The organism is Streptomyces sp. NPDC126510 (genome assembly GCF_040302345.1).
GTDB lineage: Bacteria > Actinomycetota > Actinomycetes > Streptomycetales > Streptomycetaceae > Streptomyces.
Genome location: NZ_JBEORR010000013.1, coordinates 113882 through 171002, shown reverse-complemented (window position 1 = coordinate 171002; position 57121 = coordinate 113882). Strand labels below are relative to the sequence as shown.

Sequence of the window (57121 nt, the reverse complement as noted above, 5' to 3'; positions counted from 1 at the left end):
TCGCCACCCCACGACTTGGCAATGCTCTCGTCAGATTCTTACCTTGTCCCCGCCTTGCGCCGGTCGGCCAGACGCGAGCGAGGGCCGAGGGCCGTCGCCCCGTTGACACCGGCAACCCCGGAGACCACGGGCGTGCGGTTCTCGGTCCCGACCGGGCTGTGCGCGTCCGCCGCGGACGCCGGCGTCGAGGCCTCGGGTGAGAGGGCCGCGACCGAGCCGCGACGCCGGTAGCGCGGCGGCACGAACCGCTCCATCCAGCGCGGGGCGCGGGGCGTGAAGCGCGGCAGCAGAAGCAGGATCAGACCGATCGCGCTCAGGAACACCACCCCGAGCACGATCCACATGGACGCCGAGTTGACCGAGTAGGCGAGGGCCCCGAAGGCGATCAGCGCCGACCAGAAGTACATGATCAGCACGGCGCGGCTGTGCGAGTGGCCGATCTCCAGCAGCCGGTGGTGCAGGTGGCCGCGGTCGGCGGCGAACGGGGACTGGCCGCGCCAGGTGCGGCGCACGATCGCCAGGATCAGGTCGGCGGCCGGCACAGCGATGATCGTCAGCGGCAGCAGCAGCGGGATGTAAACGGGGACCGTCTGGTGCACGGCCTCCTTCTCGGAGCCCACGTACAGGTTGAGTGCGTCCGGGTCGACCTGCCCGGTGACGGAGATCGCGCCGGCGGCCAGGACCAGGCCGATCAGCATCGAGCCGGAGTCCCCCATGAAGATCCGCGCCGGGTGCATGTTGTGCGGCAGGAAGCCCAGGCACATGCCCATCAGGATCGCCGAGAAGAGGGTGGCCGGGGCGGCGGCCTCGATGCCGTACGAGTACCAGATCCGGTAGGCGTACAGGAAGAACGCCGTGGCCGCGATGCAGACCATGCCGGCCGCGAGGCCGTCCAGGCCGTCGACGAAGTTGACCGCGTTGATGGTGATGACGACCAGCGCGACCGTGAGCAGGGTGCCCTGCCACTGGGTGAGGGCGACCGAGCCGACACCCGGGATCGGCAGCCACAGGATCGTCAGACCCTGCACGACCATCACGCCCGCGGCGATCATCTGGCCGCCCAGCTTGATCAGGGCGTCGATCTCGAACTTGTCGTCCAGTACACCGATCAGCCAGATCAGGGCGGCCCCGGACAGCAGCGCCCGGGGTTCGTTCGACGTCTCGAAGACCTGGTTGAGGTTGGTCAGGTGGTCGGCCACCAGCAGGCCCGCGCACAGGCCGAAGAACATCGCGATACCGCCGAGGCGCGGAGTGGGCTCCCGGTGCACGTCACGTGCCCGGATCTCCGGCATCGCTCCGGCCACGATCGCGAACTTCCGTACCGGCCCTGTCAGCAGATACGTCACCGCGGCCGTGATGCAGAGCGTCAGGAGGTATTCACGCACGGGCTTCCCCACAGGTCTCGCTGGCCATCTCAGCCCCACACCCTAGCGATGCGCGCATATGGGTGGGGACTTCCGGGTAGCGATGATGGTTGCACGAGTGGCTGTGCACGCTGATGCGCTTACCCCGACTCACGCCGGATACGGCGGAAATCCACCGGCCAGCTCCCGCACTTCTTCACGGGCTCTCGAGGGATCCGTCACGCCCCGGAGCACCCCGGCGAACAGTCCGGCGATCCGGGCCATCTCCGCCTCGCCCATGCCCTGCGTGGTGATCGCGGCCGTACCGAGCCGGAGCCCGCGGGCGTCACCGTGCGGCAGCGCGCAGCAGTCCATGACCAGGCCCGCCGCGGCGAGACGGCCCCGGGCGGTGCGTCCGTCGACGCCGAGCGGCGCCGGGTCGGCGGTGATCAGGTGGGTGTCCGTGCCGCCGGTGGTGACGACCAGGCCCGCCGCGGCCAGCCGGGCCGCCAGGACTCGTGCATTCGCCACCACCTGATGGGCGTACGCCGCGAACGCCGGTGTTGCCGCCTCCCCGAACGCGACCGCCTTGGCGGCGATGGTGTGCATCTGCGCACCGCCCTGTGTGAAAGGGAACACGGCCCGGTCGACCCGCTCGGCCAGCTCCGCCCGGCACAGGATCACACCGCCGCGCGGGCCCCGCAGCACCTTGTGGGTGGTCCCGCAGACGATGTCCGCGTACGGCACCGGGTTCGGGGCCGCTCCCCCGGCGACCAGCCCGAGGGGGTGCGCGGCGTCCGCGATGAGATACGCGCCCACCTCGTCGGCGACCTCGCGGAAGAACGCGTAGTCGAGATGGCGGGGATAGGCGATCGAGCCGCACACGATCGCCTTGGGCCGGCGGGTGCGGGCCAGGGTGCGCACCTGCTCGTGGTCGATGAGCCCGGACTCGGCCTCGACGCCGTAACCGACGAAGTCGAACCAGCGGCCCGAGAAGTTGGCGGGCGAACCGTGCGTGAGATGGCCGCCGTAGGGCAGGCCGAGCGCGAGGACCGTGTCACCGGGGCGGAGCAGGGCGGCGTAGGCGGCGAGCACCGCCGAAGAACCCGAGTGCGCCTGGACGTTGGCGTGGTCGGCGCCGAACAGCGCCCTGGCCCGCTCCACGGCGAGGCGTTCGGCCACGTCGACGACCTCGCATCCGCCGTGGTGCCGTGCGCCCGGGTAGCCCTCGGCGTACTTGTTCGCGAGCGGTGACCCGAGGGCGGCCAGCACGGCCGGGGAGCTGAAGTTCTCCGCCGCGATCAGCTGGAGCGTGGTCGACTGCCGCTCCCGCTCCCCGAGCAGGATGTCGGCGAGCTCGGGGTCCTGGTGGCGCAGGACGTCGGCCTCGATGGCAGGGGTGACCGTCATGGTGGGCTCCGGGCGTCGACGGTGGCACGTACGACCAATGTAGGCCCGGGCCCTGCGGAGCGCTCGGCTGTTACGTCCTTGCGGGTACGCCCGTGAGGGCCGTGACCACCGGGTCGAGCGCCTGGTGTATCTCGTCCCCGATGGACCGGAAGAACGTCAGGGGGGCGCCGTACGGGTCGTAGACCTCGTCCGCCTCGGCCGTCGGGGCCAGCAGCCACCCGCGTAGAGCGGCCGCGGCGCGGACCAGCGCACGCGCGCGGGTGACCACGCCCTCCTCCAGCGGCGGCAGGGTCGCCGGGTCGATGGCCTTGACCAGGCGGGTGAACTCCTTGAGCGTGAAGGTCCGCAGGCCCGCGGAGTGGCCCATGGAGATGACCTGCGCCCGGTGGTCCCGGGTGGCGGTCAGCACCAGGTCGGCGCGGATCACGTGCTCGTCGAGGAGCTCGCGCCCGGTGAAGCCGGAGGCGTCCGCGCCGAAGTCGGCCAGGACGGTCTCCGCGTGGGACTCCATCGGCGCGCCCTCGTGGCCCCAGGTGCCCGCGCTCTCCACGATCAGCCCGCCGCCCAGGATGCCGAGCCGCTCCCGCACCGCATGGCGGGTCAGCCGCTCGGTGATGGGCGAGCGGCACACGTTGCCGGTGCTGACGTGGAGGATCCGGAAGCTGTCACGCGGAAGCCCCACGAACGTCGTCGTGATCTCCGCCGCGCTTTCCCCGTTGCCTATGCCACGCCCCGATCCAGGGGCCGTCAATTCGCCACCTCGAGGTCGGGTACGACCTTTCGCAGCTCGTCCGCCGAGATGGCACCCGCGCGCAGCAGCAACGGCACCTCACGGGTCACGTCGACGATCGACGAGGGGACGATGCCGGGGGTCGGGCCGCCGTCGAGGTAGACGGAGACGGAGTCGCCGAGCATCCCCTGGGCCGCGTCGCAGTCCTCCGGCGCCGGGTGGCCGGTCAGGTTGGCGGAGGAGACGGCCATGGGGCCGACCTCGGTCAGCAGTTCGATGGCGACGGGGTGCAGGGGCATGCGCACGGCGACCGTGCCACGGGTGTCCCCGAGGTCCCACTGCAGGGACGGCTGGTGCCGGGCGACGAGCGTCAGCGCGCCCGGCCAGAAGGCGTCGACCAGCTCCCAGGCCAGCTCGGAGAAGTCCGTGACGAGGCCGTGCAGCGTGTTCGGGGAGCCGATGAGGACGGGCGTGGGCATGTTGCGGCCCCGGCCCTTCGCGTCGAGCAGGTCGGCGACCGCCTCCGAGGAGAACGCGTCGGCGCCGATGCCGTACACCGTGTCCGTCGGCAGCACCACGAGCTCGCCACGGCGGACGGCGGACGCTGCCTCGCGCAGACCGGTCACACGGTCGGTCGCGTCGTTGGTGTCGTATCGCCGTGCCATCTTTAGCTGGCCTCCTCGTACACGTGCTGCTGGGATGAAGTCCACGAAGTCCACGAAACCCGCGCAGACCGCGGGGTGCCCGGTGTGCTCACGGCAGCGCCTTGCGGGCCGTGGCGAAGCGCGGGCGGTTGTTGAGGTCCGGGTGGTCGGCCGCGTCGGCCCAGCCCCGCTCCTCGGTGAAGATCCACGGCACCTGGCCGCCCTGGGTGTCGGCGTGCTCGACCACGACCACGCCGCCCGGGCGCAGCAGCCGGTGCGCGGTGCGCTCCAGGCCGCGGATCAGGTCGAGGCCGTCCTCGCCGGAGAAGAGGGCCATGTCGGGGTCGTAGTCCCGCGCCTCGGGGGCGACGTACTCCCACTCGGTGAGCGGAATGTACGGCGGGTTGGTGATGACCAGGTCGACCTGGCCGTCCAGGTCCGGGAAGGCCGTCAGCGCGTTGCCCTGCCGCAGGTCGACCCTCGACCCCTCGACGTTCTTGCGGGTCCACTTGAGGGCGTCCTCGGACAGCTCCACGGCGTGCACGCGCGAGCGCGGCACCTCCTGGGCGAGGGCGAGCGCGATGGCGCCGGAGCCGGTGCACAGGTCGACGATGCACGGCTCGACGACGTCCATGGCCCGTACGGCGTCTATGGCCCAGCCGACCACGGACTCCGTCTCGGGCCGCGGCACGAACACCCCGGGGCCGACCTGGAGTTCCAGGTAGCGGAAGTAGGCGCGCCCGGTGATGTGCTGGAGCGGTTCGCGGGCCTCTCGGCGGGCGATGACCTCCCAGTAGCGGGCGTCGAAGTCGGAGTCCCTGACGGAGTGCAGCTCGCCGCGCTTGACGCCGTGCACGAACGCGGCGAGTTCCTCCGCGTCGGTACGCGGCGAGGGCACGCCGGCGTCGGCGAGCCGCTGGGTGGCCTGGGCCACCTCCGCGAGCAGCAGGTTCACGCAAGTCCTCCGTAGTACTCGTACGCGATCACTCGTACGTGCTCGTGCCTGCCTTACGCGGCCGCCAGCTTCGCCGCGGAATCCGCGTCGACACAGGCCTGGATCACCGCGTCGAGGTCGCCGTCCAGGACCTGGTCCAGGTTGTACGCCTTGAAGCCGACGCGGTGGTCCGAGAGGCGGTTCTCCGGGAAGTTGTACGTGCGGATCTTCTCGGAGCGGTCGACCGTGCGGACCTGGCTGCGGCGGGCGTCGGCAGCCTCCCTCTCCGCCTCCTCCTGCGCCGCTGCGAGCAGCCTGGAGCGCAGGATACGCAGTGCCTGCTCCTTGTTCTGCAGCTGGCTCTTCTCGTTCTGGCAGGAGGCGACGACTCCGGTCGGGATGTGCGTGATGCGCACGGCGGAGTCGGTGGTGTTGACGGACTGTCCTCCGGGCCCGGAGGACCGGTAGACGTCGATCCGGAGGTCGTTGGGGTTGATCTCGACGTCGACCTCCTCGGCCTCGGGCGTGACGAGCACACCGGCCGCGGAGGTGTGGATCCGGCCCTGGGACTCCGTCGCGGGCACGCGCTGCACGCGGTGCACACCGCCCTCGTACTTCAGTCGCGCCCAGACGCCCTGGCCGGGCTCGGTCGCGCCCTGGCCGCCCTTGGTCTTCACGACGACCTGGACGTCCTTGTAGCCGCCCAGCTCGGACTCGGTGGCGTCGATGATCTCGGTCTTCCAGCCGACGCGCTCGGCGTAGCGCAGGTACATGCGCAGCAGGTCGCCGGCGAACAGCGCCGACTCGTCGCCGCCCGCGCCCGCCTTGATCTCGAGGATGACGTCCTTGTCGTCGCTGGGGTCGCGCGGGACGAGCAGGAGGCGCAGCTTCTCCGTGAGCTCCTCGCGCTGCCGCTCCAGGACCTTGACCTCGGCCGCGAAGTCGGGATCGTCGGCGCCCAGTTCGCGCGCGGTCTCGATGTCGCCGCCCGTCTGCGTCCAGGACCGGTACGTGGCGACGATCGGAGTCAGCTCGGCGTACCGCTTGTTCAGCTTGCGCGCGTTGGCCTGGTCGGAGTGGACCGAGGGATCGGCGAGCTTCTTCTCCAGGTCGGCGTGCTCGGCGACGAGTTCCTCGACGGCCTCGAACATCTTGGGGCTCCTGTGTACGGACGGGGGTGAAGGGCGGGCGACCAAAAACGCCGGTCCCGGAGCGCCCGGTGAAGGGGGCGCGTCCGTGGACCGGCGAATTGAGGCTCGCTACTTCTTGGAGCCGGCGGCCTTGCCGAAGCGGGCCTCGAAGCGGGCCACACGGCCACCGGTGTCGAGGATCTTCTGCTTGCCCGTGTAGAACGGGTGGCACTCGGAGCAGACATCGGCGCGGATGGTGCCGGACTCGATGGTGCTGCGGGTGGTGAACGACGCGCCACAGGTGCAGCTGACCTGCGTCTCGACGTACTCGGGGTGGATGTCGCGCTTCAAGGTGTCTCCTAGTTTCGGGAGGGCGCCGGGTCGCCGCCGCGGGGTGCGGGAGCGTGAACCGGGGCCGACGTACCAGTCTGCCAGGACTGGGGCCTACTCCCCAAACCGGGGGTTGCGGGGATCTATTCCAGCGAACCGTCAGGGCGTGCTCACGACACCCTTGGCTTCGCCCGTCGCCGATCCGGACGTCGCCGACTTCGGGATCGGCTTGTCCTGCTCCAGGGCCTTCCAGATCTGGTCCGCCTTCTTCTCCTGGAGGAGGACGCGGTTGGGGTCGGCCGGGTCGTAGGCCACCGGCATCGTGACCATGTGCATGTGGGACGGGCTGATGCCCTGGAGGCCGCTCGCGAAGGAGGCGAGCTTGTTGACCGAGCCCAGGTCGGAGTCGGTCGTCACCGTCTTGGTCGCGGTCTCCGCGAGGTCGAGCAGCTTCTTGGGGTCGGAGAGGACGCCGACGTCCTTGATCTGGTTGACCAGGGCCTTGATGAAGGCCTGCTGGAGCTGGATGCGGCCCAGGTCGGAGCCGTCGCCGACGCCGTGCCTGGTGCGGACCAGGCCGAGGGCCTGCTTGCCGTCGAGCGTGTGGGTGCCCGCCTTCAGCTTCAGATGGCTGTCGGGGTCGTCGATGCTCTTCGTCGTGGTGATCTCGACGCCGCCGAGGTCGTCGATGAGCTTCTGGAAGCCGGCGAAGTCGACCTCCAGGTAGTGGTCCATGCGCAGGTCGGTGATCGACTCGACGGTCTTCACGGCGCAGGCGGCCCCGCCGGTGGAGTACGCGGAGTTGAACATCACGCTGTGGGCGGCGGGGTGCTTGCCGCCCTTGGTGTCCGTGCACGACGGGCGGTCGATCAGGGTGTCGCGCGGGATGGAGACGACGCTGGCCTTCTTGTGGCCCTTGTAGATGTGCACGATCATCGCCGTGTCGGACCGGGCGCTGCCGTCGTCGGTGCCGCCGCCGAGCTTCTTGTTGCCTCCGGCGCGGGTGTCGGAGCCGAGGACGAGGATGTTCTCGGAACCGTTGTCGACCTTCTTGGGCCGGTTGGTGCCGAGAGCCTGGTCGATGTCGACGCTCTTGAGGTTGCCGTTGAGCTTGAAGTACAGATATCCGGCCCCGGCGCCACCCAGCACCACGATGCCCGCGGTGGTCCAGGCCGTGATCATCAGGCCCTTGCGGCGTCTCTGGGGCTTGCGTCGCCGGCCCTTGCCGCGATGACGCGCTCCGCTGATGCCGTTGCTTCCCGGTATGCCCGGCTCCGGCGTGCTCTCGGCAGACATGTACTCCTCAGCTCTTCTACGGTCGCTTACCCCCTGCGGTCAGTGCCAGGCGTGGCCGAAAAAGAACCTTCCTCGCACTATCGTCGCTCCACCTGGTCAGACGGAGAAACTCGGGAAAGGGTTGCACAACGGACTGTGCCCACCGCGTAGGACGGTGGGCACAGCGCGTGTTCGGCACAGCGGGACGTACCCCGCTTACCTGCAATTTCAGCCGAAGATGTCGTACTGCTTGAAATCGGTGCCGACGGACTTCCGTGTGGCAAAGATCTCGCTGGTCCCCTTGCCGGTACCCGCGTACAGGTAGAGCGTGCCGCCGGGGGTGCGGGCCAGGAAGTCGGCCTTGCCGTCGCCCGTGACGTCGCCGGGCGCGTCGAAGGCGTTGTAGCCGTCCCACGTGCGCACCTTGACCCGGGCCGAGAACGCGCCCGAGCCGGCCTTGCCGGTGCCCTTGTAGAGGTAGAGGTAGCTGCCCGACTTGCTGCGGGCGATGAGGTCGGTCTTGCCGTCCCCGTTGAAGTCGCCCTTGCCGCGCACGGAGTTGTACTGGTTCCAGCCGGAGCCGACCTTCACGCGGGCCGCGAAGGTGCCGTTGCCCTTGCCCGGGTAGATCCACATCACGCCCGCCGAGTCGACCGAGAGCAGGTCGGGCAGGTAGTCGCCGGTGACGTCACCGGGGGTGATGATCCGCGTGCGCGTCTTCCAGTTGTCGGCGATCTGCTTGGTGCTCCAGGTGCCGCTGGAGATGACGTAGTGCGTCCAGAAGACGTCGCCGGTGGAGCTGACCCGGTAGACCAGGTCCTGGTAGCCGTCCCGGTCGAGGTCGGTCTGCAGGACGACGTTCACGCCGTCCCAGTTGCCCCACGACTCACGGGCGGCGAAGGAGGTGCCGTTGGAGTTCTTGGAGTAGCCGGTCTTGGTGGAGGCGTTGCGCACCCACAGGTCGGCCTTGTGGTCACCGTTGATGTTGGTGTCGTCCAGGCGCGGGTAGGCGGCGCCGACGTACGTGCTGACCTTGCTGAAGACGCTGTAGGCGCCCTTCGCGACGCAGTCGGTCACGCCCCAGGACACGACGCCGACGATCCGGTTGTTGACGACCAGGGGGCCGCCGGAGTCGCCGTTGCAGGCGGAGACGGTGCCGGTGTCGCTGCCGGTGGCGGGGTTGCCCGCGCAGACCATGTGTCCCTTGATGAAGTCCGCGCCGTACGCGCCGGAGCACGTCGTGTCGGACTGCATGGGCAGCGTGGCCGTCTTCAGCGTCTCGGAGATGTCGTCGCTGGTGGAGCTGGTGCGGCCCCAGCCGTAGACCTTGGCGCTGGTGCCGGCCTTGTACGACGTGGTGTCGCCGGACGTCGTCATCCGGATCGGGGTGGCCTTGACCGGGACGGGCAGGGTCAGCACCGCGATGTCGTTGTCGATGGTGTTCGCGTTGTACGACGGGTGGTTCCACTGCCGCCAGACGCCGGTGACGGTGCCGCCGTGCAGGTCGGTGCCGTCGGCCGAGGGCAGCTGGGAGGTGCCGGTGATGACGGCGCCGTTGGCATTCCAGTTGTAGCCCTTGACGCAGTGCGCGGCGGTGAGGATCTTCGTCGGGGCGACGACGGCGCCACCGCAGAAGAAGCCGATGTCGTCGGCGGTGCTGGAGGTGCCCCGGTCGTCGTAGTAGTGCAGCTGCGCCATCCACGGGGCCGTGCTGATGGTGGTCTCGTTGCCACCGATGATCTTCGGGTCGATGCTGCCGGTGCCGGTGCCGGTGCTCGCGCTGAGCGAGGCCTTGCCCGTCTTGCCCGCGACGTCGTCACCGGCCATGGCGCCCGCGACGCGCTTCTCCAGCTCTGCCGGCGACGGCGAGCTGACGGCGGGCTTGATCGTCGGCTGCGGCAGCGGGGTGGCCGCGTCGGCGGAGGTCGTCAGCAGCGCGCCGGCCACGGCGGCGGCGACACCGGCCGCGGCGACGGGCAGTGCTATGCGTATCCGGCGTCTGTGCCGACCGCCCCCGGGCATGGGTGTACCCACGAATGTCCCCCCTCGGGATCACAAGTTCGAAGAGAGCGTGATCCTACCCGCACACGAACAGCACAGAGGGCCGCCCCCGTCCGGGGAGCGGCCCTCTTGTGCAGTCCTTACCTCAGCTGACTACCTCAGTCGCCGTTGCCGGGCGTCGGGGTGGTCTTCTGGATCTGCATCAGGAATTCGGCGTTCGACTTCGTCTGCTTCATCTTGTCGAGCAGCAGCTCGACCGCCTGCTGCTGGTCGAGGGCGTGCAGCACCCGGCGCAGCTTCCAGACGATGGCGAGCTCGTCGGGCGCGAGCAGGATCTCTTCCTTGCGGGTACCGGACGCGTCGACGTCCACCGCCGGGAAGATGCGCTTGTCGGCGAGCTTCCGGTCGAGCTTGAGCTCCGCGTTGCCGGTGCCCTTGAACTCCTCGAAGATCACCTCGTCCATGCGGGACCCGGTGTCCACCAGGGCGGTGGCGAGGATCGTCAGCGAGCCGCCGTCCTCGATGTTGCGGGCCGCACCGAAGAAGCGCTTCGGCGGGTACAGGGCGGTCGAGTCGACACCACCGGACAGGATGCGGCCGGAGGCCGGGGCGGCGAGGTTGTACGCACGGCCCAGACGGGTGATCGAGTCGAGCAGCACGACCACGTCGTGACCCAGCTCCACCAGGCGCTTGGCGCGCTCGATGGCGAGCTCGGCGACGGTGGTGTGGTCCTCGGCCGGGCGGTCGAAGGTCGAGGAGATGACCTCGCCCTTCACCGACCGCTGCATGTCGGTGACCTCTTCCGGACGCTCGTCGACGAGGACGACCATCAGGTGGCACTCGGGGTTGTTGTGCGTGATCGCGTTGGCGATCGCCTGCATGATCATGGTCTTGCCGGTCTTCGGCGGGGCCACGATCAGACCGCGCTGGCCCTTACCGATGGGCGAGACCAGGTCGATGATGCGGGTGGTGAGGACGCCCGGGTCCGTCTCCAGACGGAGGCGGTCCTGCGGGTACAGCGGCGTCAGCTTGTTGAACTCCGGCCGCCCACGCCCGGATTCGGGCGCCATGCCGTTGACGGAGTCCAGGCGCACCAGCGCGTTGAACTTCTCGCGCCGCTCCCCGTCCTTCGGCTGACGCACGGCACCGGTGACGTGATCGCCCTTGCGCAGGCCGTTCTTGCGGACCTGGGCGAGGGAGACGTACACGTCGTTCGGGCCGGGCAGGTAGCCGGACGTGCGGATGAACGCGTAGTTGTCGAGGATGTCCAGGATGCCCGCGACCGGGATCAGGACGTCGTCCTCGTTGATCTGCGGCTCGGAGGCGATGTCGTCGCGGCCGCGACGGCCACGGCGGTCGCGGTAGCGTCCACGACGGCCACGACGGCCACCGTCGAAGTCATCGTCATCCTGCTGCTGTCCCCGGTCCTGACGGCCGCCGCCCTGCTGGCTCTGCTGCTGGCCGCGCTGGCCGCCGCCCTGCTGGTCGTCGCCCTTGCCGCCGCGGCGGTCGCGGTCCCGGCCACCGCGGTCACCACGGTCGCCGCGGTCACCACGCTCTCCGCGGTCACGGCGGTCGCGACGACGGCCCTCGCCGCCGTCACCGGCGTCGGACTTGGCGTCGTTGTTCTGGGACTGCTGCTGCGACTGGGCCGGCGTCTCGGCCTTGGTGTCGCTCTTCGCCTCGGCGACGACGGCCTCCGTGGCGGAGGCCGGGGCTCCGGCCTCTGCGGTGGCCCGGCGGCGACGGCGCTCGGGCGCCTCGTCTCCGCCACGCTCGCCCGCGCGGGAGGGACCGCCGGCCGGCTGGCCGGGGATCTCGATCTGCTGCTGGGCCACGGCCTTGTCGGCCTTGTCCGCGGGGGCCTCGGAGGCCTCCTTCGCGTCCGCCTTCTTGTCCGCCTTCTCGGCATTGTCGCCCGTACGGGTCCGCGAGGTGGCGCGGCGCTTGGGCTTGGTCTCGGCGGGGGCGTCGGCCTTGGCGGCCGGAGCGGCGCCGCCGGACGCCTGCGCCTCCTTGATGACCTCGATCAGCTGGCTCTTGCGCATCCGCGCGGTGCCCCTGATACCGAGGCCGGAGGCGACCTGCTGCAGCTCGGCCAGCACCATGCCCTCGAGGCCGGTACCGCGGCGCCGCCGGGAGCCGGCACCGCTGGCAGGCGCGGAGGCGTCCGTGGCGGGCGCGGCAGCGGTCTCCTCGACACGTGCGCCCATCAGATCGGTGGTGTCGCTCACGAAGGGTCCTTCCCTGGAGCGGACGTCGGCCTGTCTGGCTCGGCGACCGTTTGTGCTGTCCGGCTTCGGTTCGTGTGGTGTGAACCGTGCCGGGGCGGTGGTCCGCCTAAGCGGCGGAGGAATCTGGTGATGGCGCTTCCTTGAGCCGTGGCACCCAGTGTCAGTGTCACGCGGCGTGGTCGCACCGGTTCCGGAGCGTGCCCTGTGCCCCGCTCAGTGTCCTCGTACGGCGTACGGTCCGACGTACGGAACACAGTGCGGCTTGGGGGGCTCCCGGAAGAATGTCTGTCCCGGACGGGGACACAAGGCACCTCGCCATGGTGGGGTCGGGTGCAGACTTGAGATTAACACTACCGGATCCAACAAACATTCCCCCTCCCGAAATCCGGTAACCGAGCGCTTTTCAGATGTCACCGGAGGTCGCGAGCGGCAGCACGCTCGCGCCCCGCTGATCGAGACGCAGCCGGTTCGCGGCCCACTCAGCGCCCGCCAGGGCCTCGACCTTGTCGGCGGTCTCCGCGTCGGCCAGCGCCATGACCGTGGGTCCGGCGCCGGAGATGACCGCGGGGATGCCGTCCCCCCGCAGCCGCTCCACCAGTGCCGCGCTCTCGGGCATGGCGGGGGCGCGGTACTCCTGGTGCAGGCGGTCCTCGGTGGCCGGCAGCAGCAGTTCGGGGCGGCGCGTCAGGGCCTCGACGAGCAGGGCCGCCCGGCCCGCGTTGGCGGCGGCGTCGACATGCGGAACGGTGCGCGGGAGCAGGCCGCGCGCCGTCTCCGTGAGTACCGGCTTTCCGGGGACGAAAACCACCGGAACGATGGAATCGGCGGGATCCATCCTGATCGCGCGCGCCGCCCCGCCCTCCATCCAGGACAGGGTGAAGCCGCCCAGCAGGCACGCCGCGACGTTGTCGGGGTGGCCCTCGATCTCGGTGGCGAGCTCCAGCAGCGCGGTGTCGTCGAGCTTGGCGTCCGCCCCTATGGTCACGGCGCGGGCGGCGACGATGCCCGCGCAGATGGCGGCCGAGGAGGAGCCGAGACCCCGGCCGTGCGGAATGCGGTTGGCGCAGACGATCTCCAGACCGCGCGGCTGTCCGCCGAGCAGGTCGAAGGCGGTGCGCAGGGAACGGACGAGCAGGTGCTTCTCGTCGCGCGGGAGCGTCTCGCTTCCCTCACCCGCGATGTCGATGTGCAGCCCGGAGTCGGCCACCCGGACGACCACGTCGTCGTACAAGCCCAGCGCGAGGCCGAGGGCGTCGAAGCCCGGGCCGAGGTTTGCGCTGGTGGCGGGGACGCGCACCCGGACGGCGGCGGCGCGGAACGCTGGACCGGCCATCGCTCGATGACTCTCCTTGAGCTGCGGTGATTGTCGAATGACGTTCAGTGGACATTCGATGGCGTACGAGAACCCCGGAGGCCGCTGCCGGCCGGGATGGCCGGCCGCTGCCCGGCCGCGGAGACGGCGCGGCACCGTGCCTATGCGGAGGCATATGCGGCGGGCGGGTTCAGTACAGCCTATCGAAGGAAGGTTCTGTGGCGACATAGGGCGCACAGGAGGCGCACGATGCGTGTCGTAAGCCCCCTATGCACCCCCCGTAGGGAACTCCCCCGGGTAAGCGCCGTCTTGCGCCGGACCGTGTCGGGCGGTGCACCGGCGCTCGGCGCGACGCCGCAGGTCAGGCCAGACCGAGGCGCTCCGCCGCGGCCGCCGAGTCGACGGGTACGGTGACCGGCTGCGGGGCCCCGGCGACGGCCCAGTCGGGGTCCTTCAGCCCGTTGCCGGTGACGGTGCACACGATCCGCTGCCCCGGGTCGACCTTGCCCTGCTCGGCGGCCTTCAGCAGACCGGCGACGGACGCGGCGGACGCCGGCTCGACGAAGACGCCCTCCTGCGACGCCAACAGCCGGTAGGCGCGCAGGATCTCACGGTCCGTCACCTCGTCGATGAAGCCGCCCGACTCGTCCCGCGCGGCAAGCGCGTACTGCCAGGAGGCCGGGTTGCCGATGCGGATGGCCGTGGCGATGGTCGAGGGGTCCTTGACGACCTCGCCGCGCACGATCGGGGCGCTGCCGGAGGCCTGGAAACCCCACATCCGCGGGGTCCGGGTCGCCACCTTGTCCGCGGCGTACTCCGTGTAGCCCTTCCAATAGGCCGTGATGTTGCCCGCGTTGCCGACCGGCAGGACGTGGATGTCGGGCGCGTCGCCGAGCATGTCCACGATCTCGAAGGCGGCGGTCTTCTGACCCTCGATACGGACCGGGTTGACCGAATTGACCAGCGCCACGGGGTAGTTGTCGCTCAGCCCGCGCGCGAGCGTGAGGCAGTCGTCGAAGTTGCCGTCGACTTGGAGGATCTTCGCGCCGTGCACGAGGGCCTGGCCCATCTTGCCGAGCGCGATCTTGCCCGTCGGCACGAGCACCGCGCACACCATCCCGGCCCGCACGGCGTAGGCGGCGGCGGAGGCCGACGTGTTGCCGGTGGAGGCGCAGATGACGGCCTTCGCGCCCTCCTCCTTGGCCCGGGTGATGGCCATGGTCATGCCGCGGTCCTTGAAGGACCCGGTCGGGTTCGCGCCCTCGACCTTGAGGTGGACCTCGCAGCCCGTGCGCTCGGAGAGCACCTGCGCGGGCACGAGGGGCGTACCGCCCTCACGGAGCGTCACGACCGGCGTGCTGTCGGATACCGGCAGCCTGTCCCGGTACTCCTCGATGATTCCGCGCCACTGGTGGGTCATTGCTGGTTACTCTCCTTCAACCCGCATGATGCTGGCGACACCACGCACGGTGTCGAGCTTGCGCAACGCCTCGACGGTCCCGCTGAGGGCGGCGTCGGACGCACGGTGCGTGACGACGACGAGGGAGGCCTCGCCGTCCTTCCCCGACTGGCGAACCGTATCGATCGAGACTCCGTGCTCGGCGAAGACGGTCGCGACCTGGGCGAGAACACCCGGTTTGTCAGCAACGTCGAGGCTGATGTGGTACCGCGTGACGACGTCGCCCATCGGGGACACCGGCAGCGCGGCATAGGCGGACTCGCCCGGTCCGGTCGCGCCGCCGATCCGGTTGCGGCAGACGGCGACGAGGTCGCCGAGCACGGCGGAGGCGGTGGGGGAACCGCCCGCTCCGGGACCGTAGAACATGAGCTGCCCGGCGGCGTCGGACTCGACGAACACCGCGTTGTAGGCGCCGCGGACGGAGGCCAGCGGGTGGCTCAGCGGGATCATGGCCGGGTGCACGCGTGCGGTGACGGACGCCCCGTCGCCGGCCCGCTCGCAGATGGCGAGGAGCTTGATGGTGCAGCCCATCTGCTTCGCGGAGGCGAAGTCGGCCGCCGTCACCTCGGTCATGCCCTCGCGGTAGACGTCGTCGAGACGTACGCGGGTGTGGAAGGCGATGCCGGCGAGGATCGCGGCCTTGGCGGCGGCGTCGAAGCCCTCGACGTCGGCGGTCGGGTCGGCCTCCGCGTACCCCAGGGCGGTGGCCTCGTCGAGGGCCTCCTGATACCCGGCGCCGGAGGAGTCCATCTTGTCGAGGATGAAGTTGGTGGTCCCGTTGACGATGCCCATCACCCGGTTGATCTTGTCGCCGGCGAGGGACTCGCGCAGCGGCCGGATCAGCGGGATGGCACCGGCGACGGCGGCCTCGTAGTAGAGGTCCCGGCCGTGCTGCTCGGCGGCGGCGTGCAGGGCGGCCCCGTCCTGGGCGAGCAGCGCCTTGTTGGCGGAGACGACGGAGGCGCCGTGCTCGAAGGCGGTGGTGATGAGGGTCCGGGCGGGCTCGATGCCGCCGATGACCTCGACCACGACGTCGATGTCGCCGCGTTTGACCAGGGCGGTGGCGTCGGTGGTGACGAGCTCGGGGGCGATGCCCTCGCGCACCCGGTCGGGCCGGCGTACGGCCACGCCCGCGAGTTCCACCGGGGCCCCGATACGGGCCGTGAGGTCGTCGGCGTGCGTCGTCATGATGCGCGCCACCTCTGAGCCGACCACTCCACAGCCCAGCAGCGCCACCTTCAGCGGACGCGTACGCATCATCCGACCTCGTTTCCTCTTTACCGTCTACGGTGGAACCAGTCTCACTCACCGGACGGGAGTTTCTGCCCCCGGTCCGGATCGTGAGATGTCTATTTCATTTTCGCGGGGGCGGAAGACAGGAGATCTTCCGCCGCCGGTTTTTCGGTCTCTCTCCTCAGCCCACGTCCAGACGCAGCAGGTCCTCCTCCGTCTCGCGGCGGACGATCACCCGGGCCTCACCGGCGTCGACGGCGACGACCGGCGGGCGCAGCACGTGGTTGTAGTTGCTGGCCATGGAACGGCAGTACGCGCCGGTGGCCGGCACGGCGAGGAGGTCACCCGGTGCCACGTCGGACGGCAGGAACGCGTCCTTGACCACGATGTCCCCGCTCTCGCAGTGCTTGCCGACGACGCGGGCGAGCATCGGCGCGGCGTCGGAGGTGCGGGAGACCAGCGCGACGCTGTACTCGGCGTCGTACAGCGCCGTGCGGATGTTGTCCGACATGCCGCCGTCGACGGAGACGTAGGTCCGCAGCCCGTCGAGGGGCTTGATGGTGCCGACCTCGTAGAGCGTGAAGGCGGTCGGGCCGACGATGGCGCGCCCCGGCTCGACGGAGATCCGCGGCGTGCGCAGCTTCGCGGCCTCGCACTCCCGGGTGACGATCTCGGTGAGCGCCTTGGCGATCTCGTGCGGCTCGCGGGGGTCGTCGTCGCTGGTGTACGCGATACCGAGGCCGCCACCGAGGTCGATCTCCGGCAGCTCGACACCGTGCTCGTCGCGGACGGACTTCAGCAGCCCGACCACCCGGTGGGCGGCCACCTCGAACCCGGACATGTCGAAGATCTGCGACCCGATGTGGCTGTGGATGCCGACCAGCTCAAGACCGTCGAGCTGCAGGGCCCGGCGTACGGCCTCGGCGGCCTGCCCGCCGGCCAGCGGGATGCCGAACTTCTGGTCCTCGTGAGCCGTGGCGATGAACTCGTGGGTGTGAGCCTCGACGCCGACGGTGATGCGGATGAGGACCTTCTGCCGCTTCCCGAGGCTCTGCGCGATGTGGGCGACGCGGACGATCTCCTGGAAGGAGTCGAGGACGATGTGCCCGACGCCGGCCTCGATCGCACGGGTGATCTCGTCGACCGACTTGTTGTTGCCGTGGAAGGCGATGCGCTCTGCGGGCATCCCGGCGGACAGGGCGGTGGCCAGCTCGCCGCCGGAGCAGACGTCGACGTTCAGCCCCTCCTCGTGAAGCCAGCGCACCACGGCACGGGAGAGGAACGCCTTGCCGGCGTAGAAGACGTCGGCTTCGGCCCCGAACGCGGTGCGCCAGGCACGCGCGCGGGCCCGGAAGTCGGCCTCGTCCAGGACGTAGGCGGGGGTGCCGAACTCCTCGGCGAGCCGGGTGACGGGGATACCGCCGACGGCCACGACCCCGTCTTGATCACGCGTCACGGTCTGGGCCCACACCTTGGGGTCCAGCGCGTTGAGGTCGGCGGGCGGGGCGGAGTAATGCCCCTCGGGGAGGACATCTGCGTGACGGGGCCCGGCGGGGTGTGCGGAACGGCTCATGATCTGTTCGTGTCTCTCAGAGATGGTCGGGTGCGTCGATGCCGAGCAGGGACAGGCCGCCGGCCAGCACCGTCCCGGCGGCTTCGGCGAGCGCGAGCCGGGCACGGTGGGCGGCCGAGGGTTTCTCCTCACCGAGGGGCAGCACGGCGGGGAGCAGGGGCATCGCGGCATCGGCGACGGCGATGAGGTGCCGGGCCAGGCGGTCGGGGGTGTACTGCGTGGCGGTGGCGGCGAGGACGCGGGGGTGGTCGCCGAGTAGGGCGGTCAGCGCTTCCGCTGCGCTCACGGGACCCGGCTCGGGGTGGAAACCGAGGTCGGCGGCGTTGCGCAGGAGGGCCCGGGTGCGGGCGTGGGCGTACCGGACGCGGAAGAGGGAGTTGCTCTCACGCTGGACGAGGTGATCACCGGGGATCTTGGGCCGGTCGTGGGCGGCGGGGTGCAGCAGGGCCCAGCGGGCGGCGTCCCGGCCGAGGGGCAGGGGGTCGAGGGGGGCGGGAACGGGTTGGACGGTGACGGACCGATCGGGGATGACACGTGGCCCCCCGGTGGTGATGTCCGCCCCGAGGACCGACTTCCACTCCGGGGCGGGCCGCCCGGTGCACGAGACACGGACGATGTCCCCCTGGCTGCGCGCCAGCCGGGCGACGACGTCCGTGACCACGACGGCACGCACCTCCGCCCGGCAGTAGATCTTGAGGGCGATCCCGCTGAACCCGTTCGTCGTGTGCCCGTAGCGCCGCCCGCGCCGCAGGATCTCGTCGACCAGGTCGGCGGAGGCGGTGCTGTGCAGACTGACGTTGAGGAAGCCTGGCCCGGTGACCACGACGTCGGCGAACCGCTGCTCGTCGAGGAGCCGCGCCCGCAGCACCTCGGCCACGTCACGCGGCGGCCGCCCTGCCGCGCGGGCCAGCTGGAGGGCGATGTTGGTGGCGTAGTCCCCACGGCCCCCGGGCCCCGGCGGAGCGACCACGGCCCGCTCCGGCACGGTCACGCTGAGCTCACCCTCGTCGACGGCACGGCGCACGGCATGCAGCACGGTGCGGGAGAGCTCGGCGGGGGTCACGGCACAAGCGTATGGGAGGGAGGGGGTGGGTATGCGAGCCGGTTTTGCTTAGGTCCGGGATGTGGACGGTGGCGTGTGTGCGGGAGGGGACGCTGGTGTGTGTGCGGAGGGGACGCTGGTGTGTGTGCGGAGGGGACGCTGGTGTGTGCGGGAGTGGCACTGGCGTGTGTTCCGGAGTGGACACTGCCCGGCGAGGCCTGCGCCGGCGACCGCTGCGCGGCGCTTGGGGCTTGCACCGCTGGCCGCTGCGCTGCGTTCAGGACCTGCGTCGGTGGACGCTGCGCTGCGTTCAGGACTGCAGAAACGGCGACGGTGCCGCCCGCCTACGGTACGGCGGGAAGATCCACTTCCTTCCCCTGTTCCCTCACCGATTGCTTCGCTGGGGCACCACCGCCGTCGGCGTCGGGGCCACCGCCGTGCTGTCGGCCCCCGCCCCGGGCTCGCTCCATCAACTGGCGGACCATGAGGACCAGTTCGGCGGGCTCGAAGGGCTTGGCGAGGAAGGCGTCGACGCCCACTTCGAGTCCGGCCTCGATCTCGTGGTGGCCGCAGGCGCTGACGATGGCGAGGGGCGTGTCCCGGGTCCGCGGGTCGGCCCGGAGGCGAGCGGCGGTCCGCAGCCCGTCCAGCCGGGGCATGACGACGTCGAGGGTGACGACGTCGGGCCGCACCTGATGCACGACATCGAGACACTCGGCACCATCGGCCGCGGTCACGACCTCCAGCCCCTCAAGCTCGAGGTTGACCCTGATCAACTGCCGGATGACCTTGTTGTCGTCCACAACAAGCACCCGACCCGACGCGCCTGGCACAACTCGAGAGTAGGTCGGCCCCGGCCATCGCGTCCGGGTTTTCCCCACTTCCACCCCGCACGAGCGACCCGCACCCCCCGCCCCGACAGCGGAAACCCGTTCATGACCACCCCGAGGGAGCTGGTAGTGTTCTACCCGTCGCCGCGAGCAACGCGACGAACACGCCCCCGTAGCTCAGGGGATAGAGCAACGGCCTCCGGAGCCGTGTGCGCAGGTTCGAATCCTGCCGGGGGCACCTTGCATGAGGTGCCCAAAGACCCCGCCATCAGCGCTTTCGCTGGGACGGGGTCTTCGCGTATGTGCGGGCGTGTGCGGCCCGGAGCGGCCGTCGGGGGCTGTGGACGAGGCCTGGGCGGGATCTTGAAGGGTTCATCCGAGGTGAGTCGCCATGTCCGCAGCGTTCGGGCGAAGGGGCCCGTCGGCAGGAACGTGAACTGTCAGATGCATGCGCTTGGATGAGTGGGTGACCGTTCATGACGTTGCTCGACACCTGCCTGGGACAACAGTCCTTCGTGAGCACTGCCGCTCCATAGCCCTCCTCGAGGCAGTCCTGAGCCCTGAGAGGGAGAGCCGCCGCCACTCCTTCGACGACCACTGGTCCGAGACGGAGTCAACGGCCTCGATGCGCAGCGGATCAGGCGACGAATACTCGATCGTTTTCTCACCTGCCGGCGTCTACATGCGGGGATTCGATCACGAGTCGCCCATGAGCCCCTACGCAGAGGACGGGCCATGGCCCGGAGTGCTGGACGAGGTTCCTGAGGTCTTCCGGCCGTACGTCGAGGAGCCGGCGTTCTCCGACGAGGACAGGATGCCTCTCGTCACCGTCTGTGTGTGGCAAGAGGCGGGCGACGACGGCTGGAAAGCGGGAACGATCGATTTTCCCGAATCGGCAACGGAGGACCCGGACGGTGCCGAATACCTTTTCCAACTGTTGGTGGATCGCTCTCCGGAAGCGTTTCAGCGATGGGCCGAGGACTACTACGAGGTCCCGGTTGACCTGGACGCGGTGCGTCACGTCTTCTCCTCCAGCCCGTTGACCGAAGCAGTCGTCCGCGCGTTGAACCCGGAAATCGGCTTCGCGGATCTCGCAGAGGACATTGCCGAGATCGGCTATGCGACCAGCTGACGCAGGCACAGAGACCCGACAGGGCCCCGGCGTTGAATAACATCGACGGCGCCGAGTGCCGATGGTCGTACGGCCGATTCGCGAGCGGCGACGCCGCGGCGGTCGGCGGAGCGCGAGGAGCCGAGGGCTGATCACATGGAGTACTGGAAGGTGGACTGGCTGCACGACTTCCAGTCCGAGCCGATCAGGTTTTACAGCGAGATCGGCGAAGACGGTTATGAGGTGCGGAAAGTGCAGAGGTACAGGGACGGACGCAGATTGAAGGCCGACGCACTCCATGAATCCGGTGAGATCGGTTTGAGTGAGATCCCGGTCGGATCCATCGAAGATGTGTCCAGCCAGCCAGAATTCTCAGCCTTCGTCATCGGCCGGGATGAATTCGAAGCGGAATGGCGGAGCGCTAGCTGGTCCGTCGGGCGTGCTGTGTAAGCCAGAGCTTTGCTCGGATCCGCTGCTTCACACCCCCGCCGAACTCTCGACCGAGACCCCAGCGTCGTCCTTCCTCATCACGCACAACGCCCAGACGATGAACCCCGACACCGCGATCATCACGATCGACCCGACCGGGTAATACGGCAGGGAGAGGAAGTTGGCGATGATGACCAGGGCGGCGATGCACACACCGGCCACGCGGGCCCAGGTCGCCGCCACGAACAGGCCGAAGCTGACGACGAAGGCGAGCACGCCCAGGGCCAGATGGATCCAGCCCCAGGCGGTCAGGTCGAACGCGAAGACGTAGTTCCGGGTCGTGACGAAGATGTCGTCGTCGGCGATCTCCGCGATGCCTCGCACGATGTCGATGACGCCAGCCAGTATGAGCATGATGGCCGCGAACACGGTCACGCCGGTGGCCCATTCCCGCAGGGACGGGCCGGAGCCTCCCAAGTGCGTGGCGGTCATGCCACTACCGGTGGCCCGAGTCGCCGGGTGAGACGTGGCCACCCGCCAGGACCAGTTGCTTCGCCCTGCGGAACTCCTCGTCCGTGATGTCGCCGCGGGCGCGGATCTCGGACAGCCTGGCGAGCTCGTCGACACTGCCGGACCGGGTCTCGCCGCCCTTCGCGGTCTCCCGCACGTAGCTCTCGAACGCCTCCTGCTGGGCGCGTGCCTGGGCGACTTCGCGGCGGCCCATGTTCTTGCCGCGGGCGATGACGTAGATGAACACCCCGAGGAACGGCAGGACGCAGACGAACACCAGCCAGCCTGCCTTGGCCCAGCCGCTCGTGGAGTCGTCGCGGAAGATGTCGACGACGATCCGGAAGAGCAGGACGAACCACATGATCCACAGGAAGACCCAGAACACCGTCCAGAAGGCGCTCAGCAGCGGAAAGTCGTAGGCCAGGTACGTCTGTGCGGTCATGTCCGTCCTCCATCCCGGGTGCGGCCGGCACGGGTGGCCCCGGCCGGTGACGCATGCCGCTCTCAGCGTGCCCACGGCAAGACGGGGCGGGCTTCACCCGGGGAGGGTGAGGTTCGGATGAGTCCGGTTTCCCACTTTCGCCCCATACGCACCATTGTTCTACGGTGGAGGAGAACGACGCTGCTCATCCCCTCACCGATCATCGAGGTGACGGTCATGACGGAGACCACTCAGCGCAGTACCACAGCGGGCAGGCAGGACGGGGCGACGACGCAGGGCGGCAGGGGGGCTCCCGGCACCCGCGGGAGCACCGCCATCGCGGACACGGTCGTCGCGAAGATCGCGGGCATGGCGGCCCGGGAGATCCCCGAGGTGCACAACCTCGGCGGAGGCATGACCAGGGCCTTCGGGGCCGTACGTCAGCGGGTGCCGGGCGGGGGCAGCGGCGTCACCCAGGGGGTGAAGGTGGAGGTGGGCGAGCGCCAGGCCGCCGTCGATCTCGACGTGGTCGTCGAATACGGCGCCGCCATCGCCGACACCGCCGCGGACATACGGACCAACGTCGTCAACGCGGTGGAGCGGATGACCGGCCTGGAGGTCGTGGAGGTCAACATCGCCGTCGGCGACGTCCATCTGCCGGACGAGGAGGAGGACGAGTCCGAGCAGCAGGGGGGCAGGCGAGTGGCCTGACCCACCGGATCCGCGTCCGTGGATGTCCGGCCCCCGGACCGCGTCCGCAGATACCCGGACCCACCCCCGGACCCGCCTCAGTAGATATCCGGGACCTCCCGGACCGCCTCAGTAGATCTCCGGAACCGCCCGCGGACCGCACGGCACGCGGGCGTGCTCCCCGTGACCACAGTGGACGATACGGTCGCCGAGGCCGATGGCGTCGGCCTCGGCGACGAACGCGGACAGCGGCGAGCGCATCACCGTGTAGTCCCCGTAGTGCACGGGGAGCACGAGCCGGGGGTCGAGGCGACGGGCGAGTTCGGCGCCCTGGGCGCCGTCCATCGTGACCACGAAGCCGCCGGGCAGGCGGGTGCCGCCCAGGTGCAGGACGGCGAGGTCGGCGGCCGGGAAGCGGTCGGCGATCTCCTGCAGGCCGTCGTACACGAGCGTGTCGCCCGAGATGTAGAGCCGCATGCGGGCGGGTCCCCCGGCGGGGCCGAACTCCAGCATGCTTCCCATCACCGGCGGCAGCAGCCTGCGCAGCAGCGCGTGGCCGGCGTGCCGGCCGGGCAGGGCGGTGACCGTGACCTGGACGCCGTCGCGCTGGAGGGTGAGCGCCTTCCAGGTGCGCAGCCCGGCCGTGCGGTGGAATCCGTGCACGGCCCTGAGGCGGCGCGCTGCGTGCGGTGTGGTCAGGATCGGCACGGTGTGGTCCAGGTGCCGGCGGGCCCGGCGGTCCCAGTGGTCGCCGTGCAGATGCGACAGCACGACCGCGTCGAGGCGGGGCAGTTCGTGCACGTCGAGAGCCGGTTCCGTCAGGCGGCGGCTCAGCAGGCCGTAGCCGAGGTAGGCGTACTGCCCCCGGTGCAGGAAGTTCGGGTCGGTGAGCAGGGTCAGCGGGCCGTACGTCAGCAGCACCGTCGCGTTGCCGACGAAGTGGATGTCGAGCGCGTCGGCGGTGTGGTGATTCGTTGACTGCGACATGCTTCCTCCGGTCCCTCCCCCCATCCGGTCTCCCAGTCCATGTCCCCCAGTCCGGTCTCCCCCCGACGTGGGGTACCCAGGAAGAAGCCGGCCGGTACCGGGCGCGTGGGGCGTCAGGCCGTGCGCTTGCGGGACGCCGACTTCTTCGCCGTCGTCTTCTTGGCGGTGCTCTTCGACGCCGTCTTCTTCGTCGTCCCCTGCCCCTGCCCCTGGCCCGACTTGGCCGTCGACTTCTTCGCCGCCGTGGTCTTCTTGGCCGTCGTCTTCTTCGCGGTGGACGTCGACTTCTTGCCGCCGGTCTGCTTGGGGGCCGCCCGGGCCGTCTTGCGCTGCGGGAGCGACTTCACCTCGGCGTGCTCCGCCTCCTCGCCGCGGGACTCTCGGGCCGCGCGGACGCTGCTCTCCAGGGCCGCCATGAGGTCGAGGACCTTGCCGCCCGTGGCCGGTTCCGGGGCCTGGGGCGGGGCCTCGCCGGCGGCCTTCGCGGCGATGACCTCCTCCACGGCCTCCCGGTACTCGTCGTGCAAATCCTCCAGGTCGACCTCGCCCAGGGTGTCCATCAGCGCGTCCGCCAGGTCCAGTTCCTGGTCACGGACGGTGACGTGGGAGTCGGGGGCCAGGCCCTCGGGGGCGCGGACCTCGTCCGGCCACAGCAGGCCGTGCATGGCGATGGCCTCGCCGACGACCCTGAGCATGCCCAGACGCTCCCGTCCCCGCAGGGCGAACTTCGCGATGGCCACCTTGTTGCTGCGCTTCAGCGCCTCGCGCAGCAGGGTGTACGGCTTCGCCGCCGGGGCGCCGCCGGCCTGGAGGTAGTACGCGGCGTCCATCTGGAGCGGGTCGATCCGGTCGGCCGGGACGAAGGCGACGATCTCGATCGTCTTGGCCGTCGGGATCGGCAGGCTCGACAGGTCCTCGTCGGTGATCGGGATGATCGTGCCGTCCGCGTCCTCATAACCCTTGCCGATCTCCCCCTGGGTGACCTCGCGGTCCTCCAGTTCGCAGAATTTGCGGTACCGGATGCGGCCGCCGTCCTCGGTGTGGATCTGGCGGAAGGAGATCGAGTGGCTCTCGGTGGCGTTCACCAGCTTGATCGGAATGCTGACCAGGCCGAACGAGATGGCGCCGTTCCAGATGGATCTCACGTGCAGCACCCTTCCGGTCACGCTCGGGAGTGTTCGTCACGGTTTGCGTGGGATTCTTATCGTATGGCGCCTATCACGCAGGTGGAGGGGCGACGGCTCGCTCTCAGCAATCTGGAGAAGGTGCTGTATCCCGCCACGGGCTTCACCAAGGGCGAGGTGCTGCACTACTACGCGACCGTCGCCGAGGTCCTGCTGCCCCATCTGCGGGACAGGGCGGTGTCCTTCCTGCGGTATCCGGACGGGCCGGACGGGCAGGTGTTCTTCACGAAGAACGTGCCGCCTGGTACGCCCGAGTGGGTCACCACCGCCGAGGTCCCCCGGGTCGAGGGGCCTTCGCGGATGGTGCTGGTGCAGGATCTGCCGAGCCTGATGTGGTCGGCGAACCTCGTGACCGAGTTCCACACCCATCAGTGGCTCGTCGACACGCCCGACGAGGCGGACCGGATCGTGTTCGACCTCGATCCGGGGGCGCCGGCGAGCATCGTCCAGTGCTGCAAGGTCGCGCTGTGGCTGCGGGAACGGCTCGCGCGGGACGGCTTCGAGGCCTACGCCAAGACCTCCGGCTCCAAGGGGCTGCATCTGCTCGCCGCCGTGCGCGGGGCGTCTTCCGAGCGGGTCTCGGAGTACGCCAAGGCGCTCGCCGTCGAGGCCGAGAAGGCCATGCCGCGGCTCGCGCTCCACCGGATGACCAGGAGCCTGCGCCCGGGGAAGGTCTTCGTCGACTGGAGCCAGAACGCCGCCCGCAAGACCACGGCCGCCCCCTACACCCTCCGGGCCCGCCCGGAACCGACCGTCTCGGCGCCGGTGACCTGGGAGGAGATCGGGGAGTGCCGCACGCCGGGCCGGCTGGACTTCCGCGCGGTGGACATCGCCCCGAGGGTCCAGGACTACGGCGACCTACTGGCTCCCCTGCTGGACGCGGACGAGGCCGGGACCCTGCCGTAGCGGCACAGCGGTATAGCGGCACAGCGGGCGGCTCACGCCGCCGAGCGTGCCCCGACCCAGCCCTGCCGACCCGCCCGCGCCCCCGACCCGCCCGCGCCCTCGACCCTCACTCGTCCGGCCGCGCCCCGCGCGAACACCCCTGCCGCCCGAACCCCCGGCCGACCCGCCTACGCCCCCGGCCCTCACTCGTCCCGCCGCGCCCCGCGCGAACACCCCTGCCTCCCGGCCCCCGGCCGGCCCGCCAGCGCCTCCGCTCCCACCCCCTACCGGCCCGGCCGACACGCGAACACCCTCGCCCCGCCCTCGCGCCGGTCCCCTCACACCCGCGCCCACGTGTTCCGGTCGCGGGCCACGGCGTGCAGGGCCTCCACGTCCGCCGGTTTCAGGACGCCGCCCCGTCGCGACAGGCCTTCCACCTCCGCCGCCGCCAGGACGCTGACCTCGCGGGGGGCGGCCGGGATCGACAGCGCCGCCGGGTCCACCAGGACGAGTACCGGGCGGACCTCCGCCGTCAGGGCGTAGGAGGCGCGGTCGGCGTCGGTGCGCAGGCGGTGGAGGAGGGGGTGGGGGTCGCGGCGGCCCAGGGTGATCACGGGATCGGCGATCCGGACGCGCTGCCTGCGCGCGTGGAGGGTGTGGACGGCGTAGAGGCCGCCGGGGCCGATCAGCAGGTGGTGGATGCGGTCGCCGCCGGGGAGCGGCACGGAGTGCAGGGTGTGCCAGCCCGCCCCGTCGAGGCGGTCCAGCGCGTCGCCGACCGTTTGCTCGGCCGCCAGGGCCCTGCGGCGCGGGTCGGGGCGCAGCCGGTGCGTGGGGCCGGGGTCGCGGTCGAGGGCGACGACGAGGGCTTCGCCGGGGCGGTTGGGGGCCAGGTCGTCGTCGGGGTGCAGGGTGAGCCGGGCCAGCTCGGCGGGGGTCGGCACCGGCGGCGGCCCCACCGTCACGGGGCCGGTGATGAAGGGCCCGAGGGCTCTCAGGACGTCGTCCTCGCGGTCCTCGCCGAGCAGGTTCACCCGGGCGGCCTCACGGTCGTACCAGGCGATGTTCCTGCCGTCCGGGAGGCAGACGTAGAGCTGCTCCCGGCCGTGCCGCCAGGTCGGTATGACGCGCAGTCCGTTCATGCACCATCACCCCAGTCCATGGGAACAGGCGGGGTGCTGCGGGGGCAAGAACCCGGCTACCTTGGGAAGGAGTTGAGCCTGCCCGCGGACCCTCGGGCGGTCATGGTCGGGAGGCGCCGTTGCGTACCCGCAGTAAACCCGACGTGCCCGCTCCGGAGAGTGCGTGGAACGAGGTCGTCCCCGGGCTCTGGATGGGCGGTCACGAGTACACGGGGACCTTGGGGCACCTGGAGTTCGCCGTCGTACGGGACGAGTTCGATCTCGTGCAGACACTGCTGCGGCTGCCGGGGCACGGGCCCGATCCGGGCGTCCGGCACCATGTGTGGCCCATACCCGACGGGCCACTGGACGGGACGCAGCTCGCCGGGGTGATCCGGCTGGCTGAGGCCGCGTGCGAGGCGATGGACGAGGGCCGCAGGGTCCTGGTCCGCTGCTACCACGGGTACAACCGCTCCGGGCTCGTCGTCGCGCACGCTCTGATGCGCCAGGGCAGGTCCGCGGAGGCCGCGATCCGGCTGATCCGGGCCCGCCGCTCGCCCTGGGCGCTGCACAACGACCTGTTCGTCGAGTACCTGCGGGCCGGGCTTGCCACGGCCCGGATGCTGGAGGAGCTCGCCGAGTAGCACGACGCCCGTAGGGCTGCGCGCACCCGGCCACCCTCCCGCGCAAATGGGACTTCCCCGCGAATAAGGTGTACGCGACACACGGTCACCCGTGCCGTCCGTCCACCAACCGTCCACCGCGTGTCCGCCGTGTGCTCACCCACGAACCGCCAGGAGTGCAGTGCCTCTCAGCCGCCCCGGGCAGGCAGCCCGCCGTCTCGCCGCCGTCGCCCTGCTGCTGGCCGCCGCCGTGGGCTGTGGGGACGCCGGCGGTCTCGAGGGCGCGGGGTCGACGCCCACGGCACAGGGGCCTGCCCGCCTCTGGCCGGAGCTCACTCCGGCGTCCAGCCCGGCGTTCGAGATCGGCGAGGTGAACACCGAGGTGGTCAAAGGCGTGAGGGTGCCCGGCGACGACATCCGCCGGGTGCATCCGGTCGGGATCGTCCGGGCCGAGATCGCCGGGAATCCGGGCGATTACGACGGTGCCAGGGCGCCCTACCGCGACACCGGGCGAGCGATGGCCGACTGCGCCAAGGGCCGGGGACACGGGAAGTGCCCGGTGCTCCGGCCGTACTACCGGGATCTCACCGGTGACGGGCGCGACGACCTGACGCTGGGTTTCCCGCTGCTGCCCGGCAAGACGACCGCGGTCCGCGTCTACACCGTGGAGAAGCACCGGCTGGTGCAGGTGATGGCGTGGGAGGACGCCCTGAGCGGTGTCGAGCTGGCCGGGCGTTCCCTGGTGATCCGCTCACCGTCGGAGGTCGCGGGCTACGAATACCGGCTGCAGTGGACCTGGGACCGGGACCAGCGGGCCATGCTCCTCACCCACGACGAGATGCTGCGCACCGGCCCGCACCAGCGCTCCCGGCACCCGTCGGACCCCCGCAGGGGCTCTCCGTCGGACTCCCGCGCGGGCTCCCCGTCGGACTCCCGCTCCGGTCCCCCGTCGGCCTCGCCGTCCGCGTTCCCGTCGGCCTCGCCGTCCGCTTCCCTTCCCGACTCGGCCTCCGGCTCCCTCTCGGTGAGCGGCGGATGAGGCCGGTACTCCCCCCGTGGTCAGGGACGCTCGCCGCGAAGTCTGCCGCCTTCATCACGGTCATGTGCTGCGCGCTCGCGGCCCTGCTCGGCGTCCTGGTGCACGTGCAGGTGACGAACCAGACCGTCGGCCAGGCCCGTGACCAGGCGTTGCAGCGGCTGGCGCAGGCGACGCAGCGGTACGAGGCGGGAGACACGCTGCGGCGGGGCGCCGGGGTGGATCCGCCGGAGCTGCCCGGGGAACTGCGGGAGCTCGCGGTGGCCGGGGATCGCGGCACGATGGTCGGCGACCGGGAGGGACGCCCCACGATGTGGGCGGCGGGTCCCGTCGACGGCGAGCGGGCGCTGGCCGTGGCGGTCGACTACTCGCAGCAGGCCCGCACGATCGAGGGTCTGGACCGGGCGATCGTGTGGTCGTCGGCCCTGGCCATCGGAGCGACGCTGCTGGTCGGGGCGTTCGCGGTGACGCGGGTGACGCGGCGGCTGCACACCACGGCTCGGGTCGCCCGGCGGATCAGCGCGGGCGACCTGGACGCGCGCGTGAACGACCCTCGCACCGGCGCGCGCCGGCAGGCCAGTGCGCAGGACGAGGTGGCCGCCGTCGCCGCCGCCCTGGACTCCATGGCGGCGTCGCTGCAGGGGAAGCTGCAGGCCGAGCAGCGGTTCACGGCGGATGTCGCCCATGAGCTGCGCACGCCGCTGACCGGGCTGCACGCGGCGGCGGAACTGCTGCCGCCGGGCCGTCCGACGGAGCTGGTGCGCGACCGGGTGGCGGCGCTGCGCACCCTCACCGAGGACCTGCTGGAGATCTCCCGGCTGGACACGGGCCGGGAGCGGGTGGAGCTGGACACCGAGCAGCTGGGGCCGCTGGCCGAGCGGGCGGTGCGGGCGGCGGGGGACGGCACGGAGGTCAGGGTCGTACGGGACCTGTCCGTGGAGACGGACCGGCGGCGGCTGGAGCGGGTGCTGGGCAATCTCGTGGCGAACGCGCACAAGCACGGGCGGGGGCCTGTGGTGCTGACCGTGGACGGGCCGGTGGTGACCGTTCGCGACCACGGGGACGGGTTTCCGGAGTACCTGGTCGCGCACGGCCCGCAGCGGTTCCGCACGGAGGGCGGTACGCGGGGACACGGTCTGGGGCTGACCATCGCGCGCGGGCAGGCCGAGGTGCTGGGGGCGCGGCTGGAGTTCGCGAACGCGCCGGAGGGCGGGGCGGTGGCCACCCTGAGACTCGCGGCGGAGTGAGCATCGGGTGCGTGCCGCCCTCCTATGGCCCAGCGTGAGGGGCGGCGCCCCGGGGGCGCTCCTAATGTGTCGATTAGTCAGCTTCGGCACCCTCGCCCCCACATGGAGGTATTCCCCATGTCTCTGCGCTTCCGCCTCTGCATAGCAGCCGCCGCCGGTCTTCTCGCGGCCGCGGCCGCCATCACGCCCGCCGCCGCCGACGACTGGGACCCGAGCGGTGGCAACGGCAACAGCAACGGCCGGCACGACACCGGCGGCGGGGACGGCGGCAACGACCCGAACGGCTGGAGCGGCAACGGCCGGCAGGACCCGAACGGCGGGAACGGGCACCACGACCCGAACGGCGGCAACGGGCACCACGACCAGGGCCGTTACCGGGGCGTCGTCACGGCGGGCACGCTGGCGCTGCGCAGCGCCCCGAACCGCGGTTCACAGATCATCCGGTTCGCCCATCGGGGCGACATCGTCAAGATCTTCTGCAAGACGGGCGGTGAGACCGTGCGGGGCAACCCGCTGTGGTACCTGCTGACGGACGGCACCTGGGCCTGGGGCGCGGCCCGGTACATCGACAACATCGGCCCCGCGCCACGCTGGTGCTGACACCACTGACACCCCTGGCGCCACGGACACCCGGTCACACAAAAGCTCGCAAGACGCATGATTTGGGTAAGTTCCGGATATGAGCAAGGCCGGAATCACCGTGGCGACGGCGGACCCGCCCACACCCGCCGTCCGCCGCCTCCCCCGGCGCCGGGGCATCGAACTCGCCCTCATCGTGCTGGCCGTCCTGCTGTCGGTGTACGGATACTGCGCCGTGGGCCTCGCCCGGCACGGAACGCTGCCGCCCGGTGCCGCCGGCTACGGAGCCGGCCTCGGCGTCCTGGCGCTGCTGGCCCATCTGACGGTACGTCTGCGGGCCCCGTACGCCGACCCCCTGCTCCTCCCGATCGCGGTGCTGCTGAACGGGCTGGGCCTGGTGCTGATCTACCGGCTCGACCTGGAGACCCCGGGCGACCGGGCGGCACCGGCCCAACTGGTGTGGTCGACGCTGGGCGTGGCGCTGTTCATCCTGGTCGGCCTGCTGCTGCGCGACCACCGGGTGCTCCAGCGCTACACCTACGTCTGCGTGGTCGCGGCCCTGATCCTGCTCACGCTGCCGATCCTGTTCCCGGCGGTGAACGGGGCCCGTATCTGGATCCGGATCGCCGGGTTCTCCATCCAGCCGGGCGAGTTCGCGAAGGTGCTGCTGGCGGTGTTCTTCGCCGCGTACCTGGCGGCGAACCGCAACGCGCTGGCCTACACCGGCCGCCGCGTCTGGAAGCTCCAGCTCCCCACGGGCCGCGTGCTCGGTCCGATCGTCGCCGTCTGGCTGGTGAGCGTGGGCGTGCTGATCCTGGAACGCGACCTCGGCACCTCGCTGCTGTTCTTCGGCCTGTTCGTGGTGCTCCTCTACGTGGCCACCGGCCGCACCGGCTGGATCGCGGTCGGCCTGCTGCTGGCCGCGCTGGGTGCGGTCGCCGTGGGCCGGCTGGAACCGCACGTGCACAGCAGGATCGACACCTGGCTGCACCCCTTCGCCTCCATCGAGGCCGGCGAGGGCGCCAACCAGCTCGCGCAGTCGCTGTTCGCCTTCGCGGAGGGCGGCATGCTCGGCACGGGCCTCGGACTCGGGCACTCCTTCCTCATCGGCTTCGCCGTGAAGTCGGACTTCATCCTGGCCACCGCGGGCGAAGAGCTCGGCCTGACCGGCCTGTGTGCCGTCTTCCTCCTCTACGGCCTGCTGGTGGAGCGCGGCTTTCGCGCGGGCCTCGCGCAGCGCGAGCCCTTCGGCCGCCTGCTCGCGGTCGGCCTCGCCTCCCTGGTGGCGCTCCAGGTGTTCGTGATCGCGGGCGGCGTGACCGGGCTGATCCCGCTGACCGGCATGGCGATGCCGTTCCTGGCGCAGGGCGGCTCGTCGGTGGTCACCAACTGGGCGATCGTGGCGCTGCTGGTCCGGGTGAGCGACTCGGCCCGGCGCGATTACGACGGGCAGGACACCCGGTGACCCGGAACATCCGGCACGCCGGCTACTTCTGCGCGCTGCTGCTGGTGGCGCTGCTGGTGAACGCCGCCCGCGTCCAGGTCGTCCAGGCACCGTCGTACGACCGCAACCCGGCCAACCGGCGCCCCGACATCGCCCGCTACGAGCAGCCCCGCGGGGACATCTGGGTCGGCGGGCGCCCCGTCACAGGTTCCCGGGACACCCGCGAGCACCTCCGCTACGAACGGACCTACACGGACGGCCCGATGTACGCCCCGGTCACCGGCTTCGCCTCCCAGCTGTACGGGACGACGCTGCTGGAGAGCACGGAGGACGGCGTGCTCTCCGGCGCGGATCCCATGCTCGCGCCGTTCCCGCTGTGGAACGACTTCACGCGGGCGCGCAACGCGGGCGGGGACGTCGTCACGACGCTCCACCCGGCCGCCCAGGAGGCCGCGTACCGGGGGCTCTCGGGCCGCAAGGGCGCGGTGGCCGCGCTGGAGCCGGCGACCGGCCGGATCCTGGCCCTGGTGTCCGCCCCGTCCTACGATCCCCAGCCGCTGTCCGGCAACGGCTCGGCGGCGGCCCGGGCCTGGCGGCGGCTCACCGCTGACAAGGACAAGCCGATGCTCAACCGGGCGGTGCGGCAGACCTATCCGCCGGGCTCGACGTTCAAGGTCCTCACCGCGGCCGCCGCGCTGGACACCGGTGTGGTCACGGACCTCGACGCGCCGACCGACTCCCCCGCCCCCTACCGGCTGCCCGGGACGCGCACGCGCCTGACGAACGCGTCGAAGGGCTGCGCGGACGCCTCTCTCCGGGAGGCCTTCACCTTCTCCTGCAACACGGTGTTCGCCAAGCTCGGGGTGGAGGTGGGCCTGCCGGACATGACCGCCACGGCGCACGCCTTCGGCTTCAACAACGGGGAGCTGAGGATCCCCTTCCCGGTGGCCCGGTCAACGTTCGACACCACCCTGGACATGGCCCAGCTGGCCCTGTCGTCGATCGGCCAGTACAACACCCGCGCCACACCGCTGCAGATGGCGATGGTCGCGGCGGCCGTCGCGAACGGCGGCCAGGTGCGGGACCCCTACCTGGTGGAGCGCACGACCCGGCCGGGCGGCAGCACCCTCGCGACGGCCGGATCGCGGCCGGTCCGCCAGGCGATGTACCCGTCCACCGCCGGCCGTTTGCGGGCGATGATGCGGGACGTGGTCGAGTACGGCGGCGGACGCAAAGCCGCCATCCGCGGCGCCCAGGTCGGCGGCAAGACCGGCACCGCCCAGCACGGCCTCGGCAACTCCGGCGTCCCGTACGCCTGGTTCATCTCCTGGGCACAGGGAGAGGGCGACCTGGTGCCGAGGGTGGCGGTCGCCGTCGTCGTGGAGGACGCGGAGGCGAAGCGCGGGGACATCAGCGGGGGCGGCGACGCGGCGCCGATCGCGCGGGCGGTGATGGAGGCGGTACTCAAGTCGCCCTGACGGCTGCCCGGTTGATGAGACGGGGCTACCGGGGCCGGGAGACCCCGACCTACCGTTCGGTCCATGACCGAACCCGTCGCGTACGAACTCGCCCAGGTCAACCTCGGCCGCCTCAAGGCGCCTCTGGACTCCCCGCAGTTGAAGGACTTCGTCGACGGTCTCGACCCGGTGAACGCGGACGCGGACGACGCCGACGGTTTCGTCTGGCGCCTGCAGGGCGAGGCCGGCGACGACGCCACGGACGTGCCCGTCTTCGGTGACTCCTGTCTGATCATCAACATGTCGGTGTGGCGCGACACCGACGCCCTGACGGCATACATGCACCAGGGCAGGCACCGGGAGATGCTCGCACGCCGCCGTGAGTGGTTCGAGCGTGTACAGGAGGCCATGGTCGCCCTCTGGTGGGTCCCGTCGGGTCACCGCCCCACGGTCGCCGAGGCGGAGGCGCGCGTGCTGCACCTGCGCGCGCACGGCCCGACGCCGTACGCCTTCACCCTGCGGACGCAATTCCCGCCCCGGTGGGCGGAGCCGCTGATCGGCGAGGTGCCGGAGGGGCTCGGCTGCGCGCTCTAGGTAGACACCCGGTCAACAAGTGGCGCGCAGGGGATTGACGAGCTTGCTGACAGGCAGTCTCATAAGTGCATCAGTGACGTGTGCACAACGAGGTGGGCAGCCATGACGACCCTGACGGAAGCCGACGCGCTCGACGGCGTGCGCGACGCCCTCGGCCTGCTGAAGGACCGGGAGCAGGTGGCCCAGCGGCTGCTCGGCTCCTCCGCCAAGCACTCCTTCGACCCGGACAAGGAACTGGACTGGGACGCGCCCTTCGAGGAGGGCAAGTGGTTCTGGCCGCCGGAGCTGGTCTCGCTCTACGACACCCCGCTGTGGAAGCGGATGGGCGAGGAGCAGCGGATCCTGCTCTCCCAGCACGAGGCGGCGGCCCTGGCCTCCCTGGGCATCTGGTTCGAGATCATCCTGATGCAGCTGCTGGTCCGGCACATCTACGACAAGGCGGCGACGAGCGCGCACGTCCGCTACGCACTCACCGAGATCGAGGACGAGTGCCGGCATTCCAAGATGTTCGCCCGGCTGATCGCCCAGGGCGACACGCCCTGGTACCCGGTCAGCCGCGCCCACCAGCAGCTGGGCCGCCTGTTCAAGACCATCTCCACCACCCCCGGCTCCTTCACGGCCACCCTGCTGGGCGAGGAGGTCCTCGACTGGATGCAGCGTCTGACGTTCCCCGACGAGCGCGTCCAGACCCTGGTCCGGGGCGTCACCCGCATCCACGTCGTGGAGGAGGCCCGCCACGTCCGCTACGCCCGCGAGGAACTCCGCCGCCAGATGGTGACGGCCCCCAAGTGGTCCCAGGAGTTCACCCGCATCACCTCCGGCGAGTTCGCCCGCGTCTTCTCGGTGGCCTTCGTGAACCCCGACGTCTACACGAACGTGGGCCTGGACAAGCGGGAGGCCCTCGCCCAGGTCCGCGCGAGCGGCCACCGCCGCGAGGTCATGCAGAACGGCTCCAAGCGCCTGACCGACTTCCTCGACGACATCGGCGTACTGCGCGGGGTCGGCCGACGCCTGTGGAAGTCGTCGGGGCTACTGGCATAGGAGACGCGACAACGGCCCGGCCACGACGCTCCCGCAGCCGCGTACGGCGAGAAGGGGCCGTGTCGGGGGGGTCCGCCCGCAGCAGTTGGCGCGTCAACGAACAGTCAGTCGGCGTGCAAGCCCATCGCGACGTTCCGAGGACGGACACCCCCGGCGCGGCCCCTACCCCCACCCCGCGCAAGGCGAAGACGCGTACCCCCACCCACCGCCAGGCGAAGACACACCCGCGACGCAAGACGAAACCAGCCGCACCGCATGACCACCGCTACGCAGCCCCCAGCCCCCCGATTACGCTGCGAGGCATGACACCAGCCGCCCCCACCCCCGCCTACCGGCGACTCAGCGTCGAGGAACGCCGCAGTCAGCTGCTCGCCTCGGCGCTGGACCTCTTCGCCCACCGCGCCCCGGAGGAGGTGTCCCTCGACGACGTGGCGGAGGCGGCCGGGGTCTCACGGCCGCTGGTGTACCGGTACTTCCCGGGCGGCAAGCAGCAGCTCTACGAGGCCGCCCTGCGCTCCGCCGCCGACGAACTCCAGCACTGCTTCGACGAACCCCGCGAAGGCCCGCTCCTCCCCCGTCTGTCCCGCGCCCTCGACCGCTACCTCGCCTTCGTCGACCAGCACGACACCGGCTTCAGCGCCCTCCTCCAGGGCGGCAGCGTCGTGGAGACGTCCCGCACCACCGCCATCGTCGACGGTGTGCGCCGTGTCGCCGCCGAGCACATCGTCAGCCACCTGGGCGTCACCGGCGCCGGTCCCAGCCTGCGCATGACCATCCGCATGTGGATCACGGCTGTGGAGGCCTCGTCGCTCATCTGGCTCGACGAGGACAAGCAGCCCCCCGCCGGGGAGCTGCGCGACTGGCTCGTCGAGCAGTTCGTGGCGATGCTGACGGTGACCGCCCGCCGCGACCCGCAGACCGACGCCCTGGTCCGGGCGCTCGCCGAGGATCCCCGACACTGATCCCGTGAGAAGCGAAGACACCCCCTTCGAGGGCGGCCCCATGGACGGCAGGGTCCTGCCCGTCCTCCTCGGCATCACCGGCCACCCTCCCAAGACGTACCGCATCCCCGTCCCGGACCCCGACGGCGGACCGGACACCGTGCTCGTCTACCGCCGCGTCCCCCGGGGAGCGGGCAGGGTCGGCCTGTCCAACCGCTGGAAGTACACGTACGCCCCGGAGGGCGTCCCGCCCCGCCGGCTCAACTGGCCCTGGTCGAAGCCAGCCGCCACGCCGCCCGGCAAGCCGGACGACGCCGACGGGTGACCCCGTTGCGCCGAACCGCGCACACCCGCCGCGCGCGGCGCACGGACCCGCCTGATCCTCACGGTGTCCGGCGGCACCACGCCGCCCCCGCAACGGAGGTGATGGCATGTCAGGAAAGCTGCTGCGTCTGGTCTGCATCGCGGCGACGGCGGCCGGAACCGCCTGGGCCCCCGTCCCGGCCACGGCCGTCCCCGAGCCGGACACGGAACAGCGACAGGTCGCGGCTCTCCTGACGGATCTTCAGGGGCTGTACCGGAAGGCCGAGGAGGCCACCGAGGCCTACAACGCCACCGAGGAGAAGCTGAAGAAGCAGCGCGCCGCCACCGACCGGCTGGACCGCGCCCTCGCTCGCGCCCGGCTCTCCCTGCACGACAGCCGGGGCGCGGCCGGCCGGCTGGCCCGGCAGCAGTACCAGAGCAGCACCGACCTCTCCCCCTACGTACGCCTGCTCCTGGCCCGCGATCCGCAGCACGCGATCGAGCAGGGCCATGTGATCGGCCGGCTCGCGCAGGAGCGGGCCGGCACCGTCACCCGGCTGTCCGGCAAAGAACGCAAGGCCGACGAACTGGCCCGCAAGGCCCGCACCGCGCTCGACCGGCAGCTCGCCCTCACCGAGCGGCGCAGGAAGGTACGCGACGAGGTCCGCACCCGCCTCCACGACGTCGAGGAGCTGCTCGCCTCCCTCAGCCGCGAACAGCTCACCGAACTCGCCGCCTTCGAGCGGAGAGGCATCGCGAAGGCCCAGGAGAAGTTCATGGCGTCCGGCGCGCTCGGCAGCGAAGCAGCCGTCGACGACAGCGGCGAGAACGGCGAGCGCGCCGGCACCGGCGACACCGTCCGCACGCCGTCGTCCGAGGGCGGCCGGGCCGTGCACTACGCCGTGCGGCAGATCGGCAAGCCGTACGAGTGGGGCGCGGAGGGCCCGCGGACGTACGACTGCTCGGGGCTGACCTCGCAGGCGTGGGCCGAGGCCGGGACGCCCGTCCCCCGGACCAGCCAGGAGCAGTGGGAGCAGCTGGAGCGGATTCCGCTGGACGAACTGCGCCCCGGCGACCTGGTCGTGTACTTCCCGAAGGCCACCCACGTGGCGCTGTACCTCGGCGACGGCCTGGTCGTCCACGCACCCCGGCCGGGCGCGAAGGTCAAGGTCTCACCGATCGCGGCCAACCCGGTCCTGGGTGCCGTACGGCCGGACCCGGGCGGGGAGCCCCTGCGGCGCTACGAGCCGCCGGAGCTCCCCGAGGGTGCCACGGACGGGTCCGACGAGGGCTACGACGGTTACGCGGCGCCCGCGCCGGACACCTCGGCCAGGTAGGCCTGCGTCTTGTCCGGGTCGTAGAAGAAGTTCTCGAAGTCGGCCGGGTTGTCGAATCCGCCTGCGAAGCGGTCGGCGACCGGCTGGAGCTCACCGGCGGCGCCGATGAGGTTGAGGATGTGCTCCGGCGGCGGCGCGAGCATCGCGTTGGTCCACTTGGTGACGTGCTGGGCGGTGTTCCAGTAGCGGTCGAAGGTGGCGCGCATCCACTCCTCGTCGAACGGCTTGTCGCCGTGCTCGACGATCGAGGAGAGGTACGCGGCCGCGCACTTGGACGCCGAGTTGGAGCCCTGTCCGGTGATGGGGTCGTTGGCCACGACGACGTCCGCCACGCCCAGCACGAGCCCGCCGCCGGGCAGACGGCCGATCGGGTTGCGGACGGTGGGGGCGTAGCGGCCGGCCAGCGTGCCGCCGGCGTCGGTCAGCTCGACCTTGGTGGCCCGCGCGTACTCCCAGGGGACGTACCGCTCCATGAGTTCCAGGGTCAGGGAGAGGTGCTCCGCGGGGTCCTTCACGCCGTTGAAGGCGTCGAGCGGGCCGCCGGGTATGCCCTCCCAGAACAGGATGTCGGCGCGACCGGAGGTGGTCAGGGTCGGCATGACGAACAGCTCGCCGACGCCCGGCACGAGGTTGCAGCGGACCGCCTCGGTGCCCGGGTGCTCGGGGCGCGGGCCCAGGCCGTGGACGTACGACACGGCCAGCGCGCGCTGCGGCTCGCTGTAGGGGGAGCGCTCGGCGTCGCGGCCGAACATCTGGACCAGCTCGCCCTTGCCGGCCGCGACGAGCACCAGGTCGTAGGTGCGGGAGAAGTAGTCGAGGTCGCCGACGGCCGCGCCGTGGATGACGAGCTGGCCGCCGCGCTGGGCGAACGTCTCCATCCAGCCGGCCATCTTCACGCGCTGGTCGACGGACTGGGCGTAACCGTCGAGCCTGCCCAGCCAGTCGATGGCGCGGGCGGCGGGGCCTTCGGCCCAGGAGCCGGGGGCGGCGACCGAGACGCCGAGTCCTTCGATCTTCGGGGCCTGGGACTCCCAGAAGTTCAGCTGGAGATCGCGCTCGTGCTGCAGGGCCGTGTGGAACATGCACTGCGTGGACATGACCCGGCCGGTGCGGATCTCGTCCGCCGTCCGGTTGGACATCAGGGTGACCTCGTACCCCTGTGACTGGAGGCCGAGAGCGATCTGGAGCCCGGACTGACCGGCTCCGACGACGAGTATCTTCCGCATGCGGGCTGTCCTCTACTCGGGGGTTTCGTCGAGCGCGTGGCCCACGAGGGCCAGGAGGGTCTCGATCACGGAGATCCGGCGACGCGCGTCCATGATCATGACAGGTATGTGTCGCGGGATGGTCAGGGCCTCCCGCACGTCCTCCGGCTCGAAGAGCTCACTGCCGTCGAAGTGGTTGACCGCGACGACGTACGGCAGCCCGGAGCTCTCGAAGTAGTCCAGGACCGGGAAGCAATCCTTGAGGCGCCGGGTGTCGGCCAGGACGACCGCGCCGATCGCGCCGCGCACGATGTCGTCCCACATGAACCAGAACCGCTGCTGGCCCGGCGTGCCGAACAGGTAGAGCACCAGGTCGTCGTCGAGCGTGATGCGCCCGAAGTCCATGGCCACGGTGGTGGTGGACTTGCCCGGCGTGGCGGTGAGGTCGTCGGTCGCCTCGCTCGCCTCGGTCATCAGCGCCTCGGTCTGCAGGGGCGTGATCTCCGAGACGGAGGTGACCAGCGTGGTCTTGCCCACGCCGAAGCCGCCCGCCACCACGATCTTCGTGGCTATGGGGGCACGGGTGCGGTCCGTCTCCCAGGCGTGCATGTCGTCGTCCGGCCGGCCGAACGGGGAGGAACCAGAGACGCCGTGAGCGGCGTCAGAGACGACGGAGTCCACTCAGCACCCTTTCCAGCAGAGCCCGGTCCGGGCGGCCCGTGCCATGGCCGGTGCCCGTTCCGTACACACGGATCTTTCCCTGGTCCGCGAGGTCGCTCAGGAGCACGCGGACCACGCCGAGCGGCATCTTCAGCAGCGCGGCGATCTCGGCCACCGTACGCATCCGGCGGCACAGCTCGACGATGGCCCTCAGCTCCGGCATGACGCGGGTGGAGAGATGACCGTTCGTCAGTTCCCTGCGCTCCTCCGGGGCGTCCAGCGCGGCGGTGCTCGCCACGAACGTCTCCACGAGGAGGACGTGGCCGAACCGGGTGCGGCCGCCGGTGAGCGAGTAGGGGCGGACGCGGGCGGGTTTGCGGTCACCGCCGCGGACCGGGAGGTGCTGCTTGGGCGTACTGCTCATCGGGCACTCCCCGTTGTCTGGGAATCCTCCAGGGACTTCCGGAGCTCGCTGCGGAGTTCCGGAGTCAGGACGTGACCGGCGCGGCCGACGAACAGGGCCATGTGGTACGCCACCACGCTCATGTCGCAGTCCGCGGAGCCGTGGACGCCGAGCAGCGAGCCGTCGCTGATCGACATCACGAACAGGCTGCCCTCGTCCATCGCGATCATCGTGTGCCGGACGCCGCCGAAGTCCATCAGCCGGGCGGCGCCGATGGTGAGGCTGCCGATGCCGGAGACGATGGTGGCCAGGTCGGCGGCGGAGCCGCGCGGGCCGGTGCGGCGGGTGCCGCGGGCCTGCAGGGCCTCCCTGGCCTCCTTGTTGCGGTGGTCGTCGGAGGAGAGCAGGAGCAGTCCGTCGGACGAGACGACCGCGACCGAGAGGATGCCGGGCACCTCCTCGACGAGGTTGGTCAGCAGCCAGTGCAGGTTGCGGGCCTCACTGCTCAGTCCGATCAGTCCGGAGGTACTGGGAGCGGTCAACTGCTTGCCTCCTCGACTGTGCCCCCCGTGGATTCTTCGGATCCAGCTGGTCGTGCTGCGCCGGTGGACGGCCGCTGGTGCGAGGCCGTGCTTTCGGCGATCTCCGCCTCCACGTCGCGGTACCCCGCCTGGGCGCCCTGGCGGAAGCCGCCGAGGCGGCGGCGCAGGGCTTCGGCGTCGACGGAGCCGCTGCGCTGGCGCGGGGCGGTGGTCTGCGCGGTGATCTTCGGAGTGCGCTTGGGGAGGCCCTTGTCGGTGACGCGGTCCTCCTCCTCATCGGGCACGCGCTCGTGCTCCGGGCTCTCGTCCAGGTCCACGCCGCCCGTGCGGCCCCCGCCGCCGGACGCGGGCTGCCCATGCGGGCCGGTCTCGCCCGTACGGAAGGCGGCCTCGGGCGCGGGCTGCCCGAACAGGCTGGTCTCGCCTGTGCGAGTGGCGGCTTCGTGTGGCGAGGCGGCTTCGGCCGGGTCCTGCCCGTGCCGGTCGGTCTCGGCGCCGTCGGCCGCGGGTCCGTGCCCCGCCGGGTCCGGCTCTCCCGCCTGCGCCGGGATCAGCAGCTCCATCGTGGTCTCCGCAAAGGATTCCACGGGTGCGGCGGTCTCGTCCGGGTCGGCGTGCGGCCTCGCCTCGGGGTCTGCCGCAAGTTCGCCGGGCGCCGGCTCGCCGGACGTCGCCGGGTCGGGATGGGCGGCGGGGTCGGTCTCTGCCGGGGACCCGTGGGCGGCCGCATCGCCGGGCACCGCCCGGGAGGCGTGGGCCGTGGGGTGGGGCCCTGCCGCGGACACCCGGGGGGCCTGGTCGCCGGGCCCTGCCGGGGAGGCGTGGTCGGCCTGATCGGCGGGCGCCACCGGGGCGTCCGGCGCCACCGGGGCGGCTCCCGGCTCGGCGTGTGCCCCCGGCTCGCCGGACGCCGCCGACCCGGTCGGGGTCGCCGGGGTTGCCGACCCGGAGGGCTCCGGCACCTCCAGCCTCCTGGGCGCTTCGGACGGCTCGGGCGCCACCGCCGGTTCCGGCTCCCCGGCCGGTTCCGGGCGACGGGCGGCTGTCGTGCTCTCCCCCGCTTCGTCCTCGCGTACCGCCTTCTCCGCCAGGGCGACCAACGGGTCGTCGCCGGAGGCGCGGCCGTGCAGGACGTTGGAGTTGGCCTCGGCGTCGGCGCCCGGGAAGGAGTAGGAGTGGGCCGTGCCGGTGAGGGGGCCGGCGGTCGGTACCGCCGCGGGCGGGGCGGGGGCGAGGAGCGTGCGCGGCAGGACGACGACCGCCGCGACACCGCCCTGCTTCTGCTCGCGCAGCTGGACGCGCACGCCGTGGCGGTGGGCGAGCCGGGCCACGACGTACAGGCCGAGTCCTAGACCGTCCTCGCCCTCCTGGTCGTAGGGCGCCTCGGGGTCGAAGTCGGCGAGGCGCGAGTTGAGTCGCTCCAGCCGCTCCTCGGTCATGCCGATGCCCTCGTCCTGGACGGAGAGCATGACCTCGCCGTTCTCCAGCAGCCAGCCGGAGATCTCGACGGGCAGGTCCGGCGGGGAGAACGAGGTGGCGTTCTCCATGAGTTCGGCCAGCAGGTGGGAGAGGTCGTCCGCGGCGAACCCGGCGATGTGCGCGTGCGGCGGCAGCGCGGCGATCCGGACCCGCTCGTACCGCTCGATCTCGCTGACCGCGGCACGGACGACGTCCACCAGCGGCACCGGTCCGGCGGCGTGCTGGACGTGCTCGGTACCGGCCAGGACGAGGAGGTTCTCGCTGTGCCGGCGCATGACCGTGGCGAAGTGGTCGAGCTTGAAGAGCGTGGCGAGCCGGTCCGGGTCCTGCTCGCGCTCCTCCAGGTTCTCGATGACGGCCAGTTGCCGCTCGACCAGGCCGAGGGTACGCAGGGCGAGGTTGACGAACGTCCCGCCGATGGCCGTGCGCAGCCGCTCCAGCTGGGCTGCGGACTCGGCGAGTTCGCCCCGCAGTTCCTCGCGCGCGTCGGCCATCTTCTGGCGCTGCCCGACGAGGTGCTTGCGGTCGGACTCCAGCGTGGTGATCCGCTCGGTGAGGGCGGCCGCGTGCGCGTGCAGGGCGTTGACGGAGCGGACGGCCTGGGCGAACTCGTCGTTGCGGCCGGTGAACCTCACCGGCTCCTCGGCCGCCGGGTCGTCGGCCTCGGCGAGGCGCTTGGAGCCCAGGCGCAGGACGGCGAGGGGGCGGGTGAGGCTGCGGGCCATGCCCGTGGCGACGCCGACGGCGAGCAGCATGAGGGCGCCGAGCACGGCGATGCGGATCTCCAGCGCGGTGACGTCGTCGTCGCGCAGCGCCTCGAGGTCCTTGGTGCGGCGGTCGTAGAGGGCCGACTCCACGCCGCGCATCAGGTCGACGCGGGCGGACAGGGCCGCGTCCAGCCTCTTGGTGCTGGTGGCGAGGTCGGTGCGGGAGAGCGTCGGCTGGTCGGTCAGGGTGGCGAGGTACTTGTCGGCGGAGTTGACCTCGGTGCCGGTGACCGTGGAGTCGAAGGAGGCGCGGGCCGGCTTGGGCGCGCTGTCGCGGAAGTCGGCCAGGGCCGCGTCGGAGCGCAGCCGGGCCTGCTGGGCGGCGGCGCTGAGGGCGTCGCGCTGCCGGGTGCCGGCGTCCGAGGAGGCGGAGGTCTGGGTCGGCAGACCGGTGACGGGGTCGATGACCGTCTCGGTGCTGCGCGGCACGCTCAGCGCGGCGAGCAGCAGCCCGCGGGCCGCGGCGGCCTGCTGGACGGCGGAGTCCAGCTCGGCCAGCGCGTAACCGCCGGCACCCGCGCGCGGCGGGGTCCGCTGCGCCAACTGCTCGGCGAGGTCGTGGAGTTCGGTGATGGCGCGGGAGTACGCCTGGTGCGCTTCGAGGGCGCTGCTCTTGCCGGTGAGCGCGGCCCTGCGCACGGCCGCTATGCCGTCGAGGTCCGAGCGGAGCGCGGCGGGCGTGTCGGTATCGGAGCGCAGCTCCTCGACCTGCCGGTCCACCCGGGCGCTGCGCTGCTCGGAGGGCGCCTTGGACTTGGGGCGCCCGGCCGCGATGTAGGAGGTGACGTCGTCCCGTTCGTCGGCGAGGGAGTGCGCGAGGGCGAGCGCGTCCTGCGTCTGCTCCGCGAGCGTCACCAGTGACTGGGAGTCGTGGAGTTGCCCGGAGGCGGCCAGGACGGACGGGGTGCCGGCCCCCGCGATGGCCGCGGCGACCACGGCCACGGCCACGATCAGCCGGTTGCGCACGTGCGTGGGGCGGCCCGTGCCGGTGGGGGGCGTCGGCTCAGCGCCCTGAACGGGGGCCTTCTGCTTGCCTGTGCGACGAGGCCGCGTCTTCTGCACCGGTGCTCGCATTCCTGACTCGTGAACCCTTGGGCCCGGATGACGCTCCGTCAACTGGTGCGTACTCCCGGTACACTTCCCGACCCTCCCAGCGCCGGTGGGCAGCGCACGCGCATCACCTGACCCGCCACCCGAAGGAGTGAACCCCGGAGGGGAGTTGAGGGGCAAGTTCCGCAGGCCCATGCAGCGACCTTGCGCGGCAGGCCGGTTGGACGACGGCGACGGCCGGTGGCAGTATTCGCCACCACGCCTTCCCGGAACAAATCATTCCATCCCAAACCTGGCGTCTGACCTGCGCGACTGCGCCGGTCGGGCAACCATTGCCGGTCTCCTGCGAGCGTTGTGAAGGGCTCGTGCAGACTGGCTGGATGCGCACTGAACTCGCCTCGGAGCCGGGAGACGCCGACCGCCCCAACGAGGACTTCGCCGCTGTCGGGCTACCGGCCTCGGGGCAGGGCGGTTCGGTCGTCGTCCTGGACGGGGTCACGCCACCGAGGACCGGGACGGGCTGTCTGCATTCCGTTCCCTGGTTCACCGCACGCCTCGGTGGAGCACTGACCGAACTGACCGTTTCACTCCCGGATGTTCCCCTGGTCGACGCCTTGTCCCACGCCATCGCGCGTACCTCCGAGGCGCACGCCGCAACCTGTGACCTTTCTCACCCTCGAACTCCTCAGGCGACGGTGGTCACGGCCCGATGGAATCCGGACACGGTGGAGTATCTGGTCCTGTCCGACTCGGCCCTGCTCCTGGAATCGCCGGACGGTGTGGTGACGCCCCTCCTCGACGACCGGCTGGCCCTGCTCCCCCGCTCGGCGCTGGCCACGGACGCGCTGGTGGACTCCACGCTCCGCAACATGGAGGGCGGCTTCTTCACGGCGGCCGCCGACCCCTCGGTGGCGGCCCGGGCGGTGACCGGAACCGTGCCCCGCCGCGAGGTCCGGGCCCTGGCCGCGCTGACGGACGGCGCGACGCGCTGGGTCGAGCGGTTCGAGGAGGGCGATTGGACGGACTGCTTCCGCCTCGTCCGCAAGGAGGGCCCCCAGGCCCTGGTCGACCGCGTCCGGGCGCTGGAGCGGTCGGACGCCGCCACGACGTTCCTGGGCCGCGGCAAGAGGCACGACGACGCGACGGTGGTGTTCGCCGAGTTCTAGACGGCTGCCCGCATTCCGGGCGACCGCGACCGGGGGCTGCTTCTCGTCCAGTGCCTGCTTCTCGACCGGGACCTGCTTCTCGTCCAGGGCCTGCTTCTCGACCGGGACCTGCTTCTCGTCCAGGGCCTGCTTCTCGACCGGGACCTCGTCCAGGGCCTGCTTCTCGACCAGGACCTACCTCTCGACCGGGGCCTACTTCTCCATGCCGCGGTTGAGCTGGTTCAGCAGCCGGGCCAGTTCCGTGACCTCGCGGGAGTCCCAGTCGGCCAGGCGGCCGGCGTAGCGGGCGCGGCGGGCCTCCCGGACCCGGCGGACGCGGTCGTGGCCCTCCTGGGTGAGGGCGACGAGCCAGGCGCGTCCGTCGGCGGGGTCGGGCTCGCGCGCGACCAGCCCGAGTTCCTCCAGGGCGCGCAGCTGGCGGGACATCGTCGCCTTGCCGACGCCGATGTAGGCGGCCAGCTCGGTGGCCCGCTGCTTCCCGTACTCGTCCAGCCGCACGAGCAGGCCGTACGCGGACGACTCCAGGTCGGGGTGGACCTCGCGGGCCATCTCGCCCTGGCTGGCCCGGGCGCGCCGCAGCAGTACGGTCAGCTCACGCTCCAGCGCCAGGAAGGCGGGCTGGTCCACACCGGTTCCGGCCACACCGGCGTCGCGGTGTCCGTCGTCGTTGCCGCCCTCGTGCACGTCAGCCCCTGCCTCGGTCGTCGCCCGGTCGTGGAACGCCGGTACCTGAATTTTCCGCCACCTGCTGCCATCACCGCAGTTCGGCAAGTATTCCGCAGGTCAGGGCGTCCGTGTCCACAGGGCCACCACACGGTGAAGGCCCGGGCCTCCCTCAGGAGAACCCGGGCCTTCCCTCATCCGATGACCTCCGTCACGCGGCCACCGGAACCTCCGGCGTGGCACCCGCGGTGGCGGGCGCGAGCGCCAGCTCCAGGACCTGGCGGACGTCGGTGACGGCGTGGACGTCGAGCTTGTCCAGCACCTCCGCCGGGACGTCGTCCAGGTCGGGCTCGTTGCGCTTGGGGATGATCACCGTGGTGACCCCCGCCCGGTGCGCGGCGAGCAGCTTCTGCTTCACGCCGCCGATCGGCAGGACCCGCCCGGTCAGCGAGGTCTCGCCGGTCATCGCCACGTCCGTGCGGACCAGCCGGCCGGACAGCAGGGACGCGAGGGCCGTCGTCATGGTGATGCCGGCGCTCGGACCGTCCTTGGGGACCGCGCCCGCCGGGAAGTGGATGTGCACGCCCCGGTCCTTCAGGTCGGCCACCGGCAGTTCGAGCTCGGCGCCGTGGGAGCGCAGGAAGCTCAGCGCGATCTGTGCGGACTCCTTCATGACGTCGCCCAGCTGACCGGTCAGGGTCAGTCCGGCCGCGCCCGTCTCCGGGTCGGCCAGGGACGCCTCGACGTACAGGACGTCACCGCCCGCTCCGGTCACCGCGAGGCCGGTCGCCACGCCGGGGACGGACGTCCGCCGCTCGGCCGGGTCCTGAGCGGACTCGGGCACGTGGTGCGGTCGGCCGATCAGGTCGCGCAGGTCCTCGTCCCGGACGGTGAAGGGCAGCTTCCGCTCCCCCAGTTCGTGCTGGGCGGCGACCTTGCGCAGGAGCCGTGCGACGGACCGCTCCAGGGTGCGCACGCCCGCCTCGCGGGTGTACTCCCCGGCGAGCTTGCGCAGTGCGCCCTCGTCGATGGCCACCTCGTCCTCGCCGAGCCCGGCCCGCTCCAGCTGGCGCGGGAGCAGGTGGTCACGGGCGATGACGACCTTCTCGTCCTCGGTGTAGCCGTCCAGGCGGACGATCTCCATCCGGTCGGCCAGGGCTTCCGGGATCGCCTCCAGGACGTTGGCGGTCGCGAGGAAGACGACGTCGGACAGGTCCAGCTCGACCTCGAGGTAGTGGTCCCGGAAGGTGTGGTTCTGCGCCGGGTCGAGCACCTCGAGGAGGGCGGCGGCGGGGTCGCCCCGGAAGTCCGAGCCCACCTTGTCGATCTCGTCGAGCAGCACGACGGGGTTCATCGACCCGGCCTCCTTGACGGCCCGGACGATCCGGCCCGGCAGCGCGCCGACGTACGTACGCCGGTGGCCGCGGATCTCGGCCTCGTCGCGGACGCCGCCGAGGGCGACGCGGACGAACTTGCGGCCCATGGCGTGGGCGACGGACTCGCCCAGGCTGGTCTTGCCGACGCCGGGCGGTCCGACCAGCGCGAGCACGGCACCGCCGCGCCGCCCGCCGACGACGCCCAGCCCTCGGGCGGTACGCCGCTTGCGCACCGCCAGGTACTCGGTGATCCGCTCCTTCACGTCCTCCAGGCCGGAGTGCTCGGCGTCGAGGACGGCCTGGGCGCCCTGGATGTCGTAGGCGTCCTCGGTGCGCTCGTTCCACGGCATCTCCAGGACCGTGTCGAGCCAGGTGCGGATCCAGGAGCCCTCGGGCGACTGGTCGGAGGACCGCTCCAGCTTGTCGACCTCCTTGAGGGCGGCCTCGCGGACCTTCTCGGGCAGGTCGGCGGCCTCCACGCGGGCGCGGTAGTCGTCGGACTCCTCGCCCTCCTGCTCACCGTTGAGCTCGCGCAGCTCCTTGCGCACGGCGTCCAGCTGACGGCGCAGCAGGAACTCGCGCTGGCTGCTTGTCGACGCCCTCCTGGACGTCCTTGGCGATCGACTCGGCCACGTCCTGCTCGGCGAGGTGGTCGCGCAGCTGCTGGGTGGCGAGCTTCAGCCGGGCCACCGGGTCGGCGGTCTCCAGCAGTTCGACCTTCTGGTCGGTGGTCAGGAACGGCGAGTAGCCGGAGTTGTCGGCGAGCGCCGAGACGTCGTCGATGGCCTGGACCCGGTCGACGATCTGCCAGGCGCCGCGCTTGCGCAGCCAGGCGGTGGCGAGGGCCTTGTACTCCTTGACCAGTTCGGCGACCTGACCGGGCAGAGGCTCCGGAACGGTGTCGTCGACGCTGGTGCCCTCGACCCAGAGGGCCGCGCCGGGGCCCGTGGTCCCCGCACCGATCCTCACCCGCCCGCGGCCGCGGATCAGCGCCCCCGGATCGCCGTCGGCCAGCCGTCCGACCTGCTCGACGGTGCCGAGCACACCGGTGTTCGCGTACGTCCCGTCGATGCGTGGCACTAGGAGTACCCGGGGCTTACCGGGCGTTGACCGGGCAGCGGCCTGGGCGGCCTCCACCGCGGCGCGGACCTCGGAATCGCTCAGGTCCAGCGGGACCACCATCCCGGGCAGCACGACCTCTCCGTCGAGCGGCAGCACGGGCAGGGTGAGCGGTGTGAACGCCGTGGACTCAGCAGCCATGATCTCCCCTTCGGCAGTCAAGTTGAGTTATGTCGACTCAATGCGTGGGGGGCTCGGGATGTTCCCCATCCGCTGTTCGCTGTCAGCGATCATCGGTGTCACCGGGAGCGGGAGGGCGCGTAGGCTCCCCATCGGTAATAGACGTAAAGCCATTGCAGCCATTACGGGGGACGCGTGGACGGAACCGTGCAGGCATGGGTGAACGGGTGGGTCGTGTCGCGCGGGGCCGCGCCGCCCACGGCCGAGCCGTGGGGCTGGACGATCGACATGGGCCTGTACGGGCACGTCACACGGCACGTGTTCGGCGCGACGGGTGAGGACCTCGACGAGACGACCGTCCGCAAGGTGGCCGGCGCGGTGACCGGGCACGGCGTGTGGCTGAAGGCCTTCCGGGACCCGTCGGTGGTCTCCGGCTGGCTGGACGACAGCTGGTGGATCGACCCCGAGCCGGGCTACCTGATGACCGTCCCCCTGGCGGCGGAGGACGCCCCGGCCGCCCCGGACGGCTACCGGCTGCGCGAGTGGTCACGCGGCGGGGTCACCCGTCTGATGGTGGCCGCGCCGGACGGGTCCCTGGCGGCGCGGGGCCAGATCGCCCCGAGGGGCGAGACCGCCGTCGCCGACCGGATCGAGACCGCCCCCGAACACCGCCGCAGGGGCCTGGGCAGCCTCGTCATGAGGACGCTGCAGAACTCCGCCGCCCGGCAGGGGGCGCGGACCGGCGTCCTGGCCGGGACACCCGCGGGGCGAGGGCTCTACGAGGCGCTGGGCTGGGGCGTGGTGGCCACGCTGACCAGCGCCCGGCACGACCCGCCGGCCTCCGCCCTGGCCTGAGGGGCCGCCCGGAGCCCGGAGAGTCGTGCCGGGCGACCTGAAGGGCCGCGCGGTCAGGCCCCGGCCACGCCCAGGCGCGCCGCGTACCAGCGCCGGACCACCGGCCAGGTCGCGACCCCGATGCCCAGCGCGATGAGGTGCCCCCAGTTCGTCATCGGATCGGCGTAGGCGAGCAGGTCCTGGAGCAGCATCCAGCCGAACCCGGCCAGCAGTGGCAGACGCTGCCACAGCGGCAGCAGACCGGCCAGGGCGCCGATGCCGGCGGCGACGCCGAAGCTGACGCCGTAGTCGAGACGGTGCAGGGAGCTGTCGGGGAGGTGCCCGGCCAGGACCGCGAGGCCCACCGGGACCTCGGTCGCGAGGGTGGCGAGGACATGCCCGAGCAGGAAGACGCCGGCCGTGCGCGCGCCTCCGATCCGCCGTTCCAGCGCGGTCAGCACCAGCACGAAGGCCAGGGCGAACGGCGAGGTCACCCCGCCCGCGACCCACAGGGCGCTGCCTACCAGCACCAGCTCCGGCGTGCGCACCAGGTGCGTCACATCCGTGCTGGACCCCTGGAGCAGGGCGTGCACGAGCGCCGGATCCGCGTGCGCGGCGATCAGCGAGGTGAGGCAGAGGAGGAGCGCGTACCCGAAGGTGAACGGCGTACCGGTGGGGGTGGGGAGCAGCCGCCAGGGGCGCAGTCGCCGCCGGGACCCTGCCGTCGGACCGGGCTGCCGTACTTCCGCGACCGCCCGCTCACCCGGACCCCGCTGCCGGGGCACCCCGTCCAGCAGCCCCGGCACGTGGGTGTCGGGCGCACCCGTCGGCGTCGGCGCGGCCGTCCCTGGGGGCGGCGCGGTGCGTTCCACCACGGGCACTCCTTCCGTCACGTCCCAGCCTTCGCTCCGGACACTCCGCTGTCTGTGACCCTCGCCACGCGAGAGCCGATTCACAGCAACCCGAAAGCCCCGCCCCGCGTCCCCCCGGGGCCCGGCGAAATGCCAGGCGCCATTCCCTCCGCCCCTGCCAGGATGCCCCCATGCCTTCCTCGTATGACATCCCCGACGTCCTGGACCGACGCGAGGGCCCCCACGGTGAGGTGGTACTGCGGCGGCACGGTGACCGGCTGGAGATCATCGCCAACGGCTGTTTCCTGATGGACACCTCCGACGGCCGCTCGGAGCGGCGGCTGGTCGAGGCGGCGCTGGACGCCCTGACCGGCCGAAACCGCCCCGACGTCCTGATCGGCGGGCTCGGCGTGGGCTTCTCCCTCGCGCACGCCGCGGCGGACCCCCGCTGGGGGCGGATCACCGTGGTGGAACGCGAGCCCGCGATCGTCGAGTGGCATCGCGACGGCCCGCTGTCAGCGCTTTCCGCCGCGGCCCTGACCGATCCCCGCACGCACATCGTCGAGGCCGATCTCGTCGCACACGTCAATGAGACTTCCGACACGTACGACGCCCTGTGCCTCGACATCGACAACGGGCCCGGCTGGACCGTCACCGAGGGCAACGGAAATCTCTACCGGAACGCCGGACTGGCAAGCTGCGCAAGGGTGTTGAGACCCGGCGGGGTTCTGGCCGTCTGGTCCGCCCAGCCGTCTCCGGAATTCGAAGAAACCTTGCGGAATGCCGGGTTCCAGCAGGTGCGTACCGAAGAGATCCCGGTTGCCCGGGGCGTTCCGGACGTCGTGCACCTTGCCATCCGCCCTGGATAGCAAAGGCGTACTGACTCCCCGTACGCTGCTCCCCTGACGCCGATCATTCAAGCGTCAATCGCAACCATGCGCAGGCATAGCCAGTCAGAAGGAATCACCCCACTGATTCCGGAAAGCACACCCCAGGGGCGGGCGATGGAGCAGACACAGACCTCCCACAACGGTTCGGCGACGGCTACTCCGGGCGCGCAGCGCCGGGTCCTGGTGGTCGAGGACGACGCGACGATCGTGGACGCCATCGCGACCCGCCTGCGGGCCGAGGGATTCCTCGTGCAAACAGCGGGCGACGGCCCGGCCGCGGTCGACACGGCCGAGGCGTGGCAGCCCGACCTGCTGATCCTCGACATCATGCTGCCCGGCTTCGACGGCCTGGAGGTCTGCCGGCGTGTGCAGGCCGCCCGCCCCGTGCCGGTGATGATGCTCACCGCGCGCGACGACGAGACCGACATGCTGGTCGGCCTCGGGGTCGGCGCCGACGACTACATGACCAAGCCGTTCTCGATGCGGGAGCTGGCGGCGCGCGTGCACGTCCTGCTGCGCCGGGTGGAGCGGGCCGCCATCGCGGCGGCCACCCCCCGCTCCGGCATCCTGCGCCTCGGCGAACTGGAGATCGACCACGCACAGCGCCGGGTCCGGGTGCGCAGCGAGGACGTCCACCTCACGCCCACCGAGTTCGACCTGCTGGTGTGCCTGGCCAACACCCCGCGCGCGGTGCTCTCCCGTGAGCAGCTGCTCGCCGAGGTCTGGGACTGGGCGGACGCCTCCGGCACCCGCACGGTCGACAGCCACATCAAGGCCCTGCGCCGGAAGATCGGCGCGGAGCGGATCCGCACGGTGCACGGCGTGGGTTACGCCCTGGAGACCCCGACGCCATGAGCGGCGGGCCGGCCGCACGGAGAAACCCCGGGGAGAACCCCTGGGGCGGGGTGAGCCCGTTCTCGATCAAGACCAAGCTGGGTGCGCTGGTCGTCATCTCGGTGCTGATCACCACCGGTCTGTCGGTGATCGCGGTGCACACCAAGACGGAGCTGCGCTTCATCACGGTCTTCTCGATGATCGCCACGCTTCTCATTACGCAGTTCGTAGCCCATTCACTCACCGCGCCGCTGGACGAGATGACGGCGGTGGCCCGCTCCATCTCCCAGGGCGACTACACCCGCCGCACGCGGGAGAACCGCCGTGACGAGCTGGGCGACCTGGCCGTGACGATCAACGCCATGGCCGACGAGCTGGAGGCCCAGGACAGCCAGCGCAAGGAACTCGTGGCGAATGTCTCGCACGAACTGCGCACGCCCATCGCGGGTCTGCGCGCGGTGCTGGAGAACATCGTCGACGGCGTCACGCAGGCCGACCCGGAGACCATGCGCACGGCCCTCAAGCAGACCGAGCGCCTCGGGCGGCTGGTGGAGACGCTGCTGGACCTGTCCCGCCTGGACAACGGCGTCGTACCGCTGAAACAGCGGCGGTTCGAGGTGTGGCCGTACCTGTCCGGCGTACTGAAGGAGGCCAACATGGTCGCCTCCGTACGCGCGGGCATCGCCACCGGCTCGGGCAGTCACACCCGTACGGACGTCCATCTGCACCTCGACGTCCATCCACCGGAGTTGACCGCGCACGCCGACCCGGAGCGCATCCACCAGGTCGTCGCCAATCTCATCGACAACGCGGTCAAGCACAGTCCGCCGCACGGCCGGGTGACGGTCAAGGCGCGGCGCGGCGCCCTGCCGGAGTCGCTGGAGCTGGAGGTCCTGGACGAGGGCCCCGGCATTCCCAAGTCCGAGTGGCACCGCGTCTTCGAGCGCTTCAACCGCGGCAGCGCCAAGCGGCCGCAGGGGCCGGGCAGCGACGGCGGCACGGGTCTCGGCCTGGCCATCGCCCGCTGGGCGGTGGACCTGCACGGGGGCCGGATCGGAGTGGCCGAATCCGAACGGGGTTGCCGGATTCTTGTCACTCTTCCGGGACTGTCATCTGTGCCAAGTTGACGTAAAGTTCGAAGCGGAGCCACAAGATCCACGGGCGTCCGCGCTGACGGACACGTGTGATCAGGCACGGGCCCGCGCCATCGGCGCCCTGGGCCTCCCCTGCTCTTGCCTCATAAAGCGGAACCACGCTTGTTTCCCGCCATTTCAAGCCCCGAAACACGGTTCCAGATGTGATGTGCACGACGTTGAACGGGCCCGGCCTGACCTTCCCCCTCCGAGGGGCGTAGCCTTGATTCCCGCTGTCCATCATCTTGTGAAGCGGAAGAGGGCGGTTGCCGCCGTGTCGCCACAGTCCCCCAGTAACTCGAGCATCTCGACCGACACCGACCAAGCGGGGAAGAACCCTGCCGCGTCGTTCGGTGCCAACGAGTGGCTCGTCGACGAGATCTATCAGCAGTACCTCCAGGACCCGAATTCGGTAGACCGAGCCTGGTGGGACTTCTTCGCCGACTACAAGCCAGGGGCGGCTGCCGCCCCGGCTCCGGCGGGTACCGCGGCCGCGGGGGCCGCGGGGACCACCACCGCTCAGACGGCCGCCCCGGCCGCTCCCGCCCAGGCCTCCGCCCCGGCGGCCGAGAAGCCCGCCGCAGCGCCGGCCCCCGCCCCGGCTCCGGCCCAGGCGAAGCCCGCCGCGCAGGCCCCGGCCCCCGCGCAGGCCGCCGCCCCGGCCAAGGCCCCCGCTCCGGCGCAGGCCGCCCCGGCCGCGAAGCCCGCCGCCAAGCCGGCTGCCGCGGCGAAGAAGGCCGAACCCGCCGCCGAGGCCCCCTCGGGCCCCGAGCAGGTCGTGCTGCGCGGCCCCGCCGCCGCGGTCGCCAAGAACATGAACGCCTCCTTGGAGGTGCCCACGGCGACGTCCGTGCGCGCGGTCCCGGTGAAGCTGCTGTTCGACAACCGCATCGTCATCAACAACCACCTGAAGCGCGCCCGGGGCGGGAAGATCTCCTTCACGCACCTGATCGGCTACGCGATGGTGCAGGCCATCAAGGCCATGCCGTCGATGAACTACTCCTTCGCGCAGAAGGACGGCAAGCCCACCCTGGTCAAGCCGGAGCACGTCAACTTCGGCCTCGCCATCGACCTGGTCAAGCCCAACGGCGACCGCCAGCTCGTGGTCGCGGGCATCAAGAAGGCCGAGACCCTGAACTTCTTCGAGTTCTGGCAGGCCTACGAGGACATCGTCCGCCGCGCCCGCGACGGCAAGCTGGGCATGGACGACTTCACCGGCGTGACGGTCTCCCTGACCAACCCCGGCGGCCTCGGCACCGTCCACTCCGTGCCGCGGCTGATGCCCGGCCAGTCGGTGATCATGGGCGTCGGCTCCATGGACTACCCGGCGGAGTTCCAGGGCACGTCCCAGGACACGCTGAACAAGCTCGGCATCTCGAAGGTCATGACGCTCACGTCGACCTACGACCACCGGGTCATCCAGGGCGCCGCCTCCGGCGAGTTCCTGCGGATCGTCGCGAACCTGCTGCTCGGTGAGAACGGCTTCTACGACGACATCTTCGAGGCGCTGCGCATCCCCTACGAGCCGGTCCGCTGGCTCAAGGACATCGACGCCAGCCACGACGACGACGTCACCAAGGCCGCCCGCGTCTTCGAGCTGATCCACTCCTACCGGGTCCGCGGCCACGTCATGGCCGACACCGACCCGCTCGAGTACCAGCAGCGCAAGCACCCCGACCTGGACATCACCGAGCACGGGCTCACGCTGTGGGACCTGGAGCGCGAGTTCGCCGTCGGCGGCTTCTCCGGCAAGTCGATGATGAAGCTGCGCGACATCCTCGGCGTCCTGCGCGACTCGTACTGCCGCACCACCGGCATCGAGTTCATGCACATCCAGGACCCGAAGCAGCGCAAGTGGATCCAGGACCGCGTGGAGCGCCCGCACTCCAAGCCGGAGCGCGAGGAGCAGCTGCGCATCCTGCGCCGCCTGAACGCGGCCGAGGCGTTCGAGACGTTCCTGCAGACGAAGTACGTCGGCCAGAAGCGCTTCTCCCTGGAGGGCGGCGAGTCCGTCATCCCGCTGCTGGACGCCGTGCTGGACTCGGCCGCCGAGTCCCGCCTGGACGAGGTCGTCATCGGCATGGCCCACCGCGGCCGCCTGAACGTCCTCGCCAACATCGTCGGCAAGTCGTACGCGCAGATCTTCCGCGAGTTCGAGGGCAACCTCGACCCGAAGTCGATGCACGGCTCGGGTGACGTGAAGTACCACCTGGGCGCCGAGGGCACCTTCACCGGTCTCGACGGCGAGCAGATCGCGGTCTCCCTGGTCGCGAACCCCTCGCACCTGGAGGCGGTGGACCCGGTCCTGGAGGGCGTCTCGCGCGCCAAGCAGGACATCATCAACAAGGGCGGCACGGACTTCACCGTCCTGCCGGTGGCGATCCACGGCGACGCGGCCTTCGCGGGCCAGGGCGTGGTGGCCGAGACCCTGAACATGTCGCAGCTGCGGGGCTACCGCACCGGCGGCACGGTCCACATCGTCATCAACAACCAGGTCGGCTTCACCGCGGCCCCCGAGTCCTCGCGTTCCTCCATGTACGCGACGGACGTGGCCCGCATGATCGAGGCCCCGATCTTCCACGTGAACGGCGACGACCCGGAGGCCGTGGTCCGCGTCGCGCGGCTCGCCTTCGAGTTCCGCCAGGCGTTCAACAAGGACGTGGTGATCGACCTCATCTGCTACCGCCGCCGCGGTCACAACGAGTCGGACAACCCGGCCTTCACCCAGCCGCTGATGTACGACCTGATCGACAAGAAGCGCTCGGTGCGCAAGCTCTACACCGAGTCCCTCATCGGTCGCGGCGACATCACCCTCGAAGAGGCCGAGCAGGCGCTGCAGGACTACCAGGGCCAGCTGGAGAAGGTCTTCACCGAGGTCCGTGAGGCCACCTCCCAGCCGGGCACGGTCGAGTCCACGGACCCGCAGGCCGAGTTCCCGGTCGCCGTGAACACCGCGGTGACCACGGAGGTCGTCAAGCGGATCGCCGAGTCCCAGGTCAACATCCCCGACAACATCACCGTGCACCCGCGTCTGCTGCCGCAGCTGCAGCGCCGGGCGTCGATGGTCGAGGACGGCACGATCGACTGGGGTATGGGCGAGACCCTCGCCATCGGTTCCCTCCTGCTGGAGGGCGTCCCGGTCCGTCTGGCGGGCCAGGACTCGCAGCGCGGTACGTTCGGCCAGCGCCACGCGGTGATCATCGACCGCAGCACGGGCGACGAGTACACGCCGCTGCAGTACCTCTCCGAGGACCAGGCGCGGCTGAACGTCTACAACTCCCTCCTCTCCGAGTACGCGGCGATGGGCTTCGAGTACGGCTACTCGCTGGCCCGCCCCGAGGCGCTCGTGATGTGGGAGGCGCAGTTCGGCGACTTCGTCAACGGCGCCCAGACGGTCGTGGACGAGTTCATCTCGTCGGCCGAGCAGAAGTGGGCCCAGACGTCCGGCGTCGTCCTGCTGCTGCCGCACGGCTACGAGGGCCAGGGCCCGGACCACTCCTCGGCCCGCCCGGAGCGCTTCCTGCAGATGTGCGCGCAGAACAACATGACGGTCGCCATGCCGACGTCGCCGTCGAACTACTTCCACCTCCTGCGGTGGCAGGTGCACAACCCGCACCACAAGCCCCTGGTGGTCTTCACGCCGAAGTCGATGCTGCGCCTGAAGGCCGCGGCGGCGAAGGCGGAGGAGTTCACGACCGGCCAGTTCCAGCCGGTCATCGGCGACGCGTCGGTGGACGCGGCCGCGGTCAAGAAGGTCGTCTTCTGCGCCGGCAAGGTCTACTACGACCTGGAAGCCGAGCGTCAGAAGCGGGGCGTCACGGACACGGCGATCATCCGCATCGAGCGCCTGTACCCGCTGCCGGGTGCCGAGCTCCAGGCGGAGATCAAGAAGTACCCGAACGCCGAGAAGTACCTGTGGGCCCAGGAGGAGCCGGCGAACCAGGGTGCCTGGCCGTTCATCGCGCTCAACCTGATCGACCACCTGGACCTGGCGGTCGGCGCGGACGTCCCGCACGGCGAGCGGCTGCGGCGCATCTCGCGCCCGCACGGCTCGTCCCCCGCGGTGGGTTCCGCGAAGCGCCACCAGGCCGAGCAGGAGCAGCTGGTGCGTGAGGTGTTCGAGGCGTAATCGCCTCGCGCGTTCCGCGTGGCCGGGCCGCATCCCCACTCCGGGGGTGCGGCCCGGCCGTTTTCGCGCACCTATCCTTGAGGCATGTACTTCACGGACCGTGGCATCGAGGAACTGGAGAAGCGGCGCGGCGAGGAGGAAGTCACCTTCGAGTGGCTCGCCGAGCAGCTGCGGACGTTCGTCGATCTCAACCCCGACTTCGAGGTGCCGGTGGAGCGGCTGGCCACGTGGCTGGCGCGGCTGGACGACGAGGACGAGGAGTAGGGGCGGCTCCGGCAGCTGCGAGGACGACGCGCAGAGACGGGTACCGGCCGCTGCGAGGACGACGCGCACGGGCCCTCCGGCGGCTACGAGAACGATGCGTAGGACCGGCTCCGGCGGCTACGAGGACGACGCGCAGAGACGGGTACCGGCCGCTGCGAGGACGACGCGCACGGGCCCTCCGGCGGCTACGAGAACGATGCGTAGGACCGGCTCCGG

At 71.2% G+C, this 57121-nt stretch carries 50 protein-coding genes, 1 tRNA gene and 1 pseudogene; 23 read left to right on the top strand and 29 right to left on the bottom strand.

The features are described 5' to 3' along the window. Positions 1-38: 38 nt before the first annotated feature. The 16 genes from ABTX60_RS20580 to ABTX60_RS20505 all read right to left on the bottom strand — a co-directional run bounded on the left by ABTX60_RS20580 (position 39) and on the right by ABTX60_RS20505 (position 19531). The gene (locus tag ABTX60_RS20580; RefSeq protein WP_352098434.1) at positions 39-1385 is read right to left on the bottom strand and encodes an MraY family glycosyltransferase; all 1347 of its coding nucleotides are present in this window, start codon (positions 1383-1385) and stop codon (positions 39-41) included. Between the two features lie 129 nt (positions 1386-1514). Next, the gene (gene glyA / locus ABTX60_RS20575; protein ID WP_352098433.1) at positions 1515-2753 is read right to left on the bottom strand and encodes a serine hydroxymethyltransferase; all 1239 of its coding nucleotides are present in this window, start codon (positions 2751-2753) and stop codon (positions 1515-1517) included. Positions 2754-2823: 70 nt separating this feature from the next. Then, a complete protein-coding gene (locus ABTX60_RS20570; protein ID WP_352098432.1) occupies positions 2824-3504 on the bottom strand; it encodes an arsenate reductase/protein-tyrosine-phosphatase family protein in 681 nt (226 codons plus the stop codon). After that, positions 3501-4148 carry an L-threonylcarbamoyladenylate synthase gene (locus ABTX60_RS20565; RefSeq protein WP_266472160.1) on the bottom strand — a complete coding sequence of 216 codons (648 nt, stop codon included), beginning with the start codon at positions 4146-4148 and terminating at the stop codon, positions 3501-3503. The genes ABTX60_RS20570 and ABTX60_RS20565 overlap by 4 nt, the downstream gene beginning before the upstream one ends. An 88-nt stretch (positions 4149-4236) precedes the next feature. Then, on the bottom strand, positions 4237-5082 hold the full coding sequence (prmC, locus tag ABTX60_RS20560) for a peptide chain release factor N(5)-glutamine methyltransferase (RefSeq protein ID WP_104784743.1): 846 nt from the start codon (positions 5080-5082) through the stop codon (positions 4237-4239). Positions 5083-5135: 53 nt separating this feature from the next. After that, positions 5136-6212 (bottom strand): peptide chain release factor 1, encoded by a 1077-nt coding sequence (gene prfA / locus ABTX60_RS20555; RefSeq protein ID WP_352098431.1) that lies wholly within the window; start codon positions 6210-6212, stop codon positions 5136-5138. A 108-nt stretch (positions 6213-6320) separates the two neighbouring features. Beyond that, entirely contained in the window at positions 6321-6542 is a 222-nt protein-coding gene (rpmE, locus tag ABTX60_RS20550; protein WP_003992975.1) for a 50S ribosomal protein L31, read from the bottom strand. Between the two features lie 138 nt (positions 6543-6680). Further along, positions 6681-7817 (bottom strand): LCP family protein, encoded by a 1137-nt coding sequence (locus tag ABTX60_RS20545; protein ID WP_352098430.1) that lies wholly within the window; start codon positions 7815-7817, stop codon positions 6681-6683. A 207-nt stretch (positions 7818-8024) separates the two neighbouring features. After that, positions 8025-9818: a trypsin-like serine protease gene (locus ABTX60_RS20540; RefSeq protein ID WP_352098504.1), complete on the bottom strand. Its 1794-nt coding sequence runs from the start codon at positions 9816-9818 to the stop codon at positions 8025-8027. A 137-nt stretch (positions 9819-9955) separates the two neighbouring features. Beyond that, the gene (rho, locus tag ABTX60_RS20535) at positions 9956-12031 is read right to left on the bottom strand and encodes a transcription termination factor Rho (protein WP_352098429.1); all 2076 of its coding nucleotides are present in this window, start codon (positions 12029-12031) and stop codon (positions 9956-9958) included. A 403-nt stretch (positions 12032-12434) separates the two neighbouring features. Further along, on the bottom strand, positions 12435-13364 hold the full coding sequence (gene thrB, locus ABTX60_RS20530) for a homoserine kinase (RefSeq protein WP_352098428.1): 930 nt from the start codon (positions 13362-13364) through the stop codon (positions 12435-12437). 340 nt (positions 13365-13704) lie between these two features. Further along, complete coding sequence (gene thrC, locus ABTX60_RS20525; RefSeq protein WP_053670600.1) at positions 13705-14763, bottom strand: threonine synthase; 1059 nt, start codon at positions 14761-14763, stop codon at positions 13705-13707. A 6-nt stretch (positions 14764-14769) separates the two neighbouring features. Next, entirely contained in the window at positions 14770-16062 is a 1293-nt protein-coding gene (locus ABTX60_RS20520; protein ID WP_352098427.1) for a homoserine dehydrogenase, read from the bottom strand. Between the two features lie 154 nt (positions 16063-16216). Then, positions 16217-17608 (bottom strand): diaminopimelate decarboxylase, encoded by a 1392-nt coding sequence (gene lysA, locus ABTX60_RS20515; RefSeq protein ID WP_352098426.1) that lies wholly within the window; start codon positions 17606-17608, stop codon positions 16217-16219. 16 nt (positions 17609-17624) lie between these two features. Next, a complete protein-coding gene (gene nrtL, locus ABTX60_RS20510; protein ID WP_352098425.1) occupies positions 17625-18671 on the bottom strand; it encodes an ArgS-related anticodon-binding protein NrtL in 1047 nt (348 codons plus the stop codon). A 323-nt stretch (positions 18672-18994) separates the two neighbouring features. Beyond that, entirely contained in the window at positions 18995-19531 is a 537-nt protein-coding gene (locus ABTX60_RS20505) for a response regulator (RefSeq protein ID WP_352098424.1), read from the bottom strand. 115 nt (positions 19532-19646) lie between these two features. On the opposite strand from ABTX60_RS20505, the gene ABTX60_RS20500 reads away from it, so the two are divergent. The 3 genes from ABTX60_RS20500 (at position 19647) to ABTX60_RS20490 (ending at position 21041) form a co-directional block, all read left to right on the top strand. Next, positions 19647-19718: transfer RNA gene (locus tag ABTX60_RS20500), tRNA-Arg, on the top strand. A gap of 228 nt (positions 19719-19946) precedes the next feature. Continuing rightward, positions 19947-20612, top strand: a complete 666-nt coding sequence (locus ABTX60_RS20495) for a hypothetical protein (protein WP_352098423.1) — start codon at positions 19947-19949, stop codon at positions 20610-20612. Between the two features lie 135 nt (positions 20613-20747). Then, on the top strand, positions 20748-21041 hold the full coding sequence (locus tag ABTX60_RS20490; protein ID WP_352098422.1) for a DUF6881 domain-containing protein: 294 nt from the start codon (positions 20748-20750) through the stop codon (positions 21039-21041). A gap of 27 nt (positions 21042-21068) precedes the next feature. On the opposite strand, the gene ABTX60_RS20485 is transcribed toward ABTX60_RS20490, so the two are convergent. Both ABTX60_RS20485 and ABTX60_RS20480 read right to left on the bottom strand, forming a co-directional pair. Next, entirely contained in the window at positions 21069-21512 is a 444-nt protein-coding gene (locus tag ABTX60_RS20485; protein ID WP_352098421.1) for a DUF7144 family membrane protein, read from the bottom strand. 4 nt (positions 21513-21516) lie between these two features. Beyond that, a complete protein-coding gene (locus ABTX60_RS20480; RefSeq protein ID WP_352098420.1) occupies positions 21517-21972 on the bottom strand; it encodes an SHOCT domain-containing protein in 456 nt (151 codons plus the stop codon). A gap of 216 nt (positions 21973-22188) precedes the next feature. Here ABTX60_RS20480 and ABTX60_RS20475 point away from each other — a divergent pair, with 216 nt between their 5' ends. Further along, positions 22189-22662 carry an Asp23/Gls24 family envelope stress response protein gene (locus ABTX60_RS20475; RefSeq protein WP_352098419.1) on the top strand — a complete coding sequence of 158 codons (474 nt, stop codon included), beginning with the start codon at positions 22189-22191 and terminating at the stop codon, positions 22660-22662. 108 nt (positions 22663-22770) lie between these two features. Here ABTX60_RS20475 and ABTX60_RS20470 read toward each other — a convergent pair whose 3' ends face one another. Further along, on the bottom strand, positions 22771-23628 hold the full coding sequence (locus ABTX60_RS20470; protein WP_352098418.1) for an MBL fold metallo-hydrolase: 858 nt from the start codon (positions 23626-23628) through the stop codon (positions 22771-22773). 113 nt (positions 23629-23741) lie between these two features. Then, positions 23742-24773, bottom strand: coding sequence for a non-homologous end joining protein Ku (gene ku / locus ABTX60_RS20465; RefSeq protein ID WP_502992357.1), 1032 nt, complete (start codon positions 24771-24773; stop codon positions 23742-23744). A 63-nt stretch (positions 24774-24836) separates the two neighbouring features. On the opposite strand from ku, the gene ligD reads away from it, so the two are divergent. Next, positions 24837-25718 (top strand): non-homologous end-joining DNA ligase, encoded by an 882-nt coding sequence (gene ligD / locus ABTX60_RS20460; protein WP_352098417.1) that lies wholly within the window; start codon positions 24837-24839, stop codon positions 25716-25718. A gap of 317 nt (positions 25719-26035) precedes the next feature. Here the strand turns inward: ligD and ABTX60_RS20455 are convergent, their stop codons facing one another. Then, entirely contained in the window at positions 26036-26839 is an 804-nt protein-coding gene (locus tag ABTX60_RS20455; protein ID WP_352098416.1) for a nuclease-related domain-containing protein, read from the bottom strand. Between the two features lie 119 nt (positions 26840-26958). Here ABTX60_RS20455 and ABTX60_RS20450 point away from each other — a divergent pair, with 119 nt between their 5' ends. The 11 genes from ABTX60_RS20450 to ABTX60_RS20400 all read left to right on the top strand — a co-directional run bounded on the left by ABTX60_RS20450 (position 26959) and on the right by ABTX60_RS20400 (position 37420). Further along, positions 26959-27462, top strand: coding sequence for a protein-tyrosine phosphatase family protein (locus ABTX60_RS20450; protein ID WP_352098415.1), 504 nt, complete (start codon positions 26959-26961; stop codon positions 27460-27462). 160 nt (positions 27463-27622) lie between these two features. After that, positions 27623-28480, top strand: coding sequence for a hypothetical protein (locus ABTX60_RS20445; RefSeq protein WP_352098414.1), 858 nt, complete (start codon positions 27623-27625; stop codon positions 28478-28480). Further along, complete coding sequence (locus tag ABTX60_RS20440) at positions 28477-29724, top strand: ATP-binding protein (protein ID WP_352098413.1); 1248 nt, start codon at positions 28477-28479, stop codon at positions 29722-29724. The genes ABTX60_RS20445 and ABTX60_RS20440 overlap by 4 nt, the downstream gene beginning before the upstream one ends. A 117-nt stretch (positions 29725-29841) precedes the next feature. Then, entirely contained in the window at positions 29842-30324 is a 483-nt protein-coding gene (locus ABTX60_RS20435; RefSeq protein ID WP_352098412.1) for an SH3 domain-containing protein, read from the top strand. A 79-nt stretch (positions 30325-30403) separates the two neighbouring features. Then, a complete protein-coding gene (locus tag ABTX60_RS20430) occupies positions 30404-31768 on the top strand; it encodes an FtsW/RodA/SpoVE family cell cycle protein (protein ID WP_352098411.1) in 1365 nt (454 codons plus the stop codon). Next, positions 31765-33225, top strand: a complete 1461-nt coding sequence (locus ABTX60_RS20425) for a penicillin-binding transpeptidase domain-containing protein (protein WP_352098410.1) — start codon at positions 31765-31767, stop codon at positions 33223-33225. The genes ABTX60_RS20430 and ABTX60_RS20425 overlap by 4 nt, the downstream gene beginning before the upstream one ends. Before the next feature lie 63 nt (positions 33226-33288). Then, positions 33289-33798: a DUF3291 domain-containing protein gene (locus ABTX60_RS20420; RefSeq protein WP_352098409.1), complete on the top strand. Its 510-nt coding sequence runs from the start codon at positions 33289-33291 to the stop codon at positions 33796-33798. Between the two features lie 102 nt (positions 33799-33900). After that, positions 33901-34839, top strand: a complete 939-nt coding sequence (locus ABTX60_RS20415) for an AurF N-oxygenase family protein (RefSeq protein ID WP_352098408.1) — start codon at positions 33901-33903, stop codon at positions 34837-34839. A 302-nt stretch (positions 34840-35141) separates the two neighbouring features. Continuing rightward, positions 35142-35801 (top strand): TetR/AcrR family transcriptional regulator, encoded by a 660-nt coding sequence (locus ABTX60_RS20410; protein WP_352098407.1) that lies wholly within the window; start codon positions 35142-35144, stop codon positions 35799-35801. 4 nt (positions 35802-35805) lie between these two features. Then, positions 35806-36105: a DUF8847 domain-containing protein gene (locus ABTX60_RS20405; protein ID WP_352098406.1), complete on the top strand. Its 300-nt coding sequence runs from the start codon at positions 35806-35808 to the stop codon at positions 36103-36105. A gap of 106 nt (positions 36106-36211) precedes the next feature. Beyond that, complete coding sequence (locus ABTX60_RS20400; RefSeq protein WP_352098405.1) at positions 36212-37420, top strand: C40 family peptidase; 1209 nt, start codon at positions 36212-36214, stop codon at positions 37418-37420. Here the strand turns inward: ABTX60_RS20400 and ABTX60_RS20395 are convergent. From ABTX60_RS20395 to ABTX60_RS20375, 5 genes are read right to left on the bottom strand one after another with little or no spacing between them, the layout of a single operon-like run. Beyond that, on the bottom strand, positions 37384-38646 hold the full coding sequence (locus ABTX60_RS20395; protein ID WP_352098404.1) for a styrene monooxygenase/indole monooxygenase family protein: 1263 nt from the start codon (positions 38644-38646) through the stop codon (positions 37384-37386). The two genes, ABTX60_RS20400 and ABTX60_RS20395, sit on opposite strands and share 37 nt — an antisense overlap. A 12-nt stretch (positions 38647-38658) precedes the next feature. Then, the gene (locus ABTX60_RS20390) at positions 38659-39306 is read right to left on the bottom strand and encodes a GTP-binding protein (RefSeq protein WP_352098403.1); all 648 of its coding nucleotides are present in this window, start codon (positions 39304-39306) and stop codon (positions 38659-38661) included. Beyond that, complete coding sequence (locus ABTX60_RS20385; RefSeq protein WP_104784842.1) at positions 39287-39709, bottom strand: DUF742 domain-containing protein; 423 nt, start codon at positions 39707-39709, stop codon at positions 39287-39289. The genes ABTX60_RS20390 and ABTX60_RS20385 overlap by 20 nt, the downstream gene beginning before the upstream one ends. Beyond that, positions 39706-40230 carry a roadblock/LC7 domain-containing protein gene (locus ABTX60_RS20380; RefSeq protein WP_352098402.1) on the bottom strand — a complete coding sequence of 175 codons (525 nt, stop codon included), beginning with the start codon at positions 40228-40230 and terminating at the stop codon, positions 39706-39708. Before ABTX60_RS20380 ends, ABTX60_RS20385 begins: the two co-directional genes overlap by 4 nt. After that, positions 40227-43550, bottom strand: a complete 3324-nt coding sequence (locus ABTX60_RS20375) for a sensor histidine kinase (RefSeq protein ID WP_502992356.1) — start codon at positions 43548-43550, stop codon at positions 40227-40229. The genes ABTX60_RS20380 and ABTX60_RS20375 overlap by 4 nt, the downstream gene beginning before the upstream one ends. A gap of 356 nt (positions 43551-43906) precedes the next feature. On the opposite strand from ABTX60_RS20375, the gene ABTX60_RS20370 reads away from it, so the two are divergent. Beyond that, positions 43907-44692, top strand: coding sequence for a protein phosphatase 2C domain-containing protein (locus ABTX60_RS20370; protein WP_352098400.1), 786 nt, complete (start codon positions 43907-43909; stop codon positions 44690-44692). 192 nt (positions 44693-44884) lie between these two features. On the opposite strand, the gene ABTX60_RS20365 is transcribed toward ABTX60_RS20370, so the two are convergent. Together ABTX60_RS20365 and lon are read right to left on the bottom strand one after the other, a co-directional pair. Beyond that, on the bottom strand, positions 44885-45376 hold the full coding sequence (locus ABTX60_RS20365; RefSeq protein ID WP_104784851.1) for a MarR family winged helix-turn-helix transcriptional regulator: 492 nt from the start codon (positions 45374-45376) through the stop codon (positions 44885-44887). 190 nt (positions 45377-45566) lie between these two features. Further along, a pseudogene (lon, locus tag ABTX60_RS20360) lies at positions 45567-47991 on the bottom strand (endopeptidase La). Positions 47992-48165: 174 nt separating this feature from the next. Here lon and ABTX60_RS20355 point away from each other — a divergent pair. Next, positions 48166-48825, top strand: a complete 660-nt coding sequence (locus tag ABTX60_RS20355) for a GNAT family N-acetyltransferase (RefSeq protein ID WP_352098399.1) — start codon at positions 48166-48168, stop codon at positions 48823-48825. Positions 48826-48878: 53 nt separating this feature from the next. On the opposite strand, the gene ABTX60_RS20350 is transcribed toward ABTX60_RS20355, so the two are convergent. Further along, a complete protein-coding gene (locus tag ABTX60_RS20350) occupies positions 48879-49676 on the bottom strand; it encodes a rhomboid-like protein (protein ID WP_352098502.1) in 798 nt (265 codons plus the stop codon). 170 nt (positions 49677-49846) lie between these two features. Between ABTX60_RS20350 and ABTX60_RS20345 the strand changes: the two genes are divergently transcribed. From ABTX60_RS20345 to ABTX60_RS20325, 5 genes are all read left to right on the top strand, one after another. After that, positions 49847-50524: a spermine/spermidine synthase domain-containing protein gene (locus tag ABTX60_RS20345; RefSeq protein ID WP_352098398.1), complete on the top strand. Its 678-nt coding sequence runs from the start codon at positions 49847-49849 to the stop codon at positions 50522-50524. 135 nt (positions 50525-50659) lie between these two features. Continuing rightward, positions 50660-51400 carry a response regulator transcription factor gene (locus ABTX60_RS20340; RefSeq protein WP_030851757.1) on the top strand — a complete coding sequence of 247 codons (741 nt, stop codon included), beginning with the start codon at positions 50660-50662 and terminating at the stop codon, positions 51398-51400. Continuing rightward, positions 51397-52506: a HAMP domain-containing sensor histidine kinase gene (locus ABTX60_RS20335; RefSeq protein WP_352098397.1), complete on the top strand. Its 1110-nt coding sequence runs from the start codon at positions 51397-51399 to the stop codon at positions 52504-52506. Before ABTX60_RS20340 ends, ABTX60_RS20335 begins: the two co-directional genes overlap by 4 nt. Positions 52507-52786: 280 nt before the next feature. Beyond that, entirely contained in the window at positions 52787-56641 is a 3855-nt protein-coding gene (locus ABTX60_RS20330) for a multifunctional oxoglutarate decarboxylase/oxoglutarate dehydrogenase thiamine pyrophosphate-binding subunit/dihydrolipoyllysine-residue succinyltransferase subunit (protein ID WP_352098396.1), read from the top strand. An 84-nt stretch (positions 56642-56725) separates the two neighbouring features. Beyond that, a complete protein-coding gene (locus ABTX60_RS20325; protein WP_023586593.1) occupies positions 56726-56905 on the top strand; it encodes a DUF6104 family protein in 180 nt (59 codons plus the stop codon). Positions 56906-57121: the final 216 nt, after the last annotated feature.

What these genes read in the sequence shown, in the direction of transcription:
- ABTX60_RS20325 (WP_023586593.1), top strand. Translation starts at nt 56,726, where the DNA reads ATGTACTTCACGGACCGTGGCATCGAGGAACTGGAGAAGCGGCGCGGC.
- ABTX60_RS20520 (WP_352098427.1), bottom strand. Translation starts at nt 16,062, where the DNA reads ATGATGCGTACGCGTCCGCTGAAGGTGGCGCTGCTGGGCTGTGGAGTG.
- ligD (WP_352098417.1), top strand. Translation starts at nt 24,837, where the DNA reads ATGGCGCCTATCACGCAGGTGGAGGGGCGACGGCTCGCTCTCAGCAAT.
- ABTX60_RS20440 (WP_352098413.1), top strand. Translation starts at nt 28,477, where the DNA reads ATGAGGCCGGTACTCCCCCCGTGGTCAGGGACGCTCGCCGCGAAGTCT.
- ABTX60_RS20375 (WP_502992356.1), bottom strand. Translation starts at nt 43,550, where the DNA reads ATGCGAGCACCGGTGCAGAAGACGCGGCCTCGTCGCACAGGCAAGCAG.
- ABTX60_RS20335 (WP_352098397.1), top strand. Translation starts at nt 51,397, where the DNA reads ATGAGCGGCGGGCCGGCCGCACGGAGAAACCCCGGGGAGAACCCCTGG.
- ABTX60_RS20370 (WP_352098400.1), top strand. Translation starts at nt 43,907, where the DNA reads ATGCGCACTGAACTCGCCTCGGAGCCGGGAGACGCCGACCGCCCCAAC.
- ABTX60_RS20410 (WP_352098407.1), top strand. Translation starts at nt 35,142, where the DNA reads ATGACACCAGCCGCCCCCACCCCCGCCTACCGGCGACTCAGCGTCGAG.
- ABTX60_RS20435 (WP_352098412.1), top strand. Translation starts at nt 29,842, where the DNA reads ATGTCTCTGCGCTTCCGCCTCTGCATAGCAGCCGCCGCCGGTCTTCTC.
- prfA (WP_352098431.1), bottom strand. Translation starts at nt 6,212, where the DNA reads ATGTTCGAGGCCGTCGAGGAACTCGTCGCCGAGCACGCCGACCTGGAG.
- ABTX60_RS20485 (WP_352098421.1), bottom strand. Translation starts at nt 21,512, where the DNA reads ATGACCGCCACGCACTTGGGAGGCTCCGGCCCGTCCCTGCGGGAATGG.
- ABTX60_RS20385 (WP_104784842.1), bottom strand. Translation starts at nt 39,709, where the DNA reads ATGAGCAGTACGCCCAAGCAGCACCTCCCGGTCCGCGGCGGTGACCGC.
- ABTX60_RS20455 (WP_352098416.1), bottom strand. Translation starts at nt 26,839, where the DNA reads ATGAACGGACTGCGCGTCATACCGACCTGGCGGCACGGCCGGGAGCAG.
- ABTX60_RS20545 (WP_352098430.1), bottom strand. Translation starts at nt 7,817, where the DNA reads ATGTCTGCCGAGAGCACGCCGGAGCCGGGCATACCGGGAAGCAACGGC.
- ABTX60_RS20480 (WP_352098420.1), bottom strand. Translation starts at nt 21,972, where the DNA reads ATGACCGCACAGACGTACCTGGCCTACGACTTTCCGCTGCTGAGCGCC.
- glyA (WP_352098433.1), bottom strand. Translation starts at nt 2,753, where the DNA reads ATGACGGTCACCCCTGCCATCGAGGCCGACGTCCTGCGCCACCAGGAC.
- ABTX60_RS20400 (WP_352098405.1), top strand. Translation starts at nt 36,212, where the DNA reads ATGTCAGGAAAGCTGCTGCGTCTGGTCTGCATCGCGGCGACGGCGGCC.
- thrC (WP_053670600.1), bottom strand. Translation starts at nt 14,763, where the DNA reads ATGACCCACCAGTGGCGCGGAATCATCGAGGAGTACCGGGACAGGCTG.
- ABTX60_RS20420 (WP_352098409.1), top strand. Translation starts at nt 33,289, where the DNA reads ATGACCGAACCCGTCGCGTACGAACTCGCCCAGGTCAACCTCGGCCGC.
- ABTX60_RS20415 (WP_352098408.1), top strand. Translation starts at nt 33,901, where the DNA reads ATGACGACCCTGACGGAAGCCGACGCGCTCGACGGCGTGCGCGACGCC.
- ABTX60_RS20430 (WP_352098411.1), top strand. Translation starts at nt 30,404, where the DNA reads ATGAGCAAGGCCGGAATCACCGTGGCGACGGCGGACCCGCCCACACCC.
- ABTX60_RS20340 (WP_030851757.1), top strand. Translation starts at nt 50,660, where the DNA reads ATGGAGCAGACACAGACCTCCCACAACGGTTCGGCGACGGCTACTCCG.
- ABTX60_RS20540 (WP_352098504.1), bottom strand. Translation starts at nt 9,818, where the DNA reads ATGCCCGGGGGCGGTCGGCACAGACGCCGGATACGCATAGCACTGCCC.
- ABTX60_RS20490 (WP_352098422.1), top strand. Translation starts at nt 20,748, where the DNA reads ATGGAGTACTGGAAGGTGGACTGGCTGCACGACTTCCAGTCCGAGCCG.
- thrB (WP_352098428.1), bottom strand. Translation starts at nt 13,364, where the DNA reads ATGGCCGGTCCAGCGTTCCGCGCCGCCGCCGTCCGGGTGCGCGTCCCC.
- ABTX60_RS20395 (WP_352098404.1), bottom strand. Translation starts at nt 38,646, where the DNA reads ATGCGGAAGATACTCGTCGTCGGAGCCGGTCAGTCCGGGCTCCAGATC.
- lysA (WP_352098426.1), bottom strand. Translation starts at nt 17,608, where the DNA reads ATGAGCCGTTCCGCACACCCCGCCGGGCCCCGTCACGCAGATGTCCTC.
- ABTX60_RS20565 (WP_266472160.1), bottom strand. Translation starts at nt 4,148, where the DNA reads ATGGCACGGCGATACGACACCAACGACGCGACCGACCGTGTGACCGGT.
- ABTX60_RS20345 (WP_352098398.1), top strand. Translation starts at nt 49,847, where the DNA reads ATGCCTTCCTCGTATGACATCCCCGACGTCCTGGACCGACGCGAGGGC.
- ABTX60_RS20475 (WP_352098419.1), top strand. Translation starts at nt 22,189, where the DNA reads ATGACGGAGACCACTCAGCGCAGTACCACAGCGGGCAGGCAGGACGGG.
- ABTX60_RS20470 (WP_352098418.1), bottom strand. Translation starts at nt 23,628, where the DNA reads ATGTCGCAGTCAACGAATCACCACACCGCCGACGCGCTCGACATCCAC.